The organism is Eggerthella lenta DSM 2243, from assembly GCF_000024265.1.
In the GTDB taxonomy this organism is placed as follows: Bacteria; Actinomycetota; Coriobacteriia; order Coriobacteriales; family Eggerthellaceae; genus Eggerthella; species Eggerthella lenta.
In genome coordinates, this window is sequence record NC_013204.1 from 2,356,842 (window position 1) to 2,414,512 (window position 57,671).

Annotated in this window: 43 protein-coding genes (1 of these 43 only partly in view); 10 read left to right on the plus strand and 33 right to left on the minus strand. The window is 58.8% G+C overall.

Annotation, left to right across the window (positions count from 1 at the left end; translation table 11 throughout):
- The 10 genes from proB to ELEN_RS10115 form a co-directional block, all read right to left on the minus strand.
- On the minus strand, nt 1-263 hold the 5' end (the start) of the coding sequence (proB, locus tag ELEN_RS10070; RefSeq protein WP_009304122.1) for a glutamate 5-kinase. The gene continues 886 nt to the left of window position 1, outside the view; only the first 263 of its 1,149 coding nucleotides appear in the window; the start codon lies at nt 261-263; the stop codon falls past the left edge of the window.
- A complete protein-coding gene (gene obgE, locus ELEN_RS10075; protein WP_009304121.1) occupies nt 263-1,657 on the minus strand; it encodes a GTPase ObgE in 1,395 nt (464 codons plus the stop codon). The genes proB and obgE overlap by 1 nt, the downstream gene beginning before the upstream one ends.
- Before the next feature lie 152 nt (nt 1,658-1,809).
- Nucleotides 1,810-2,061, minus strand: coding sequence for a 50S ribosomal protein L27 (gene rpmA, locus ELEN_RS10080; protein ID WP_009304120.1), 252 nt, complete (start codon nt 2,059-2,061; stop codon nt 1,810-1,812).
- A gap of 18 nt (nt 2,062-2,079) precedes the next feature.
- Nucleotides 2,080-2,496, minus strand: a complete 417-nt coding sequence (gene rplU / locus ELEN_RS10085) for a 50S ribosomal protein L21 (protein ID WP_009304119.1) — start codon at nt 2,494-2,496, stop codon at nt 2,080-2,082.
- A 261-nt stretch (nt 2,497-2,757) separates the two neighbouring features.
- A complete protein-coding gene (polA, locus tag ELEN_RS10090; protein ID WP_015760886.1) occupies nt 2,758-5,385 on the minus strand; it encodes a DNA polymerase I in 2,628 nt (875 codons plus the stop codon).
- A 128-nt stretch (nt 5,386-5,513) separates the two neighbouring features.
- Nucleotides 5,514-6,188, minus strand: a complete 675-nt coding sequence (locus ELEN_RS10095) for a winged helix-turn-helix transcriptional regulator (protein WP_015760887.1) — start codon at nt 6,186-6,188, stop codon at nt 5,514-5,516.
- An 18-nt stretch (nt 6,189-6,206) separates the two neighbouring features.
- Nucleotides 6,207-7,550: a glutamine synthetase family protein gene (locus tag ELEN_RS10100; protein ID WP_015760888.1), complete on the minus strand. Its 1,344-nt coding sequence runs from the start codon at nt 7,548-7,550 to the stop codon at nt 6,207-6,209.
- 70 nt (nt 7,551-7,620) lie between these two features.
- Nucleotides 7,621-8,451 carry a MetQ/NlpA family ABC transporter substrate-binding protein gene (locus ELEN_RS10105; protein WP_015760889.1) on the minus strand — a complete coding sequence of 277 codons (831 nt, stop codon included), beginning with the start codon at nt 8,449-8,451 and terminating at the stop codon, nt 7,621-7,623.
- A gap of 55 nt (nt 8,452-8,506) precedes the next feature.
- Entirely contained in the window at nt 8,507-9,181 is a 675-nt protein-coding gene (locus ELEN_RS10110; protein WP_015760890.1) for a methionine ABC transporter permease, read from the minus strand.
- A 1-nt stretch (nt 9,182) separates the two neighbouring features.
- Nucleotides 9,183-9,956 (minus strand): methionine ABC transporter ATP-binding protein, encoded by a 774-nt coding sequence (locus ELEN_RS10115; protein WP_015760891.1) that lies wholly within the window; start codon nt 9,954-9,956, stop codon nt 9,183-9,185.
- 370 nt (nt 9,957-10,326) lie between these two features.
- Between ELEN_RS10115 and ELEN_RS10120 the strand changes: the two genes are divergently transcribed.
- The 5 genes from ELEN_RS10120 (at nt 10,327) to ELEN_RS10140 (ending at nt 14,630) form a co-directional block, all read left to right on the plus strand.
- Nucleotides 10,327-10,824: a universal stress protein gene (locus ELEN_RS10120; protein ID WP_015760892.1), complete on the plus strand. Its 498-nt coding sequence runs from the start codon at nt 10,327-10,329 to the stop codon at nt 10,822-10,824.
- A gap of 93 nt (nt 10,825-10,917) precedes the next feature.
- Complete coding sequence (locus tag ELEN_RS10125; protein ID WP_041691642.1) at nt 10,918-12,207, plus strand: glycosyltransferase; 1,290 nt, start codon at nt 10,918-10,920, stop codon at nt 12,205-12,207.
- A gap of 117 nt (nt 12,208-12,324) precedes the next feature.
- On the plus strand, nt 12,325-13,551 hold the full coding sequence (locus tag ELEN_RS10130) for a DegT/DnrJ/EryC1/StrS family aminotransferase (protein ID WP_015760894.1): 1,227 nt from the start codon (nt 12,325-12,327) through the stop codon (nt 13,549-13,551).
- Nucleotides 13,551-14,156 (plus strand): sugar transferase, encoded by a 606-nt coding sequence (locus tag ELEN_RS10135; RefSeq protein ID WP_015760895.1) that lies wholly within the window; start codon nt 13,551-13,553, stop codon nt 14,154-14,156. The genes ELEN_RS10130 and ELEN_RS10135 overlap by 1 nt, the downstream gene beginning before the upstream one ends.
- Before the next feature lie 114 nt (nt 14,157-14,270).
- Nucleotides 14,271-14,630 (plus strand): Hpt domain-containing protein, encoded by a 360-nt coding sequence (locus ELEN_RS10140; protein WP_015760896.1) that lies wholly within the window; start codon nt 14,271-14,273, stop codon nt 14,628-14,630.
- 27 nt (nt 14,631-14,657) lie between these two features.
- On the opposite strand, the gene ELEN_RS10145 is transcribed toward ELEN_RS10140, so the two are convergent.
- The 9 genes from ELEN_RS10145 to ELEN_RS10185 all read right to left on the minus strand — a co-directional run bounded on the left by ELEN_RS10145 (nt 14,658) and on the right by ELEN_RS10185 (nt 25,688).
- Nucleotides 14,658-15,548: an extracellular solute-binding protein gene (locus ELEN_RS10145; RefSeq protein WP_015760897.1), complete on the minus strand. Its 891-nt coding sequence runs from the start codon at nt 15,546-15,548 to the stop codon at nt 14,658-14,660.
- 387 nt (nt 15,549-15,935) lie between these two features.
- A complete protein-coding gene (gene eutH, locus ELEN_RS10150; RefSeq protein ID WP_015760898.1) occupies nt 15,936-17,147 on the minus strand; it encodes an ethanolamine utilization protein EutH in 1,212 nt (403 codons plus the stop codon).
- A gap of 5 nt (nt 17,148-17,152) precedes the next feature.
- Nucleotides 17,153-18,922 (minus strand): phosphotransferase, encoded by a 1,770-nt coding sequence (locus ELEN_RS10155; protein WP_015760899.1) that lies wholly within the window; start codon nt 18,920-18,922, stop codon nt 17,153-17,155.
- A gap of 177 nt (nt 18,923-19,099) precedes the next feature.
- Entirely contained in the window at nt 19,100-20,002 is a 903-nt protein-coding gene (locus tag ELEN_RS10160) for a sugar phosphate nucleotidyltransferase (protein ID WP_015760900.1), read from the minus strand.
- Nucleotides 20,003-20,039: 37 nt separating this feature from the next.
- Complete coding sequence (locus ELEN_RS10165) at nt 20,040-21,641, minus strand: ABC transporter permease subunit (protein WP_015760901.1); 1,602 nt, start codon at nt 21,639-21,641, stop codon at nt 20,040-20,042.
- A gap of 7 nt (nt 21,642-21,648) precedes the next feature.
- Nucleotides 21,649-22,467, minus strand: coding sequence for an ABC transporter ATP-binding protein (locus tag ELEN_RS10170; protein ID WP_229079676.1), 819 nt, complete (start codon nt 22,465-22,467; stop codon nt 21,649-21,651).
- On the minus strand, nt 22,467-23,462 hold the full coding sequence (locus ELEN_RS10175; protein ID WP_015760903.1) for an extracellular solute-binding protein: 996 nt from the start codon (nt 23,460-23,462) through the stop codon (nt 22,467-22,469). Before ELEN_RS10175 ends, ELEN_RS10170 begins: the two co-directional genes overlap by 1 nt.
- 130 nt (nt 23,463-23,592) lie before the next feature.
- Nucleotides 23,593-24,819, minus strand: a complete 1,227-nt coding sequence (locus tag ELEN_RS10180) for a lipopolysaccharide biosynthesis protein (protein ID WP_015760904.1) — start codon at nt 24,817-24,819, stop codon at nt 23,593-23,595.
- Nucleotides 24,820-24,833: 14 nt separating this feature from the next.
- The gene (locus ELEN_RS10185) at nt 24,834-25,688 is read right to left on the minus strand and encodes a LicD family protein (RefSeq protein WP_015760905.1); all 855 of its coding nucleotides are present in this window, start codon (nt 25,686-25,688) and stop codon (nt 24,834-24,836) included.
- A 91-nt stretch (nt 25,689-25,779) separates the two neighbouring features.
- On the opposite strand from ELEN_RS10185, the gene ELEN_RS10190 reads away from it, so the two are divergent.
- Nucleotides 25,780-26,577 carry a glycosyltransferase family A protein gene (locus tag ELEN_RS10190; RefSeq protein ID WP_015760906.1) on the plus strand — a complete coding sequence of 266 codons (798 nt, stop codon included), beginning with the start codon at nt 25,780-25,782 and terminating at the stop codon, nt 26,575-26,577.
- Nucleotides 26,578-26,595: 18 nt separating this feature from the next.
- Here ELEN_RS10190 and ELEN_RS10195 read toward each other — a convergent pair whose 3' ends face one another.
- Nucleotides 26,596-27,456 carry a LicD family protein gene (locus ELEN_RS10195; RefSeq protein WP_015760907.1) on the minus strand — a complete coding sequence of 287 codons (861 nt, stop codon included), beginning with the start codon at nt 27,454-27,456 and terminating at the stop codon, nt 26,596-26,598.
- A 98-nt stretch (nt 27,457-27,554) separates the two neighbouring features.
- Complete coding sequence (locus ELEN_RS10200; RefSeq protein WP_015760908.1) at nt 27,555-29,642, minus strand: DUF6541 family protein; 2,088 nt, start codon at nt 29,640-29,642, stop codon at nt 27,555-27,557.
- A gap of 132 nt (nt 29,643-29,774) precedes the next feature.
- Here ELEN_RS10200 and ELEN_RS10205 point away from each other — a divergent pair, with 132 nt between their 5' ends.
- The gene (locus ELEN_RS10205) at nt 29,775-30,884 is read left to right on the plus strand and encodes a glycosyltransferase family 2 protein (RefSeq protein WP_015760909.1); all 1,110 of its coding nucleotides are present in this window, start codon (nt 29,775-29,777) and stop codon (nt 30,882-30,884) included.
- On the opposite strand, the gene ELEN_RS10210 is transcribed toward ELEN_RS10205, so the two are convergent.
- The 6 genes from ELEN_RS10210 to rfbB form a co-directional block, all read right to left on the minus strand.
- The gene (locus ELEN_RS10210) at nt 30,881-31,903 is read right to left on the minus strand and encodes a glycosyltransferase (protein ID WP_015760910.1); all 1,023 of its coding nucleotides are present in this window, start codon (nt 31,901-31,903) and stop codon (nt 30,881-30,883) included. The genes ELEN_RS10205 and ELEN_RS10210 overlap by 4 nt on opposite strands.
- A gap of 3 nt (nt 31,904-31,906) precedes the next feature.
- The gene (locus ELEN_RS10215; RefSeq protein WP_015760911.1) at nt 31,907-33,007 is read right to left on the minus strand and encodes a glycosyltransferase family 2 protein; all 1,101 of its coding nucleotides are present in this window, start codon (nt 33,005-33,007) and stop codon (nt 31,907-31,909) included.
- A gap of 102 nt (nt 33,008-33,109) precedes the next feature.
- Nucleotides 33,110-34,270 carry a glycosyltransferase family 2 protein gene (locus ELEN_RS10220; RefSeq protein WP_015760912.1) on the minus strand — a complete coding sequence of 387 codons (1,161 nt, stop codon included), beginning with the start codon at nt 34,268-34,270 and terminating at the stop codon, nt 33,110-33,112.
- 172 nt (nt 34,271-34,442) lie between these two features.
- The gene (locus ELEN_RS10230) at nt 34,443-36,941 is read right to left on the minus strand and encodes a glycosyltransferase family 2 protein (protein WP_015760914.1); all 2,499 of its coding nucleotides are present in this window, start codon (nt 36,939-36,941) and stop codon (nt 34,443-34,445) included.
- Between the two features lie 13 nt (nt 36,942-36,954).
- Nucleotides 36,955-37,527, minus strand: coding sequence for a dTDP-4-dehydrorhamnose 3,5-epimerase (rfbC, locus tag ELEN_RS10235; protein WP_015760915.1), 573 nt, complete (start codon nt 37,525-37,527; stop codon nt 36,955-36,957).
- A gap of 9 nt (nt 37,528-37,536) precedes the next feature.
- Nucleotides 37,537-38,538 carry a dTDP-glucose 4,6-dehydratase gene (rfbB, locus tag ELEN_RS10240; RefSeq protein WP_015760916.1) on the minus strand — a complete coding sequence of 334 codons (1,002 nt, stop codon included), beginning with the start codon at nt 38,536-38,538 and terminating at the stop codon, nt 37,537-37,539.
- 226 nt (nt 38,539-38,764) lie between these two features.
- Here rfbB and ELEN_RS10245 point away from each other — a divergent pair, with 226 nt between their 5' ends.
- From ELEN_RS10245 to ELEN_RS15940, 3 genes are read left to right on the plus strand one after another with little or no spacing between them, the layout of a single operon-like run.
- Nucleotides 38,765-39,565: an ABC transporter permease gene (locus tag ELEN_RS10245; protein ID WP_015760917.1), complete on the plus strand. Its 801-nt coding sequence runs from the start codon at nt 38,765-38,767 to the stop codon at nt 39,563-39,565.
- Between the two features lie 14 nt (nt 39,566-39,579).
- Nucleotides 39,580-41,424, plus strand: coding sequence for an ABC transporter ATP-binding protein (locus tag ELEN_RS10250; protein WP_041691645.1), 1,845 nt, complete (start codon nt 39,580-39,582; stop codon nt 41,422-41,424).
- 6 nt (nt 41,425-41,430) lie between these two features.
- Nucleotides 41,431-42,645, plus strand: coding sequence for a DUF4422 domain-containing protein (locus ELEN_RS15940; RefSeq protein ID WP_015760919.1), 1,215 nt, complete (start codon nt 41,431-41,433; stop codon nt 42,643-42,645).
- 10 nt (nt 42,646-42,655) lie between these two features.
- On the opposite strand, the gene rfbD is transcribed toward ELEN_RS15940, so the two are convergent.
- From rfbD to ELEN_RS15750, 6 genes are all read right to left on the minus strand, one after another.
- Entirely contained in the window at nt 42,656-43,558 is a 903-nt protein-coding gene (gene rfbD, locus ELEN_RS10260; protein WP_015760920.1) for a dTDP-4-dehydrorhamnose reductase, read from the minus strand.
- A gap of 2 nt (nt 43,559-43,560) precedes the next feature.
- A complete protein-coding gene (rfbA, locus tag ELEN_RS10265; RefSeq protein ID WP_015760921.1) occupies nt 43,561-44,463 on the minus strand; it encodes a glucose-1-phosphate thymidylyltransferase RfbA in 903 nt (300 codons plus the stop codon).
- A gap of 137 nt (nt 44,464-44,600) precedes the next feature.
- Nucleotides 44,601-46,850, minus strand: a complete 2,250-nt coding sequence (locus ELEN_RS16430) for an NlpC/P60 family protein (protein WP_211307116.1) — start codon at nt 46,848-46,850, stop codon at nt 44,601-44,603.
- 155 nt (nt 46,851-47,005) lie between these two features.
- Nucleotides 47,006-48,868, minus strand: coding sequence for a DUF2142 domain-containing protein (locus tag ELEN_RS10275; RefSeq protein ID WP_114522544.1), 1,863 nt, complete (start codon nt 48,866-48,868; stop codon nt 47,006-47,008).
- Between the two features lie 51 nt (nt 48,869-48,919).
- Complete coding sequence (locus ELEN_RS10280; protein WP_229079686.1) at nt 48,920-51,277, minus strand: glycosyltransferase family 2 protein; 2,358 nt, start codon at nt 51,275-51,277, stop codon at nt 48,920-48,922.
- 220 nt (nt 51,278-51,497) lie between these two features.
- Nucleotides 51,498-56,915, minus strand: a complete 5,418-nt coding sequence (locus ELEN_RS15750; protein ID WP_015760925.1) for a GBS Bsp-like repeat-containing protein — start codon at nt 56,913-56,915, stop codon at nt 51,498-51,500.
- Nucleotides 56,916-57,671: the final 756 nt, after the last annotated feature.

Below are 57,671 nucleotides of genomic sequence, written 5' to 3' on the forward strand. Positions count from 1 at the left end.
CCCACCGAGGCGGCCGCCTGCAGGCTGGGCATGTCGTGCGGGCGCTTCTCGATGCTTAAGCGCTCGAGGCCGCAGGCGATAGCGGCCGAGGTGACGACGATGGGGCGCCAACCGGCGGCGCGCACGCGCGCGACCTGGTCGGTCACCTCCGCGAGGTAGGCGTAGTCGATCTTGCTCTCCGACGTGGTGAGCGTGGACGACCCGATTTTTATCACGAGGCGCTTGCCATGATCGGCGGCATGCGCGCATCCAGCCGGCTTCATCACAGGTCGAGCTCCTTGAACAGATCCTCCGCCGTGCGAACCGACTCGAATTCGAACGCTCGGCCGACAATGCGGATCTCGTCGCCGTCCACGGCGCCCGCCTTCTCAAGCGCCTTCTCCACGCCGAGGCGCTTGAGGCGGTGCTGCAAAAACGCGATGGCTTCTTCGTTCTCCCAGTCGGTCTGCACCACCATGCGCTCCACCTGCGGGCCCTCGACGCGGAACACCCCGCCGCCGAGCGGCACGACCTTGAACTGCTTGTCGCGTTCCTCGCGCTTGTGCTCCCACACGTGCTCGTACTGCACGTCGGCCTCCGAAAGCGCGCGCAGCTCCTCGCGCAGCTCGTGCACCTTGGTCGCGATGGCGGCCTTGAGGCCGTCGACGCCCTCGCCCGTGAGCGCGCTGATGCGGTAGAGCTTCGGATCGACGGGGCTCGGGGCGAACTCGTCGCCGCCCGCTGCCGCGATCGAGTCCTCGCGCACGCGCTCGGCCAGCCGGTCGGCGACCTCCTCCGCGCCGGGCACGTCGATCTTGTTCGCCACCACGATGCGCGGGCGCGCCGCCAGCTCGTCGGCGTACAGCGCCAGCTCGCGGTTGATGATATCGTAATCCTCCAGCGGATCGCGTCCCTCGTAGTCGCCCGTCAGGTCCACCACGTGCACGATGAGCGCCGTGCGCTCGATGTGGCGCAGGAACTCGTGTCCCAGACCGCGCCCTTCGTGCGCGCCCTCGATGAGGCCGGGGATGTCGGCCACGACGAAGCTGTAGTCCCCCGAACGCGCCACGCCGAGGTTCGGCACGAGCGTGGTGAACGGGTAGTCGGCGATCTTCGGCCGCGCCGCGCTCATCTTAGCGATGAGCGACGACTTGCCCGCCGACGGCATGCCCACGAGGGCCGCGTCGGCCATGAGCTTCATCTCCAGCTCGATCCAGCGCTCCTGCGACGGCTCGCCCAGCTCGGCGAACGCGGGCGCGCGTCGGGTCGGCGTCACGAAGTGGATGTTGCCGCGGCCGCCCATGCCGCCCTCGGCCACGGTGACGCGTTCGCCGTCGTGCGTGAGGTCGGCGATGAGCTCGCCCACTTCCTTCGATTCTTCGAAATACTCGTGGACGACCGTGCCCATCGGCACCTTGAGCACAAGGTCCTCGCCGGTGGCTCCGTGCATGCGCGAGCCCTTGCCGTGCGTGCCGCGCTCGGCTTTGAAATGGTGTTTGAAGCGGTATTCGATGAGCGAGGACAGGCTGGCATCGGCCTCGACCACAACGTTGCCGCCGTGACCGCCATCGCCGCCGTCCGGACCGCCCTTCGGCACATGAGCCTCGCGGCGAAATGACATGCAGCCGGCACCGCCGTTGCCGCCTTTGACATGGATGCGTACTTTATCGATGAACACGGGTGGTACCTCTATTTCGATCCGCGCCTCGAGGGGCGCAACGGGTTGCTCGCTTGAACACGACAACTCGGATTGTATATGAAAAATGCCCCCTGACGAGCAGGGGGCATGCGAAAACAGATAACGTCACGCAGTCGTGGGCAGGCGGAACCTTACGCCTCGCGACGCACGTGCACCTTGTGCTTGGCGCCCTTCGTGAACTCCAGCTTGCCGTCGCACAGGGCGAACAGGGTGTCGTCCTTGCCGCGACCGACGTTCTCGCCCGGATGGATGTGCGTGCCGCGCTGGCGGACGATGACGTTGCCCGTCTTCACAGCCTGGCCGGCGAACATCTTCACGCCGAGACGCTGTGCGCGGGAATCGCGGCCGTTACGGCTGGAACCGAGACCTTTCTTGTGTGCCATGGTATTCCCTCCTTATGCTTACTCGGCGTCTTCGGACGCGGGCTTGTCGGCGGCCTTAGCAGGAGCCGGCTTCTTCTCGGCATCGTCCTTCTTCGCAGCCTTCTTGACGGCCGGCTTCTCAGCCTTGGCCGAGCCGACGGACTCGATCTGGACGCGCGTGAGCTGCTGGCGATGGCCGCGCAGCTTCTTGTAGTTCTTGCGCTTCTTGAACTTGAAGACCAGCTGCTTCTCACCCTTGAACTGCTCGAGGATGATGGCGGTGACCTTCGTTGCGGCCGCTTTCGCGGGGTCGGCTTCCACCTTGGCGCCGTCGACGACGCAGATGGCTTCCAGCTCGACCTTGTCGCCCACGGCGGCGTCAAGCTTCTCGATGTTCAGCTTGTCGCCGGGTGCGACCTTGTACTGCTTGCCGCCCGTTTTTACAATTGCGTACATGAGTGTCTCCTTGATATGAATAAACGCAAGGCGATAGCTTACCAGCGTGACCGTAGCAAGTCAATGTGATCTTATGCACGATCCACGCGTATCATCGCACTCTTCCTACGCTGTGCCTCCACAGAGCACAACGTTTATATGATAGCAGATACTCTAGCCACACGCGGCGGCGTGGTGTGATTTTTTTACACATCACAAGTCCAGCAAAATCAGCGAGCAATGATGCGGCTTCTGAGCGTCGGCCGCCGAGTCGACGTAACCTCAGTGCGCTTCCGCCCAGTTATCGGCATAGGAGACGTCGACGTCGAGAGGCACGCGCAGATCCACGATGTGCTCCATCACGTCTTTCACGATGGCCGACAGCTCCTCGATCTCGCCTTCCGGCACGCTGAAGTCCAGCTCGTCGTGCACCTGCAACAGCAGCTTCGCTTCGAAGCCGCGCTCCATGATGCGGCGCTGCACCTCGGTCATGGCCAGCTTGATGATGTCGGCCGCGCTGCCCTGCATGGGGTGGTTCATGGCCGTGCGCTCGCCGAAGCCGCGCTGCGTGGCGTTCGCGGCCTTGAGCTCGGGGATATGGCGCTTGCGGCCGAACATCGTCTCGGCATAGCCCTTCTCCTTCGCTTCGGCGATGGTGCGGTCGAGGTAGGCGCGCACGCCGGGGTAGGCCTCGAAGTAGCGCTCGATCATCTCCTTGGCCTCGCCGAACGGGATGCCCAGGCTCTGTGACAGGCCGAACGCCTGCTGGCCGTACACGATGCCGAAGTTCACGGCCTTCGCGCGGCTGCGCAGCTCAGGGCTAACGTCCTCCACGGGCAGGCCGAACACGCGGCTGGCCGTGGCGGCGTGGAAATCGGCGCCGGAGCAGAATGCGGCCACGAGGTGCTCGTCGTTCGACAGGTGCGCGAGCAGGCGCAGCTCGATCTGCGAGTAGTCGGCCGAGAGGAACGCGTGGCCCTCCTCGAGCGGCACGAAGCATTCGCGGATCTGGCGGCCGAACTCGGTGCGCACGGGGATGTTCTGCAGGTTCGGCTCGGACGACGACAGGCGCCCCGTGGTGGTCACCGTCTCGTTGAAGCTCGTGTGCACGCGCCCGTCGTCGGCGCGCATGCGGGGCAGCGCGTCGATGTAGGTGGACTTGATCTTCGCCAGCTCGCGGTAGCGCAGGACGAGCGCCGGCAGCTCGTGGTCGTTCGACAGCTCCTTGAGCACGGCGGCGTCGGTGGAGTAGCCGCGCTGGTTCTTCCTGAGCGTGCGCAGGCCCAGCACCTCGAACAGGATGTGCGCGAGCTGCTTGGGGCTGTCGAGGTTGAACTCCTCCCCCGCGATCTCGATGATGCGCGCACGCAGCTCGTCGAGCTCGGCTTGCGTCGTGGCCCCCAGCTCGGCTAGGCGGTCGCAATCCACCGCGGCGCCCGTGCGCTCGACGATGGCGAGCACCGCCACGAGCGGCAGGTCGATGTCGAAGTAGGCGCGCTTGCTCTCGTCGCGCCCGAGCGCGTCGGTGAGCGGGCCCACCAGCATGCGCGCCGCCGCGGCCTGGGCCGCCACGGCGCCGGCCTCGTCCTTCGTCTCGGGCAGCACGCCGCCGTAGTAGGCGTCGAGCAGCGCGTCGAAGGAGTACTCGGACACCGACGAGTTCAGCACGTAGCCGGCCAGCCCCAGGTCGAACGCGCGCATGCCCATGAGCTCGGCGTCCTCCACGAGCGCGGCCTCGGCCGTATCGGCGGGATAGATGCGATGCACCTCGCGCTTGACGTCGAGCGCGGCGAACGAGCCGGCGCGCACGATGCGCGCGAACGCCTCGCGGCCCTCGTCGTCCTCGAACACCGCCGTGCCCTCGCTCGTGTTCACCGCGCCGTGCAGGCCGGCGTTGAACAGCGACACCTGCTCGGGCTCGATGAACGCCACGCCCACCGTCTCGCCGCGCGCGATGGCCGCGTCGACGAGCGCCTGCGCCTCGGGCCCCGAGACCACCGGCTCCACCACGAGCGGGGCCGCCTTCTTCTCAAGCTCCTTGCCCACGAGCTTGAGCACGCGGCTGAGGTGCGCGTTGAACTGCACGCTCTTGAACGCCTCGGTCACCTTGTCGGAATCGAACGACGGGAACGAGCACGCTTCGAGGTCGAGCGGGAAGTCGAGGTCGCGCACGATGGTGGCCACCTCGCGGCTCAGATACGCCATGTCCTTGTTGTCGACGATCTTCTCTTTCTGCTTGCCCTTGAGATCGTCCACGTGCTCGTAGATGCCCTCGAGGTTGCCGTAGGTCTGCAGCAGCTTCGCGGCGGTCTTGTCGCCGATGCCGGGCACGCCGGGGATGTTGTCGGACGAGTCGCCCTTGAGGCCGAGGAAGTCGATGAACTGGTCGGGGCGCACGCCGTAGCGCTCGAGCACCTCGGCCGGGCCGTAGATGGCCACGTCGGTGATGCCCTTCTTCGTGGTGACGATGCGCGTCTTGTCGGTTGCCAGCTGGTAGGCGTCCTTATCGCCCGTCACGAGCAGCGTCTCGTAGCCCAGCTCCTCGTCGCGCGCGGCGATGGTGCCCAGCACGTCGTCGCCCTCCCAGCCCTTGATGCGCACCACGGGCACGTTCATGGCCTCCAGCAGCTCCTCGACGATGGGGAACTGCACCTTGAGGTCGTCGTCCATGGGAGGGCGCTGTGCCTTGTACTGTTCGAGCGCCTCCATGCGAAACGCCGGACGACCCGCATCGAACGCGCAGATGAGCGCGTCGGGATTCGCGATGTCGATGAACTTGAGCAGCATGGCCACGAAGCCGAACACGGCGTTGGTGGGCCGCCCGTCGGGAGCGTTCATCGTCTGGGGCACCGCATGGTAGGCGCGGTGCATAAGCGAGTTGCCGTCGATGACGGCGATCTTCTTCGGCATAGGGCGAGTCCTCCGTCGGTTTGGGTGTCGAGCGACCAGTATAGAGCAACCCGTCGCGCCCCTGCCGGACGCCGTCGGAGAAACAAAGAATCACCTACCGCCCCGCCAGGGTTTCGCGTCGCGCGCGGCTACGCGCTCCACAGGTAGCCGACGCCGCGCACCGTTTCCAGATGCTGGGCGAGCTCGGGGCCCAGCTTCGCCCGGATGCGCCGCACGTGCACGTCCACCGTGCGCGAGCCGCCGTAGTAGTCGAAGCCCCACACCCGGCGCAGCAGCGCGTCGCGCGAGTAGGTGCGCGAGGGGTGCGTGACGAGGAAGGCCAGCAGCGCGTACTCGAGGTACGTGAGGTCGAGCGGCTCGCCGCCCACCGTCACCTGGTAGGTGGCCAGGTTCACGGTCATGTTCTCCACGGCGAGGCAGTCCGAGGTGGCGGCCTCGTTGCCGGGCCACAGCAGCTGGCGGATGCGGGCCGCGCACTCCTCAGGCGATGCGCCGCGCATCACGAAGTCGCTCTTCACCTGCACGGGCAGCCGGAAGCGGACGAGCTGGTCCTCCCCCACGATGACGAGCAGCGACGCCGCGTTGTCCTCGAGCAGCAGCGCCTCGATGCCGGCCACGTCCTCCGACGCGCCGCCGCGCGCCTCGTACACGACGAGGTCGCAGGCGGGATGCTGCCCGAGCAGCTTCTTGAACTGGGCGGACGACCCCGCTGCCACGTCCACGTCCAAACCCGACAGCACCTGCTGGAACTTATGCGCGTTGTCGAGGCTGTCCGCGACGAATATCACCTGCTTGCGCTGCATGGCCCCTCCTCTCGCACGTCACAGCACCGCGAGGTAGCGGTCGCGCTCCCACTGCGACACGTACCCCTGGTAGTCGTTCCATTCGGCGCGCTTCGCGGCCACGAGGTAGGAGTGGATGTGGTCGCCGAGCGTCGCGCGCATCAGCTCGGACTCCGCGAACAGCTCTACCGCCTCGCCGAGGCTCTCGGGCAGCGTGGCGATGCCCTGCTGGCGCAGGTCCTGGCGCGACAGCATGAACAGGTCCTGGTCCTCGTTGGGCTCCTGCAGCTCCAGCTCCTCCTCGATGCCCGCCAAGCCGGCGGCCAGCATGGCGGCGAAGGCGAGGTAGGGGTTCGCGCTGGGGTCGGGGCTGCGCAGCTCGAGGCGGCACGCGCCCTCGCTCGTGGGGCGATAGCCCGGCACGCGCACGAGCGTGGAGCGGTTCGAGCGCGCCCACGACAGGTAGATGGGCGCTTCGCCGCCGGCGATGAGGCGCTTGTACGAGTTCACGTGCTGGTTCGTGATGGCGCAGAACTCGGGCGCGTACTTGAGCAGGCCCGCCAGGTAGTGCTTGGCCACCTTCGACAGGTGGTAGCCCTGGGGGTCGTTCGGGTCGTAGAAGGCGTTGTTGCCGTCGAGGTCGTAGAGGCTCTGGTGCACGTGCATGCCGCTGCCCGGCTCGCCCGCCATGGGCTTGGGCATGAACGACGCGTGCACGCCGTGCTTCATCGCGATCTCCTTGACGACCAGCTTGTACGTCATCACCGCGTCGGCCATGGACAGCGCGTCGGTGAAGCGCAGGTCGATCTCGTGCTGGGACGGGCCGTTCTCGTGATGCGAGTACTCCACGGGGATGCCCATCTTCTCCAGCGTGAGCACGGTGTCGCGGCGCAGGTCGGAGGCGTAGTCGAGGCTCGTGAGGTCGAAGTAGCCGCCGCGGTCGAGCACCTCGGTGCCCTCGGCGTCCTTGAAGTAGTAGAACTCCAGCTCCGGGCCGATGTTGAACACGTAGCCCATCGCCTGGGCCTTCGCCGCCGTGCGCGCGAGCACCTGGCGCGGGTCGCCCTCGAAGGGCGACCCGTCGGGCGTGCGCAGGTTGCAGAACATGCGGGCGACCGCGTTGGACTCGGGCCGCCACGGCAGCACCTGGAACGTGGACGCGTCCGGATACGCCAGCATGTCGGATTCCTGCGTGCGGCAGAACCCCTCGATGCAGCTGCCGTCGAAGCCCATGCCGTCGGCGAACGCGTCCTCGAGCTCGCTCGGGATGACCGCGAACGACTTCATGCGTCCCAGCACGTCGGTGAACCAGAAGCGGACGAAATGGACGTCGCGGCTCTTGATGGTTTTCAGCACGAAGTCTTGCTCGGGGGTCACGGTCATCGGGCAGTCCTTTCTCTCTCGAACCACCATTATACTCGCCGGTGTTTCGGTTGCGTTTCGCGAGGGGCGCTTAGAACGACGGGATGACGGCCACGCCGTACGTGTCCTCGATGAACCGCTTCACCTCGTCGCTTTGCAGCGCGTTCACGAGGGCCTTGATCTTCTCGGAAGACTCGTCGCCCGCGCGGACGGCCACCACGTTCACGTACTTGTCGGCCGCTTCGGAGTTCTCGTCCTCGCTGGCGAGCGCCGTCTCGGGCTCGAGTCCCGCGCCGATGGCGTAGTTGCCGTTGATCACCGCCAGGTCGACGTCCTGCAGCGTGCGCGGCAGCGACGCGGCCTCCGTCTCGACGATCGTGAGGTTCTTCGGGTTCTCCACGATGTCGTTGGCGGTGGCGGCCAGCCCCGCGCCGTCCCTGATCTTGATGAGACCCTGGGATTCGAGCAGCAACAGGGCGCGCGCCTCGTTCGTCGTGTCGGACGGCACCGCGATCTGCGCGCCGTCGGGCAGCGCGTCGAGCGAAGCGGTCTTGCCCGGGTACAGGCACAGCGGCTCGAAGTGGATGCCGCCGGCGGACGCGAGGTTCGTGCCGCGCTCGTCGTTGAAGTCCTCGAGGTAGGTGATGTGCTGGAAATAGTTCGCGTCGAGCGCGCCGTCCTCGAGCGCCGTGTTCGGCTGGACGTAGTCGGTGAACTCCTTGACCTCGAGCGTGTAGCCTTCGTCGGCCAGCCGATCTTTCACCTGCTCGAGAATCTCGGCATGCGGCGTGGGCGAAGCGCCGACGACGATGGTCTTCTCGTCGCCCGCCGCGGCGTTCGAGCCGCAGCCCGCGAGCGCGACGAGGGCGGCCGAGGCGAGGGCGACGGCGGCGATGGTCTTTACGATGGTCGATGCGTTCATGATAGGTTCCTTTCGGACGAGTATGCGGAAGGTGCGGAAAGGGCGGGTTGGATTTCTAGATTCGCTTGTCCACCGCGCGTGCGGCGGCGTTGCCGATGGTCTGGAAGATTTGCACGATGATGACGCAGATGACGAGCGCGGCGATCATGACGTCGTCCAGATAGCGCTGGTAGCCGTAGCGGATGGCGATGTCGCCCAGACCGCCGGCGCCCACCGTGCCGGCCATGGCCGCGTAGCCGAACAGCGTGACGAAGGTGATGGAGGCGCCCCTGACGAGCGACGGCAGGCTCTCGCGCAGGAACACCTTCACCACGATCTGCCGCACGCCGGCGCCGAAGCTTTGCGCCGCCTCGACGAGGCCGGCGTCGACCTCTGCGAGGCTCTGCTCCACCATGCGCCCGACGAAGGGCGCGGCCGCCACCACGAGCGGCACGATGGCGCCCGGCACGCCGAGCGACGTGCCCACGATCCAGCGCGTCACGGGGATGAGCACCACGAGCAGGATGATGAACGGGATGGATCGGCCGATGTTGACGATCCATCCGAGCACCGCGTTGACCACCCGATTCGGCCTGAGGCCGCCGGGGGCCGTCACGACGAGCGCCACGCCCAAGGGGATGCCGATGACGTAGGCGAACAGCGTGGACACGAGCGTCATGACGAGCGTGTCCACCGTGCCCTGCGCGAGCAGCGCGCCGTACCGGTCGAAGAACGATGCGAACGCCTCCATGTTAGCGCACCTCCCCTTCGCCGGACACGCCCGTCAACCGGTCGTGCTCCAGCAGCTCGCGCGTGACGGAGCTTCGAGGATGCGCGAACACGTCGGCCGTGGCGCCTTCCTCAACGATGCGGCCGTCGTCGATGACCGCGACGCGGTTGCATATCCGTTCGGCCACCGCCAACGAGTGCGTGATCACGACGAGCGTGACGCCCAGTTCGCGGTTGATGTCCTGCAGCAGCTTGAGGATGGACACCGTGGTGCGCGTGTCGAGCGCGCTCGTGGCCTCGTCGCACAGCATGATGCGCGGGCTGTTCGCCAACGCGCGGGCGATGGCCACGCGTTGCTGCTGGCCGCCCGAGAGCTTGCTCGGATAGCGATCGGCCTTGTCGGCGAGGCCGACGAGGTCGAGCAGCTCCCGGGCGCGCTCTTCGCAGGCCGCTTTCCTGCACCCGGCCAACTCGAGGGGAAACGTCACGTTGCCCAGCACCGTGCGCTGCTGGAACAGGCTGAAGCTCTGGAAGATCATGCCGATGGAGGCGCGCAGGTCGAGCAGCTGCTTGCCCGCATAGTCCGTCACGTCGTCGCCGTCGATGACGACGCGGCCCTCCGTGGGGCGCTCGAGCAGGTTGATGCAGCGGACGAGCGTGGACTTGCCCGCGCCCGACTGGCCGATGATGCCGAAGACATCGCCGTCCTCGATGGCGAGGTCGACGTCGCGCAGGGCGTGATGCGGATGCGCGGTGCCGTCTCCGTATGCTTTCGATACGTGCTGTAGCTGAATCATGGTGGTCTCAATCAGATCGTTTCGTACGATGCGGGGAGGTGCGGCACTGCCCGTCGGGCGGCCGCGCGGAAGCTATGCCCGGGCGTCGACGCATGCGCCGACAAGCCCAGGCTTGAGCATGCGCATGGCGGCGATATGTACGAAACGAGAATTCATAGGTGGTATGTTACGGGATTGAATCGCCCCGTCAAGGAGGTAAACGGCCAGACGCTATGCGATTATCCGATGCTTCGTTATCGGTTAAAACGATAGTTAGGTGTTCTATTTCCACAATGGTGACAGTCCGTCACCAGAACCCCGACCCTCTGCCGCGCCGCGCGACGCGTGCTATACTTTAGCTGTTTGATCAGCGACGATCAGGAGGAATCTCATGAAGTTCACCAACATCCTCGTGCCGTTCGACAAGTCCGACCACGCACTGCACGCGCTCACGCTGGCCAAGGGCTTGGCGGAAGAGGACCCCGCCATCAAGCTGCACGTCGTCAGCGTGGTATTCGTTTCGGACATCCCGCCCGCGCTCGGGCTCGACGCCAACCCCTACGAGAGCGCTCCCCCGCTGGTCATCCAGCCCGACCTGTACAAGAAGCTCGTCGAAGCGGCGCTCGACCGCGAGGAGAACGACATGAAGCAGGCCATCGGCGGACTGCTCGACGGCCTGCCCAACGACGTGGACATCGTGGCCGCCAACGCGCCGTCGCCCGTCGACGGCATCAACGACTTCGCGAAGGAGCACGGCTGCGACCTCATCGTCATGGGCTCGCGCGGCCTCGGCGTGCTGCGCGGCATGCTGGGCAGCGTCAGCTACGGCGTCCTGCGCTCCGCGGAGATCCCCGTCCTCGTGGCGAAGAAGGACGAGGACGGGAAGTAGCGAAGGCCTACGAACCGCATCCCGACGGCCCGCGTCCGTTTTCGCGCGGGCCGTCGCGCATGCCGACCCGATAAGTTGGTATACTACCTGGCTATGGAAATCAATCGACATCATACCCGCCCGCGCAAACATCTGGCTGTCGTCACGATGGGAGTGAAGCTGGGCGACGAGACGCGCGGTTACACGCGCTTCCGCTTCCTGTCGGAGCTGCTCGCGCGCGAGGGCTTCGAAGTCGACCTCATCACGTCGTCGTTCCAGCATTGGGACAAGGCGCATCGCGACACGTCGAAAGCCTGCTACCAGGGCCTTCCCTACCGCGTCGTGTTCATCGACGAGCCCGGCTACACGAAGAACCTCGACCTCGCGCGCATCCGCAGCCATCGCGTCGCGGCGAAGAACCTGCGCGCGCACTTCGAGCGAACGGCCGGCGCGTACGACCTCATCTACGCGGAGATCCCGCCGAACGACGTCGCGCGCGTGTGCGCCGAAGCGGCCGACGCGCAGGGCATCCCGTTCGTGGCGGACATCAACGACCTGTGGCCCGAGGCCATGCGCATGGTCGTCGACGTGCCCGTGGTCAGCGACGTCGCCTTCTACCCGTTCTCGCGCGACGCGAAGCGCGTCTACCAGCTGCTGGCGGGCGCCGTCGGCACCTCCGACGAGTACGCGGCGCGTCCGGCGAAGGACCGCGCGAAGCCCTACCCCCAGGCCACGGTGTACGTGGGCAACGACCTGGCCGCCTTCGACGAAGGAGCCCGCGTGCACGCGCCCGAGGTGGACAAGCCGGAAGGCGAGCTGTGGGTCGCCTACGCCGGAACGCTCGGCGCCAGCTACGACGTGGCCACGCTCGTCGAGGCCGCCGCGCTGCTCGAGCGCCGACGCCTCGCACGGGCGGCGTCGAAGGGCGACGACCAGGCGCCGGCCTTGCCCCCCGTGCGCGTGAAGGTGCTCGGCGACGGCCCCGACCGCGAGAAGCTCGAGGCGCTCGCGGCGCAGCTCGACGCCCCGGCGGACTTCCTGGGTTACACGGCCTACGAGCTGATGGCCGCCTACCTGTGCGCGTCGGACATCGTGGTGAACTCGCTCGTCACGTCGGCGGTTCAGAGCATCGTGACGAAGATCGGCGACTACCTGGCCAGCGGCAACCCCATGATCAACACGGGCTCGAGCCCCGAGTTCCGCGCGAAGGTGACCGCCGACGGCTTCGGCGTGAACGTCGAGGCGGAAGATGCCGAAGCGCTCGCCGACGCCATCGCCAAGCTCGCGGGGCACGCGTCGCTGCGCAAGATCATGGGCTCGAAGGCACGCGCCGTCGCCGAGAGCGAGTTCGACCAGCCCCGCGCGTATCGCGAGATCGTGGATTTGCTGCGCACGTTGCTGTGATTTTGGTTGAGCGCCTCGCCAAACCGGGCGCGGCGCGTCAAAATAGGGAGCTTGCATACGCTGATTGCGTGCGATCATGCAGGTCGCACGTCGTTTATAGGGTACCAAGGAGCAATCTTGACTGAGCAGAAACGCATTTCGTTCTCCCCGCCGGACATCACCCAGGCCGAGCTCGACGAGGTCGCCGACGCGCTGAGGAGCGGCTGGATCACCACCGGCCCGAAGACGAAGGAATTCGAGCGTGAGATCGCCCGCTTCGCGCAGGCCGACCGCGCCGCCACGTTCGCCTCGGCCACCGCGGCGCTCGAATGCGCCCTGCGCGCCATCGGCGTGGGACCCGGGGACGAAGTGATCACGAGCGCGTACACCTACACCGCCTCCTGCTCGGTCATCTGCCACGTGGGCGCGACCCCCGTGCTATGCGACGTGGCGCCCGGCTCCTACGAGATGGACTACGACGCCCTGCCCGGCCTCGTCACCGAGCGCACGCGCGCCATCATCCCCGTCGACATCGCCGGGCGCATGGCGGACTACGAGCGCCTGTTCGCCGCGCTCGACGCCGTGCGCGACCGTTGGAAGCCCGCGACCGAGCTGCAGCGCGCCTTCGACCGCGTCATCGTCCTGGCCGACGCCGCCCACTCGTTCGGCGCGACGTATCGGGGACGTCCCTCCGGGTCGGTGGCCGACTTCACCGCCTTCTCGTTCCACGCCGTGAAGAACCTGACCACGGCCGAGGGCGGCGCGCTCGCGTGGCGCGCGGGCGCGTTCGACTCCGACGAGCTGTACCGCCAGTTCATGCTGCAATCCCTGCACGGCCAGACGAAGGACGCGCTGGCGAAGAACCGCGCGGGCGCCTGGGAGTACGACATCGCCTTCCCCGGCTGGAAGTGCAACATGACCGACATCCAGGCGGCGCTCGGGCTTGCGCAGCTGCGCCGCTACCCCGCCTCGCTCGCCCGCCGGCGCACCATCGTCGAGCGCTACGAGCGCAACCTGCGCGACCGCGACGTCGAGCTGCTGCAGCACTACGGCGAGGGCGGCGAATCGAGCGGGCACCTCATGTTCGTGCGTCTGAGGGCCAAGTCGCAGGCGTTCCGCAACGCGCTGATCGAGCGCATGGCGGACGACGGCGTGGCCACGAACGTGCACTACAAGCCGCTGCCGCTGCTCACCGCGTATCGCGATCTCGGCTTCGACATCGCCGATTTCCCGAACGCGCTCGCGCAGTTCGAGAACGAGGTGACGCTGCCGCTGCACACGCTGCTCTCCGACGACGACGTGGACTACGTGGCGGCGTCGTTCGGGCGCGCCTACGACAAGCTCGAGGCGGAGGGCGTCCGCTGATGTACGCACGGTTCGGAAAAAGGGCGTGCGACCTGGTCGTAGGGCTCGTGGCGCTGCCCTTCGTGCTGATCATCATCGCGGTGCTGGCGCCGTTCATCCACTTCGAGGACAAGGGACCCGTGTTCTACAACGCGCCGCGCGTGGGGCTCGGCGGGCGCGACTTCAAGATGTACAAGCTGCGCTCGATGCGGGTGAACGCGCCCGACCTCATCATGGAGGACGGCTCCACCTACAACGGCGCGGACGACCCCCGCATGACGCGCGTGGGCGCCTTCATGCGCAAGACGTCGCTCGACGAGATGCCGCAGTTCCTCAACGTGCTGAAAGGCGACATGAGCGTCGTGGGGCCCCGCCCCGACCTGCGCCGCGAGACGGAGCTCTACGAAGGCGACGAGCACCTCAAACTCACCGTGAAGCCCGGTATCACCGGGTACGCCGCCGTGTACGGGCGCAACTCGCTGCCCTGGCACGACCGTTTGGCGCTCGACGTGTTCTACGTGCGCAACGTTTCCTTCCCGCTCGACGTGAAGGTGTTCTTCAAGACGTTCTCCGCCGTATTCAACCAGGAAGGCGTGTTCGTGGAGGACGATGCGTCGGCGAAGTAACGGTCGGCTAACGTGACCCCTTCCGACCCGCCGCGCACGGCTCCCACCCTCTATCATGAACGTGCGCCGCGCAACGCGGGCGTACGACGGGAGAGCATGCAGGAGAGTGAGATCATGACGAACGAATTGAACGCAAAGCTTGCACAGTACGGCATCGACTATGCGGAGGCGATGGAGCGCTTCGGCGGCAACGAGGCCCTGTTCGTTCGTCTCGCCTCGAAGTACGCGAACGATCCGCATTTCGACCGGTTGGAAACAGCGATGGCCTCCGGCGATACCGCCGCGGCCGAGCGCGAGGCCCATTCCCTCAAGGGCGTCGCGGGCAACTTGTCGTTCGTGCGCCTCTACGACCTGGCCGCGCGCATCACCGATGCGCTGCGCGCCGACGATCTGGACAGCGCACGCGCCCTCATGCCCGAACTCCGCGAGAGCCACGAAGCCGTGGTCGAAGCCCTGGCGATCCTGCAGCGGTAGGAGCGACAAGCGTTCCTGCCGCTCCTTCTAGTACTTCCACTTCGCCAGCAGGCGTTGTTTCTCGTCCGGATCGGTGATGCCCGTCATGTCGGCATACACGATATCGGTCGGATAGTTCGGAATCTCGGCTTTGAAATCGATGAGAACCTGATCGGGCACGTACGTTTCGTTGTCGATCTTCACGCCTTCGGTGGCGAGCCACTCGAACACTTCGTAGACGGCGGCGTTATCCTCCCGACCTTGGACGATGCCCAAGCCGTACACGGCCCAGGGGGCACCCTCCTCGAAGAACAGCACCCGCAGCGGCACGCCTTGGTTGATCTCGGAAACGGTCTGGAAGGTCATTCCCAGACCGATGGCGGCTTCGCCTTGCACGAGCGCATTCACCGGGCCCGACCCTGAGGAGGTGAACTGGTACACGTTCTCAGCCAGGCGATCGAAGTACGCAAACGCTTCATCCTCACCCCAGGCGTTCACCAGGCTCTTGACGAAATTGTACCCCGTGCCCGATGACTTGGGGTTCGGCATGGTCACCAGGCCGCGAAACGCAGGATCGGTCAGATCCTCGTAGCAACGGGGCGCGGTGAGGCCGCGCTCGGAAAACGCCGCCTCGTTGATCGCGATGCAAGCGCTTTCACGCGAAAACGGAAAGAAGCGGTTATCGGCATCCACCAGGTCGGCGCAATAGCGGGATGCATCCGATGCCGGAAGCTCCTCGAATTGATCCGACACCTGTTTAAGGTAACCACCTTCAAGGCCCAAAACGATATCGGCTTCGGATTGCGCTCCTTCCATCTTGAGCTTCGCCGCGCAGTTGCCCGTGGGAATGTAGCGCAAACGAATGTCGTAGGCGGGAAACCGATCGTGCATCGCCGCGAGCAGCGACTCGTTGCGCACGCCCTCGGCACACGAGTACATGACGACCGTGTTCTCGGATCGTCCCGAACATCCCGGCAGAGCCAAGGCGCATGCCGCCCCCAGCGCGCCGAGCAAGAATTCTTTTCGCGTCAGCTGAAGCATCGCGTCAAGGTCGCACGCACTCCGACCCCCTCTCACCACCTTTGCTCTTCTCGATTTTGACCATATGAAACAAGAGAATCGTTTGTACAATTCTTAGTGTTTACTTATATTTATGAACGCAAAATATACCTATTTACGATCATCATCCCTTTTCGGAATGTAAAGATCATATCAAGTGTGTTCAATAATGTAAATTGAATATAGTAATTGAACATAAAACAAAGCACCCCTTCTCCCATTGATCACGATGGGGGAAGGGGTGCTTCGACGATCCGGATTGTTTTTCTAGTTTTCGGCTTCTGCCCTATCGATCCGCTCGAGTTCCTCAGCCTTCTTCACGGCAAGCAAGCTTGCGAACACGACGGCACACACACCCGCTGACAGCTTCCCTACAAGCACCGGCACGATCAGCGTCGGTTGGAAGTTCGCCGTGAACGACAGATGATCGCCGAACAGAAATGCGCAGCACACGGCAAACGACATGACCAGCACCTTGTCGCGCGCCTTGAGGTCTTTCACCATCGACAGCGCCGCAAGCACGTTCGCCGAGGCGGCCAGCAAGCCAGCGGTTGCGTCCGAGCTCAGCCCCACCGCGCCGCCGATTTTGGCGAGTGGCTTCGCAAGATAGCGCTTGATGAGGTACACCATGGGAAACGCGCCGCACAACATCATGCCGATAGCACCCGACACCTCGAGTGCTCGGAAGATATCCTCCTCGTCGGCGATGATAGGATCGAACCCGAAGGAGCCGAAGACCGTGGTGAAGATGCCCGTGAAGTATTCGATAACCGCCAGCACGAACACGATTTTGAGCGTCGCTTCCATCACGCGACCGAACACGATGAACCCCTTGATCATGGCGTCGGGCTTGAACTTGAGCCCCAATGCCAGCGCAACGCATATGATGATCAGCGGCACGAGGTTGACGCCGATCTGGGCGAAGCTCAACGCAAGCTGATAGGTCGCTTCGGCGTTCGTCGATACGACCTCCCGGATCACCGGGTGCGAAAGCGCGATGATGATGCTCGCAACGAGCACGCCGATAGGAATCGCGAGAAGGCCGCTCATCACTCCGAGCGCCAAGTACTTCCGATCGCGTTTCTCGAGCATCTTCAGCGCCACCGGTATCGTGAAAACGATGGTTGCGCCCGCCATATACCCGGTCATCATCGCCATGATCCAGCTCTCACGCGTCTGCGCAAGCGCGTCCGCCAGCTGGTATCCGCCCATGTCGATGGCGATGAACGTCGTCGCTGCCATGGCTGGGTCGGCGCCGAGCGCCCCGTACGCCGGCCCGAAGACCGTGCTCACGAACGCCGTCAGATAAGGAGCCGATGCCATGATGCCCGCTACGGGAAGGAAGATGGGGCCGATGGAGTCGATGCCGGCCACGAATTGCCGGCCGAGCTCGCTCTCCGGCTTGATGGCCGATGCGACGGCGCCCGCCAATGCGCAGACCATGATGATGTACACCACGGCCGTTCCGATCATCTCCATCTCGACTACCTTTCGTCTTCGTAGAGCGCAAGCGCTTTGGCCGAATACGTCTTGGCGTATCGGTACCACAGGTACAACCACTCTCCCACCGAATCGCCTGCAGCCTCTTTATACAAGGCCCAGATGAACCAGTGGTAGGCGGCAAGCGCCACGAAAGCGATGCAATGGCGGTATTCCTCGGCGGTCAATGCCCGCTGGAAGTACGTCTCGAGCACGCGATCCGCCTCGTCCTCGTCGTAGTCGGAGCAGCAGATGAACACGCCGAGATCGGAAGCGTAATCCGACATCGCCGAATACTCCCAGTCGATAAGGTACATCGCCTCTTCGGATACGAGGAAGTTCGGGTTGTAAAAATCGTTGTGGCAGAGGCATGGTGCAACGCCATCCCTTTTCACCAAGGCGTCGAGGCGCGCCGCGCGATCGCGCAGGGGCTCGTAATCCGGGAACGACGGATAGGAACGCGCACCGAGCAGCGCCATCATGGACTGGGCTTTCTCGAATAGGTCGTACGTCCACTGCGACGTCTCGCCGCTCTGGTGCAAACGGCGGATCAGGTCCATAGCCTGCTCGACATGGCTCCCGTCGTGGTAATCGAACGGCTTGCAATCCTTCACGAAACGCGACACCTTCCAACCTTTCCGGGTATCTTGAAAAACGAACGTGTCATCGATGCCGAGCTTTTTGGCGACAGCCTGGGAGTGCGCCTCGCTTCGTCGGTTGATGATCTCGTCCGCGCCGGGACCGGGGTGCCGGTACACGTACGAAGCGCCGTCGACCGAGAATCTGAAGGAAAGGTTGGTAAGGCCTTCCTTGATCGGCACGATGCCCTCGACGCGGTCGCGCGTGCAGCCGAGCACGTCGCAGATGTTGTCGAGGATCTCCGAGTCGACGTTCATCAGGAAATCCTGGTCGAACTGCTTAAGATCGGAAAGGGAATCGAATTCGTAGATGACGCCCGGTCCGTAGCAGCGTAACACCATGCGCAGATCTTTCACATGGTCGCGAAACAGGTCCTCCCAAAGCTTGGGCGCCGTCTCGGGCCAATCGTATTCGTTCTCGAGAATGGCCGAGAACGCGCTGGAGAACGCGCGATCAAAGTACGCGTGCCCGAGCATGCCGAACGCATCGGCGCCGCCGACGGTAACGCCGATGATTCGCCCATCGCGTGCCGTCTTCATGCAGTACTCGTCGGTGGGACCCTCGAAATACATGCCCGCATAGTACGCTTCGTACACGTACGGCTCGAAAACGTTCTCGGTGAAGTAATCGTCGGACGAGCAGATGTAGGTATTGCCCAGCTGCTCCCGAACGAGCATGAGGGTGGAGTTGTTGTTGCGAGCGACGTACTCCTCGTTCACGCGGATGGACACCCCGTACAGATCCTCAAGATAGAAGAACGCTTCCTTCATATAGCCGACCACCACCGTGATGTCGTCGATACCGGCGGCTTTGAGCTGGCGGATCTGCCGCTCGATCAGCACTTCGCCCCGCACGTTGAGCACGCCCTTGGGCTTCTCGTAAGAGAGCGGCGCAAAGCGCGAGGACAGTCCCGCAGCCATGATGATAGCGTTCTCTACTTTGTACGGCTGCAAGGCGCGATAACCCTCCGCCGTGACGTAGAACCCGTCCATGAGCCCGCGATCGCGCAGCGTCTGGCACAATCGGTTGACCGTGCCGAGCGAAAGCCCTGACGCATCGGCCAAGGCGCGCTGCGTGTACACGCCTTCGTCCATCGACGCGACCAGGGTTTTGAACTCGTTCTTCTCCAGCGACACGACGACCCTCTCCCACTGCTGTCCAAGTTGAATGCAACGCGAGAGATTTTAACTCGTATGTTCATATTTGTAAATAGTTTATAATATATTGAACAAGTATATGTAAATATCACATCGTATACCAAAAATGGTCGATCAAAAGGACGATGTCGTTTTACATAATGAACCGATAGGCTATCATCCAACTACATAGGATTTGTCGAGCTGCTGCAGTTCGCGGTACGTGTCGATCTCGATCACATCGTCGAACGTGCACTCGCGCACCGACACCTCGTAGTTGCGCGCGAAGTAGCGCAGCGCCACCTCGTCCCAGTATCGCTCCTTGCCTCCCGGCATGGCGAACGTGGCCGGCACGTCGTCGGCGAGCTTTCTGCCGTCCTCTTCGGTCCAATAGGAGATACCGAACATGTGGTGGCAGTCCGTTCCGCCCACCGTGAGCCCCGTGATCACGCCGCGGCGCGTCTGAAAGCACCAGTCGTCGGTAACCGGCACCGGCACACCCAGGTAGTTCGACGAATACTGGTACTTCGTGATGAGCTTCGGGTTGTACAGCAGCAGGTCAGACTCGAACACGTAGGCGTTCTGCAGCAGATCCTTCGCCGCCACAGCCGAAGAGATGTTGTTCGCCTCGTTGTAGAAAGGGTTCTCGATGAACTTCACGTGGGGGTACTTGTACAGCAACTGATCGAACTGCTCGGCAAGGTACCCGCGCACCACGTACACCTCCTCGATGCCGGCGGCGAACACGGCGTCGAGCAGCGAGTCGATGATGCGCTGACCCTGCACGCGAATGAGCGGCTTGGGCGTGTTCAGCGTGATGGGAACCAAGCGGGAGCCGAACCCGGCGGCGATGAGCACCGCGCGCTTGACGCGATAGGGTTCGAGCGCTTCCAGGCCCGCCGCCGACAGCATGCCCTCACGTACGAAGCCTCGCTCGTGCAGGTCGGCCATCGCGCGGTTGACCGTGCCTACGGACAGATCGGCAGCCGCGGCGATCTCTCGCTGCGTCAGCGACTCGTCGACACGCGCCTCAAGCGCGGTCAGTATTTTAAAATCCTTCACGTCGAGCGAACGGGACATGAGCGAACCTTTCCTCAATTGGCAAGCACCGCATTCGTCAAGCCGCCGAAGCGGAGGGCGAACCGGCACGGTTGATAGCTTTCTTCACGCCTGCAAGCACCAGCTTGAAGGCAATGTTGGTGAGCAGGATGATCAACGACACGAACGCGGCGCACTCCGTCAGACGTTGCGCATCGAGATCGGTGATCAGCAACGCGAGCGGCATGTCGAGCGTCGTGGACAAGAACGCCACGGCGGAAATGGTAACCATGCAGTTTACGAAGAAGTAGCCCACCATCTCGATGATGGTGCCCGTCGTCTGCGGGATGAGAACGTCCTTCAAGATGCTCCCCCGCCCGATCCCCATCGTGGAGCCGACCGCTTCCAGGTTCTCGTTCACCTTGCCCAGCGAATTGTAAGCCATGAGGTACGGCGAGGCGAAGAAGTGGACGAGGTTGACCAAGATCAGGATGGCGAACGTGCCGTACAGAAGGGAACCCTTGAAGAACAGCACGTACGACAAACCCAGCACGATACCGGGGATGGCGAGCGTCGTGATGCAGACGAGGTGCAGCATCTTCGCAAAACGGCCGCCCAAGCGAGCCGTCACATATGCCGCGAAATACGCAAGCGTTGTGCCGATGAGCGCAACAGCGCAGGCGATGATGATCGAATTGATCCAGTAATCGCCCACATTCATGTTGAGCGCACGGCCCACGTTGTCGAACGTCGCCGTCAAATCCACCGGATACTTCCGCACGAACGATACGAGCACGAACGATCCGAGCGGGAGGAGGATGGCCACCGATGCCACGATGCCGGCGACGTAGCCAATCGCGTCGCGCGCCACATTGCGCTTGATATCGAACGCTTTGGACACGAACGACGACTTCCCCTTGTCGGCATTGAGCACGTCGACGAGGAACGCCACCACGGCCGGTATGAGCAGCACGAAGCCGATAGCCACGCCCGTGTTGTAATTCAGCAGGCCGATAACCTCCTGGTACATGAGCACCGGCAGCGTCGTGGTCTTGCCGCCCACCATGAGCGGTACGCCGTAGTCGGTCACCACGAGCGTGAAAGTGGCGAACACGGCCGAGATGAGCGGCTTGCGCAGATACGGCAGCGTGATGCTGAGGAACTGGTTGACCTTCGGGATTCCCAGGACATCGGCGGCCTCGTACGGCGATGCGTCTTCGTACTTGAGCACGTCGTACAGCAACAAGAACGCCGAGGGGAACGAGTACAGCACCGAACCCATCACGATGCCCCAGAACCCATACAGCGAAAAATCGAGCCCAAGCGCGTTCGTGATGACCCCATTCGACCCGAGCAAGAACACCAGTCCCATGCCGAGCGCGAGCGAAGGGATGAGCATAGGGAGCGTCATGACGACGGCGATGACGCCCTTGGCGCGTATGTTCGTGCGGCAGAGCACCCACGACATCGCCAGCGCGAGCGCCAGCGAGATGACCGTCGAAGTAAGCGACACGCCGATGGAGTTGAGACAGGCAGCCTTGAACTGCTCCGTGCCGAACACCTCGGACGCTCCCGGACTCGCCAGTTGCGAGAACATCCCCAGCAAAGGCAGCACGGCAGCAAAGAGGAAGAAGGCAGCAAGAACCACCCGAGTGAGATTGAACGTACCCTTTCGCTTCACGAGCCGCCTACCGATCCATGAATCGCGCAAGCGAGTCCATTTTGATGTTGAGGTTCTTCACCACGAAGTCGGCAACGTAGTCGTCGGCCGGGTTGGCGATGATCTCCTCGGGCGCGGCCAGCTGGTGGATGCTGCCCTCCCCCATCACCATCACGCGGTCGGACAGCGCGAACGCCTCCTCCTGGTCGTGCGTGATGTACACCATCGTCGTGCCGAACTCCCGCTGGATGCGCTTGAGCTCGAGGCGCAGCGACAGGCGCGTTTCCACGTCGAGCGCGCTCATGGGCTCGTCGAACAAGATGACCTCGGGATTGAGCGCCAGCGTGCGGGCGATGGACACGCGCTGCTGCTGGCCGCCCGACAGCTGCCGCACGCTCTTGTCGAGGTGCTCCGCAAGGCCGAGCTGCTCGAGCACGCGTTGGGCGATCTCGCGCCGACGGGCCTTCAGATCGGGCTTGAACTTCAAGGCGTACTCGACGTTGCCGCGCACCGTCATGTTCTCGAACAGGGCGTAATTCTGGAACACGATGCCCATGCCGCGCGCGTCGGGCGACGCCGTCGTGATGTCGCGCCCATCGAGGGCGATCAAGCCCTCGTCGGGTGCCAGCAGACCGATGAGAATGCGCAACGTGGTCGTCTTACCGCATCCCGAAGGTCCCAGGATGGAAAGGAATTCGCCATCCCGCACATCGAAATCGAGACCGTGCAGGACCTCGGATCCCTCGAAACGCTTAACTAAGCCGCTGATGCGAAGTTTCGGCTCGTCCGCAAGCGTCTCGCGATTTGACGTCGTGTCGACCATCGTGTGTTCCTGTTCGCTCGTCATCAGTACTTCCACTTCCCTAGCAACCGCTTTTTCTCGTCGATGTCGAACACGCCTTCCATGTCCGCGTAGTGCGTATCCTGCGGGTAGTTCGGGATCTCGGTATGCTGATCGACGAACACCTTGTCCGGGACGAACTCCTGCTTGTCCAGCAGGATGCCCGTGCTGAACATCCAATCCATAACGGCTCGCACCGCCGGCTTATCCTGCTTGCCGTCGACCACCGCCACGCCGTTCATCGTCCAAGGCGAGCCCTCCTCGAAGAACCGCACCTCGATGGGCACGCCCTTGTTGATCTCGGACACCGCTTGGTAGGTGAGGCCGAACCCGATCAACGCCTCTCCTTGCACGAGCGCGTTGACCGGCCCCGATCCCGACGACGAGAACTGGTACACGTTCTCGGCCAGCTTGTCAAAGTACTCGAAGGCCGCATCCTCGCCCCGCGTGTTCACGAGACTCTTAACGAAGTTGTAGCCCGTACCGGAAGATTTCGGATTCGCCATCGTGATGAGCCCACGGTACGTTGGATCGAGCAGATCGTCGTACGTCTCGGGTATGGCGATGCCGCGAGCGGTCAGCTCCCCGACGTTCATGGCAACGCATGCGCTCTCGCGCCTGAAGGGAAGGTAGGTACTCGAGCCGTCGAGCAGATCGTCTTCGAACACTTCGAAATCGTACGAGGTCAGCTTCGCCAAGCTCGGCTGAATCTGCCTGAGGTAACCGCCCTCGAGCATGAGAACGATATCGGCCTCGCTCGACGTACCCTCGTTCTGGAGCTTCGCCGCGCACGTGCCGGTCGACACGTAGTGCAAGCGGATATCGTACTGCGGCAGATCGCGATGCATGGCCTCGAGCAGCACCTCGTTCGCCTCGCCCTCGCCGCACGAGTAGATCACCACGGTGTTATCGCTCGCGGAGCTGCATCCCGACAAGGCAAGCGACGCAGCCGCACCCGCCGCAACCGCCAAAAACGATCGCCGGGTCATCACAAGGGGCATGCACATTCCTCGCTTCGCTATAGAATCAGATTATCGAGCTAAAGCATATCTATGTTGTTCATATTTGTAAAGGTTGTATAAAAAATGAACAGACGGATACGTACTTGCGTAGAAGGTACCTGAGAGATGCTTACCCGCGCTTGATGTAATACACATTGCACAGACCGAAGATGAGCACAAGAAGCGCCATGATGCCATCATAGAGAAAGGCTGCACCCATCATTCCAAATTGCCCGATCATCGCATTGGTCAGAAGAAAGGCAACCGCTGCAGCAAGCGCATATCCCGGCAAAACAATGTTTTGGTGGCGCGTGGTTATGATCCCGTAATAGAGAATAACGCTCGCAGCATTGAATCCGCCTCCGACCAAAAGCACGAGAAGCACCGATCGGAACTCCGACAAATCGACGCCGTACAGAAACGAAAGCACCGGGATGCCCAAAGGATATGCTATCAGCAATGCAAGAACGGATGTAGCGAACACCGCTAGCAACCCTTTTGCGATAATCGCCACGAAACCCCGCTTCGAGCCTTCGGACCATCGTTTCGCCAATGTGGTAAGCAACGGCTTGAATATAAAACCGCTTACGAGGTTGATGACCATGGCCGGCATGAAAAGAATGGCATAATACGTCTGGTACTCCTTCGAGAGCAGGCTCTCGATACCGTAGCGCGGAGCGTTTACGAGATATATCAACAAGAACGAGCCCAAAAAAAGAGGAAAGCAAGCGACGAGCAATTGTCGTATTTTTCGAAAGTCAAACATCGGCTTCACTCTGACGAACGTCCTGGCAGCCGGAATGTTCAAGACGATCATAAATACCGTTGAAACGATAATGGAAATGACGCACGCCACCAGGATGTCCCGAAAAACAAATATCGATAGAGCGAATGACACAACCGTCGCCAATACGCGACCAAAGAATGCTTTACCCGCAATATCCAGCCGTCCACGCTGCTGAAACATTCCATGAAATACGTCTTCGAATGCGTCAAAGAACCGCAACCCTGCAAGAAGAATAAGCAACAGCGCCTCGTACCCGAATCCATTCGAGTACATCGCGTACAACATAACTCCAACCACCATGAGAACGCAAGTCACTATGCGCGACGCATAGTATACCCCGAATGAGTATTTGCTTTCGACGTCGGTCGCCTGATATGGCCTCATTTCATACTGACCCAGCGTTTGAAACTGCTGCGCTACGGCAAACGCCAAGGCAAATATTCCGCCCTCGTACGCTCCGAGGACCTGTGTCACAATCATCAGCAGGAGCACGCTCGCAAGCGCGCTCATTACGCTACCGAGCGTGTTCCAGAAGTAGTCTTTCTTGATTTGAGTGTTGTTCGCAGCCATAATGCAGAAAGGAGTCAGCGATTCCCGAAATCGAGTCGCGACGGATAATGGTTTTTCCGGTCGTCCAATGGGGGCAATTGCATGTAGTCGCCGTATTCTCGCGTCAACATAGCATCGTCCTCACGGGCAGTTGGCAGAATCAAACCCTCAAACTCGACCCTTTTCGTAGGGAACAGCTCGTCGATTCGCGCAGACCAAGTCAAAGGATCGCGGTCGGCAAAATCAGCAACGAGATCGCCTCCTCGATCATTGTATTGAGTCGCCGCCTTCTCCCATTTCATATATATCCATTGCGGCGAGAGATGAATGAGCTTCATGCAACCATGAGCCGCATAACACGCTGCGGAAGCCAAAACCCTCTTCCATCCTCGCAAAGACAGATGAGGCTTCGGCGTTGCGCGAAGAAATGAAAGACGACCCCAAAACCATGTCCTGCGACACTGTCTGCGAAACAATTTTTCATCATCAACCACGTAATCGAATGCATACAATCCCAATCCAATTGCATATTGATAGGGGCAATTTGCAAATTCTTCCGGAACGCAGTACGTCCCCCTCAACGACAAATTCGCATTACATGCAGGAAAATGAGGGGCCGAAAGCGCATTGACGACCTCATAATCGTCCCCCACAACCTTCGGAGCTTCGGACAAAAACCGATCATAGTCCTTTCGCAGCATTCCCAAGTCAATATCATCGTCCCAAGGAATAAAGCCTTTGTGGCGTACCGCCCCTAATGCAGTCCCCGAATAAAGAAAATACGGTATATCCAGGATCTCGCATACCCTGTCGAACTCTTTGAGCAGATCGACTGAAATCAGCTGCAGCTTTCGCAGCTCCTCAGGATTCTCGTATTCTTTGTATGTCATGTCGTTCCGTTCTTGTTACTTGTTTTGAAAATACGATATCGTTGTTCCTGTGCCATCCCAATATCAAAGCCATACTATACAGGAAGAAAATATGTTCTCGTCATCAGACCACACCTTCGTCGTATGCGCCTATAAAGAGAGCCCGTTCCTCAAAGATTGCCTGCAATCTCTCGCAGAACAAACCATTGCGCCCAACATCGTCATGGTAACATCAACGCCAAACGACAGTATTCATCGGCTGAGCGAACAGCACTCAGTTCCCCTTGTCATCAACGACACGGAACCCGGCATCGCATCCGACTGGAACAACGCCGTCGAGAGCGTGGATACCAAGCTGGTCACTATCGCGCACCAAGACGATCTTTACTGCCCTCGATACCTCGAAAGCCTGCTTGACCTCGTCAGCACTTCGGACGATCCGCTACTTTACTTCACCGATTACGGAGAGCTGCGCAACGGCACCGAAGTCAACGACAACAAGCTTCTCCGCGTCAAGCGATTCATGCTCAGCCCGCTCAAAGCCAAAGCGACCAGGAAGAGCAAGTTCATCAGACGCCGCATCCTCTCATTCGGCTCCCCCATCTGCTGTCCTTCCGTCACGCTCGTGAAAAGCAAGTTGACGCCGGGTTTCTTCAAGGCTGATTTCCATTCCGATTTGGACTGGCAAGCTTGGACGGCTCTTGCAGGCATGGAAGGGGATTTTCTCTACAACCCCACGATACAGATGTATCACCGCATCCACGAAGACTCGGAAACGTCGCGGCTCATCCAAAACGCAAGTCGCGGATCCGAGGATCTCCAAATGCTCCAATGCTTTTGGCCGAAGCCAATCGCGTCTTTGATCTACAAACTGTACGCCAAGGGGCAGGACAGCAACGAAGGCTTCTAAGCCCTTGTTGCCGCCTCCTTACTCGGACTTCGCAGCCCACGATCCGAAGTCCAAACGAGCAGGGAAATGATTCTTCCTCTGATCCTCGGGCGGCAGCGTCATGTAGTCTCCGTACAAACCTGCAAGATGCTCTTCATAGTTTGCGGGAAAGTTCAGGAGCAGGCCTTCGAACTCAAGCTTCCTCAAAGGCAGAAGCTCGTCCCACGAGATCGTTTGCGAGAAACGGTCGGTGTCGCACAGATAGGCAATTCGTTTCGTGGTGCGATCATTGAAGCGATTGCGCGCAGCCTCTTCCTTCTCGAACGCTTTCTCACTCGTAATGCCGGCCATGCGAAAAACGGCCGAGCCAAGCTGGCACAACTTCAGCGCGACGGTACGGGAAAGGCCTCTGAAAGGAAGCACCGGTTTGGGAATGCTCAGCAAAATCCGAACATGAGACCACCACCATGCATCCCAAGCCTGCTTTCGATACGCCTTATCATCGTCCGCAACCGAATCGAATGCGTACAAATCAAGAAATATCCCCAGATCGCACGAGATATCAGCCAACGTCTCTTCGCAAAACTGCGTACCTTTGAGCATCATGCGCGTCGTCGGAAGAGGATAATTGATGTCGCTCGCCGCGTTCATGATCTCGTACTTATTGGCGTATTCAGAACGAACAACCTCAACGAGACGATCAAAGTCTTTCCGAGGAAGACCCAGGTCGATGTCATCATCCCATGGGATGAAACCCTTATGACGCACAGCTCCCAGCGCGGTACCCGCCAGCCCGAAGTACATGAGCCCTTCCGTTTCGCATATCTCGACGAAATCTTTCAGGAGTATCAGCTCGCATTTCTGCAATCGCTTCAGCGTTGCGTCATCATATTCCCTCATTGCAATCCTCTTCTATTCCGTGATGCTCATATGCGGGTGCTTTGCGTCGACGCTCCTACACGGAGCGACGCGTCGAACGGTATTGTAACGCAACCGGATCATGCGCGTGCGACGATCCGATAGAGGCGCATATCGTCCCTACTCAACACCACTTCGAAACCAGGTGTATCGTCTTGCACCGACTCAACGCCATTCCACTTTTCTCCGTCCTCATACGTAAACAAGAACCTTCGCTCTCCTGGCACGCCCTTTCGGTCAAGCAGGAGGAGATACTCTGCTCCTACATGCTCCACCGCAGATCGCACGTCTTCATTCGAGGCGAGTTCGTTCAAGCCCGTTCTAATTGCCTTGCTCTCTTGCGTCTCGTTTTCTTCTCCGTACGTCCTCAAATAACGATAATACACGCGAAGCTCATCCGTGCCATAAGCGAATGCGCTTCCATCGTCAGGCACATTGAGGACCAGGGCATCGTCGGGAACAACTTTCTTGACCTCCCGCACAAAAGCGCGTTCTTCCGCATCGTACACGGTAGGCACCCGTTCGTCACTCGCCAAACGCAAACCCGACACCGTCGAACCAAGCGCCGACACCCCTGAATCACGAAGAGGAGTCGTCAAAGCCGGATAGTAGTTGCCCAGAAGAAAGGCAACGACGACTACGCCCGAGCATGCAACGGACAAGCGACGGTAATCGGCATGGCTCACAAGCTTGCATGCGCTTTTTCTGAAAACTCCCATGACGGCCCACATGCCCAAGCTTGCCAGGGGGATAGCAAACAAAGCTGCCATAGCGGCCATGCGGTACGAGTCCGTATACCAAAACCCTGAAACCAGGTGCTGCAATGGGCCATCCGAAGATGCCGAAACGACATACATGAAGGCAGATAGAGCATACGAGCAAGCAATCCAGAGATAACGACGTTCGCATAGCGTGTACAGTGCGCCAACGATCACTAGGAAAGCCAACAAAACTTGCGCGCCCAAAGCCCTGAACCCCAAAGAAAGGGCATCCAGAAACGCTTGGAACCGAGTGGCCGTAGCAGGCCAGGAATGAGAGACGGCGCTCTGCAAAAAAGGAGCTTTGTTCAACGCATACCATACAGCTAAAATCAGAAGACAGACAAACACCCCGATCCCGATCTGAACGAGACGGCGGTTCCCCGAATCAGGAAGCATATCCGCCAAGCGAACGGCCTGAACGACGCAAAAGGGAGCGAGAAAGACCGCCGCAGTGAACACAGCATTCGGCTGAGTAAAGGCGCAGCACACAACGCCAACACAGAACAGAGTTCCAGAGCAAACGCGCGAACGTATCGGCGCTTCCCTGGCGAAAACGGCGACAAAGCACGCCGCAAGCAGCGGCATAACGGCAAACGCGGCGGCATTGGGATACAGCGGACCAAACAATAAAAACATCCAAGGAAACGCAGAAAACCCGAGCGTGCACAAAGATCCGAACGCGATAACCCCAGGCTTCTCAAAGAATATGGTCCTCATGAGAAGAAACATGCTTGCAGGGAACACGATCGCCACAAAAGTGAAATTGATAGCGTTCGCCGCCAGAGGCACCGATACCCCCAGCATGCTTACCACAAGAGCCACCATGCTACTCCACGCAGTTGGATAATATCCCTGACCAAGCAGGGGATTTATCCGAACGTCAGCCTCGGTTCCGTACGGCATCGCCCCAAATGGCGACCAGTTTCCCGAATCGACGAAACTTCGTGCTGTATCCAGATGGTGAACGTTGTCGTATTCTTGCATGAACGCTTCAGGGCTGCCCAGAAACACAGCGAAGAACACTGTCGCGACAGCGATCCCCAACAATACATACAATACTTGCATAGCCCACTCGGACGATCGCACGCGAGTCCACCACGAAGATGTATTTTCAGGAACCAGGCAAAAAGGAGCGATGCGAATGACGGTGCCCCTCCCGCATATCGAGCCGAATGCAAACAACATAATGGAGAAGAACAGGATCGGGACGAATACCGAAAACCACGACGAAAATACGCCAAGGGGCCTGTACACCACGCCGCACAGCATGTACAACACGAGCGACACCATAGGAGCGCATGCGAAACACGCCGGCCCCGTAACGCGAGCAGCCCGCAGAAGCAGTGCGCCGGGGACGTACAGAAACAAGACACCGGTCATTACCGCCAACGCAAACATACCCCACATAGAACACACCCTCCCCGCCTCCGGAACATCAGAAGGACATTTTACGCTATCATTAGCAAGATACTGCACTCATTCGAAACCACTGCCATTTGCAGCCTATTGTCAAACAAGCTCTTCAAAGGAATCGATCGCATGAAAACAGTCCCATCGCACCTTTCCGTCATCGTTCCCATATTCAACGCCGAGCCGTATCTCGAACAATGCCTCGACAGCGTTTTGGCGCAGACGCACCGCGAGCTCGACATCATCTGCCTCAACGACGGCAGCACCGACGGTTCGCTTGCCATCATGCAGGCATACGCCGATCGCGATGAGCGCATCCGCGTCATCGACAAGCAGAACCAAGGCTACGGCGCAACCTGCAACCGCGGTCTTGAGGAGGCGCACGGCACCTGGATATCCATCGTCGAGCCCGACGACTGGATCGAGCCCGGCATGTACGCCGACATGCTCGGCTTCGCAGCAACGCTTGACGGCCCGGTGGACATCGTGAAGACCCCGTACTGGCGCATCTGGATGCCCGACACTCCCGAGCAGCGCAAGCTTAACTGCAGCTACCGCAACCGCATCAAGCCAAGCCGGCAGCCTTTTGCAATCGGCGATGCGGCGCATCTGCTGACCCACCACCCGTCCATTTGGTCGGCTATCTATCGCAAGGAGTTTCTCGATGCTCGCGGAATCCGCTTTCGCGAGTACCCGGGCGCCGGCTGGGCGGACAACCCGTTCCTCGTCGAAACGCTGTGCCAAACGGCTCGCATCGCCTATCTGGACACGCCGTACTATTGCTATCGCGAGGAGACGCCTGAGAAATCGAAGTCGTTCGCGCTGAACAACACGCTGTTGCCCATAGAGCGCTGGAACGACATGATGGACGTGCTTGAAAACCTCGGGATGCGCGACGAAGCCGTGCTGCGCGCCCATAACAGCCGCGGGTTCACCTATTTGAGCGGCATCATCGAAGAAGTGCCCCTCACCAGAAGCGACGTCCGCGAAGCAGCCACGCGCATGTTCGAGCGCATGGACGCCAACCTCGTGCTTTCGGATGCGGAGATATCTCCCGGATGCAAGCGGATGTTTGCCGACCTGCGCAGCATGCCCGAACCCCGCATCAGCAGCATCCCCTACAGTTGGGGACTCGTAAAGCAGGGGCTGTACAACTTGAAAAACGTCGGCCCTTCGTTCACCTGGTACGCCATGAAAAGCTATTTCGCGAAAAAGGGCAGCCGCGAAGGCAAGGCCTAGCGCCCGAGTCGATCCTTCACCCAGCACGGCAGCGCCATGACGGCGCTGCCCACTTTATACGACGTCGAATCGGCGTACTCGGAGCGTACGGCGCGCATCTCGTTCGCATGCTCGATCACGTGCAGGCGAAACGACAGCTCCTCGTCAGCGTCGAGCGAGCCGGCGCAACCCTCAAGCCCCTCCCCACCGAGCGACAGCGCGTCGAACGCAGCCCTATCGTAGCAAAAGGCGATATGGCGCAGCAGCGCGCGGGCGAACCCAGGACGACAGGACGCCACATGTGCGCGCAACCAGGCTTCCAGCTCGTAGGCGCTCTTGAAATGCCCGTACACGTGGCGCAGCTCGCGCTGCGACGTCATCGTAGAGCCCGCACGCACCCTACGGACATACAGCTGCTCGTTAAGGAACGCCGCACGCGAGGCTTGGGCAAGAATAAGACCCGTGAACAAGTTGTCCTCGTGCACGATGCCCTCGAAGAACGAGATGCCCGATTCCGTCAGGAAGTCGCGCCTAATCAGCTGAAGCGCCGGCGAAACCGAAAACGAGCGGTTCTCGGCAAACCGCTCCAAAAGCTCCTGCCCTGTCATAATGCCTTCGATGGCCGCTCGATCCTCATAATCGTCGCGATACCGCGCACGGGACTCCGCATCCTCGTACACCGTGCGAGCGGAGAAGAACAGGACGTCGAGCTCATCGCGCTCGGCATGATCGAACAGCGTCTGCAGCGCTCGATCCTCATAGTAGTCGTCGGAGTCCAGGAAAAGGACGGAACGCCCTGTCGCAAGGCCGATCCCCACATTGCGCGCGACAGACTGTCCCGCATTCACTTGGCCGACGAAAACGAATCGTTCGTCATCCCCTGCCGCATTGCGCGCGGCTTCGAGCGTGCCGTCCGTCGACCCGTCGTCGATGCAGATAGCCTCGAAATCAGAAAACGTCTGCCGCTTGAGCGACGCAAGGCATTCGCCGATATACGGGCGCACGTTGTACATGGGAACGATGATCGAAACAGCCGCCATACCCTATCCTCGCATCCGATCGCGCGCGCGGCTGAAAAGCCAGCGCAACGATGTCTGAATATTCTGGAATCCGCACTTTTGCTCCTGCACCTCAGCCGCCTCGATGTTGGCGCATGCCAGCAAAAAGCGCTCGCGCGACAGCGTTTGGAGGGCTTCGAGCAACGCACGGTGACGATGGTCGCGCACCTGCGCCGGATCGCAGTCCGCCAGATCGTACGCACCCAGATCGTCCGCGGTCAGTCGTTCGAACGTGACGGCGAACGCTTCGAAATCGCGGTATGTGGGTAGATTGTAGTACGCGGCATCGAGCAACCAGGTTCGATACGCTGTGCGTAAGGAGTCGTACACCCCGTTATCGCACAGCCATCGACGCAGTTCGGCGAACGCTTCGAGGAAATCAAGGGGATAGCGCCCCTTGTCGGCCATAGCATTCGTGCCGGCGAATTCCCGATGCACCACAAGCGGTTCGGCGACCCGGACAACACGCGACGCTGCCACTGCCGCGGGCAACGAGTACATGAGGTCCTCCGTCAGACGCAGGTTCTGGAAGCGGATCCTCCGCACTTCCAGCAACTCGCGGCGCACCACCTTGTTCCACGGCACGTTCTGCACGGTCTCGAAAAACAAGTCGGGAGCCGTCTCCCACGCAAACGTACCGTTCGGATACGATGGGTACGTATCCTCGTGCCGCATGCCCCATTCGGCCGGAAAAACCCTACCCACCTGTTCGTTGTACGTGCGAAACGCCACGAGCGCCATATCCGCACCGGTCCCGTCGAGGGCTTCGATGCAGCGGGCGAGCATATCGCGCTCAAGGTAGTCGTCCGCATCGAGACAGTACACGTACCGGCCGCGCGCCCTGTCTAACCCGGCATTGCGCGCCGCACCGGGCCCTGCGTTGGCAGCCTGCCTGACGAGCACCACGCGCTCGTCACGGCGCGCACGTTCCTCCACGATCTCGCATGTGCCGTCGTCGGAACCGTCGTCGACACAGATCAATTCGAATTCGCGCAGCGTTTGCGCCAACACGCTATCAATGCACTGCGCCGCAAACGCTTCCGCATTGTACAGGGGAACGATAACGCTGACCGACGGCCCGGGCATGCTGCTCCTTTCAACGTCACCTTGCGACGACATCGTCCTTAGCTCATAGCTTTCATTCATGGTATCACGAACGAATCGGTTCGTTTGCACGCAGCGTCGCGGCTATCTTCTCAACAATCGCAGCGGCGCCGTCGCCTTTCGCCCGAGACGATATGCCCGGGACGATTCGTACCGCTCCCGCAGCCGGGCAGCCTCTTCGCGTCGCGCACGAGCGATTTCATCCATCCTCGAAAGGGTGTCCGCCTGCTCCTCAACCCATTCTCGCAGTTCGATACGCGCAGGATCATCACCGAAGCGCGCATCCACGAGCAGGGGCAAATCACCAGGCGCAGAGCGTGCGAGACCCTCGAGCACTTCTTCGTACGTCCAGTACTCCAAGGCGATGGCAAGAGCCTGAGAGCGATCTTCTTCGGAGATCTCGGTTCGATAGTGATCGAACGCGTACTCGACCATATGCGCGCGAGCGGCGGCGTGGACATCCTCGTACTCGATCCACGTCCCCTGACGCTCCAAGAACCTACGGATGAGGTCAGCGGCCTCTGCGAGCGTAGACGTGCGCCTCCATGCCGCAAGGCTCATCGAACCATGGCCCGTGAAGCCGGCCCCATAGCGATAGCGGTACAGCGGCGCACCTGGAATCCCGCGAAGCGACCCGGCGAAATACGCAAGCACGAAGTACGCGTAGTTGTCCTCTCCCAGGGGAACGGTCTCGTCTTCGGTCGCCGCAAACGCGCACCGCGCCATATCGCCACGGTAGGCCTTGTTCCACAGGGAATACCCGTATTCGTTGTCCAGGAAGCACGCATCGAGAACGCGGCGGCCGCTCAGTCGAACCTGCGGAGCCTTCATCCACTCCCGAACGCCGCGAACCTCCTCCTCTCCCACGCCGTCGACGCTCTCGACATCGGCGTCGAACGCGAGAATGTCCACAGGGTCGGCTACAAGCTCATCGTGGAGGCGCTGGAGAGCTCCGGGGGCGTACGCGTCGTCCTGATCCGCGAACAGCACGTAGTCGCCCTTCGAGCTCAAAACACCTAGGCGACGAGCGCGCGAGCACCCTCCGTTTCGCTCAAGGCCGATGACGCGGACGCGTCGATCCTCCTCGCTCAACCGCGACAGCACCGCTGCTGATCCGTCCTCGCTCGCATCGTCGACGCACAAGATCTCGAAATCGCCGAAAGACTGCGTCGTCAAGCTCGCGATGCACTGCTCCACGCATCGCTCGCCATGGTACACCGGGATGATTATCGAGAATTCCGGCAAAGGAACCTCCCTATCCGATACGAGAGCGACCGCTCGTACTCGATGCGGACGGAATCCACCACGCCCTCGCTCTCTTCAAGCTCGAGTTCTTTCTGCGCGACGAAACGTGCGAGAATATCCCGCGTCAGCGCTTCGTCGCGCGCGTCGACAGAATCGACCTCCGACAAGGCCCTCATCGGCAGTCCAATCCGAAATAGAGGGAATCAGGACTCACATTGGGTCCCACGTAGGGATCGCCCGCCTCGAAATACCGTGGCCAGCGCGTACGCAGCAACGCGATTTCACGCTCCGCCCGCTCCGCCTGCGCGCCTTCCCTGTCGCGCCCGCGAGAGGAGAATTCATAATGGTACAGCAGCGCGTCGGGCGTCCATACGACTCGATAACCGGCTTCACGCACTTTCAGGCAGAAGTCGACGTCGTTCAGGCCAACTTCGAATGCCTCGGTATAGCCTCCGACCTCCTCGAACACCGAGCGGGGGACGAGCTGGCAAGCGCCGGTCACCGCAGACAGGTTCTGGGGAAGCACCGCACGACAAAAGTAGCCCAGATCGTCCTTGGGCAGCGATGCGAACAGATGACCCGCCGAACGGTACGGGCCCAAGACCACTCCCCCATGCTGCACGGTGTCATCGGGGAACAGGAGCTTCGCGCCCACAACCCCCACGCCTTCGGCCTGGAAATATCCCAGCATCGTTTCCAGATAGTTCGGCGTGATCACCTCGGTGTCGTTGTTCAGCAACAAGACGTAGTCCCCGTCGCACTGTCGCACGCCGAAGTTCATGATTTTCGAGAAGTTGAACGTATCCGGCCATTCGACGACCCTCGCCTTGCCGAGACGCTGCACCTCCTCGTAGTAGGCGAACGTCTCCGGCTCCACGCTGTTGTTCTCGATGACCACGATTTCATAGTTGTCGTACGAAGTCTTCTCGACGATGCTTTCCACGCAAGCGGACAAGAGCGAAGTCTTGTCTTTGCTGGGTATGAGTATGGACACCTTGGGGCGCTCGACAAGCTCATGACGCACGCGATAGGCGAACGGCAAATCGGTCCGCTCAACCTTCGCGCTCCATCCGCAACGACGGCAGTGAGCCTCCAGGGCGGCACGCCCGGCCTCGCCAGCGTAAGACTTGCTATCGGAGTTCATACTCGTAGAAGCTTCGTGCATGCGCCAGTGATACAGCACGCGGGGAATATGGGCGACCGAACGCGACCGTTCCGTCGCCCTCAGAACAAGGTCGTAATCCTGCGCGCCGTCGAACGTCGCATCGAGCAGGCCGATCTCTTCGATCAGGCTCTTTCGTACGGCCAGAAAATGCGTGATGTAGTTCTGAGCGTTAAGGAGCTCGGGCGAGAAATCGGGCTTGAAAAACGGCGCATGATGGACGCCGACGGAATCGATACGATCCTCATCGCAGTACACGATATCAACGAGAGGATCGTCGCATACCGCGCGGGCGTACCCGAACAGCGCATCCGGAGCCAAAACGTCGTCGTGGTCCAAGAAGGCGACGAAATCGCCCTGCGCCACACGAATACCCGCATTCGTGTTTTCCGCAATGCCGTGATTCTCCTCAAGATTCACGACGCGCACCCGAGCGTCGGAAACGTTTTCGAGCTCTTCGACCAGCCGGCCGTCGTCGGGCGAGGCGTTGACGAGAATCAGCTCCCACCCCCCATAGCTCTGCCGCTGCACCGATTGGAGCATCGACCTGAAATACTCGACAGGCGTGCGGTACAGCGGGACGACGATGCTGAACGTCGGAGCAGGAGACACCGTTTCGCCGGATTGGGCAACCAAGTGCGAAGCGGTTGCAGCTCGAGCTTTGAACCACGCGTCGTAACGAGGGTCGCGCTCTGCACTCATCGTCTCCTCGCGCGTCGAGTTCAACAGACTATCGAAGGAGCATTCGTCGAGCGTGGCGAAGCAGGGGGCGAACAGCCCCTCTTCGTCCACCACGCGCAGCGTTACGAGACGCTGCGCGAGCGGCGTGCGAACCGACAAAGTCAACGCCCTCCGTTCATCGCCCGTCGAGCTTCGTCGGTAACGGGTATCCTCGAGCACGAGAGGCTCTGCATGCAGCACGCATCCTCGTCCGTCAAGCAGAGCGCAATCGAGGACGCTCGACTCGAAGAACGGCACGTTGACGTGCGCACGGACGATCGCGTGCTCGCCATCCTCGATCACGCGCGTAAACGACGCAGCGGCATTGGCATCGCCGCGCGTGTCGATATCCCGAATGGATCGGCACGTTTGCGACCGAAGTCGATAATTCACACGCGAACGCCACTTCAGAGCCGTCGCACCGATGCGCGCATCGGCCTCGGCCACCACGCGGCCCCCGTCGTCGACAGCCGAAAACGCGAGCGTCCACGCATTCGTTTCAAGCAGGGGGATAACCGCGACAGCGCGGACGCTGCGCGATGCCGGCACCGCGCAGCACCACCAGGAACGCGCCTCGTCGTACCATGTTTTTGGAGGAGCTGCCACACCTTCGGGGCCGACACCTTCGGGGCCGTTTTCCAAATAGGAATACAGACCCGAGGGGACGACCGTCCCCTTTTCGTCCGCAACGCAAAGCGCCACGGTCGAAGCAGCGCCGACATCGTGCAGCTCGACAAGCACGAATCCCTTGCCGTCGCCACGGCACATGGTTTTGAGGTCTATTCTCATCGCGACGTTGAAGCTACGAGAGCCCGCTCAACCCCGGGTGCGCCTTGTCCTTCTCGCTCAGCACGAGCTCCATGCCCTCGGGTATGGGCCATTCGATGCCGATCTCGGGGTCGTTCCACATGAGGCCGCCCTCGTCGTTGGGATGGTACACGTCGTCGCACTTGTAGCAGAACTCGGCGATGTCGGACAGCACGAGGAAGCCGTGGGCGAACCCGCGCGGCACGAAGAACTGGCGGCGGTTCTCCGCCGACAGCACCACGCCCTCCCATGCGCCGTACGTGGCACTGCCCGGGCGCAGGTCGACGGCCACGTCGAACACCTCTCCGGACACCACGCGCACGAGCTTGGACTGGGGGTGGTGTATCTGGAAGTGCAACCCACGCAGCACGCCTTTGGTCGAGGAGGACTGGTTATCCTGCACGAACTCTGCATCGATGCCGCCCGCGACGAAATCGGGGCGCTTGTAGGTCTCGGCGAAGTAGCCGCGCTCGTCGCCGTAGGCCGTGACGTCCACGACGAGAACCCCCTCGATGGAGGTCTCGGTGAACGTGAAGTTGCCGTGCTTGACGCTGTCTCCTGCTGCCATGTCGGCCTCCTACTGTCCTTGCTTCGCGTACTTGGCCTCGACGGCCTCCTTGGCGTCCTGCCACCACTGGGGATTGTCGCGATACCAGTCGATGGTCGCCTTGAGCCCTTCGGCGAAATCGGTGTGCTTGGGCTTCCATCCCAGCTCGGAACGCAGCTTCGAGGAGTCGATGGCATAGCGGCGGTCGTGACCGGGACGATCTTTGACCCAGTCGAAGTCGTCCGCGTCCTTGCCCATGTTCTCGAGGATGGCGTGCAGCACGTCGATGTTGTTCTTCTCGCCGTCGGCCCCGATCAGGTACGTCTCGCCCAGGCGGCCCTTCGTGAGAATCGCCCACACGGCCGAGGAGTGGTCCTCGGTGTGTATCCAGTCGCGCACGTTCAGGCCGTCGCCGTAGAGCTTCGGGCGAATGCCGGTGAGAACGTTGGTGATCTGGCGCGGGATGAACTTCTCGATATGCTGGCGCGGGCCGTAGTTGTTCGAGCAGTTCGAGATCGTCGCCCTCACGCCGTAGGTGCGGAACCACGCGCGCACGAGCAGATCCGATGAAGCCTTGCTGGAGCTGTACGGGCTCGAGGGGCAATACGGCGTCTCCTCCGTGAAGCGCGCCGGATCGTCGAGCGCCAGGTCGCCGTACACCTCGTCGGTGGAGATGTGATGGAAGCGCACGTCGTGCTTGCGCGCCGCCTCGAGCAAGCGGAAGGTGCCGTGCACGTTGGTGCGCACGAACGGCTCCGGATCGGCGATGGAATTGTCGTTGTGGGACTCCGCGGCGAAATGCACGATGCCGTCGATTCCGGGGACGATCTTCTCGAGCAGCTCCTCGTCGCAGATGTCGCCGTGCACGAAGGTCATGCGATCGTCCGGAATCCCGGCGAGGTTCTCCCTGTTGCCGGCGTAGGTGAGCTTGTCGAGGACGACGACGTGCACCTCGGGCTGGTTGTCCACCACCCAGTGGACGAAGTTGCTTCCGATGAATCCGGCTCCGCCGGTGACCAGGTAGGTTTCCATATCAGTCCTTAGTACGTAGGTATTACGAGCTTGCATGATTATAAACGCAGCAGCCCTTCCACCGAAAGATTTTCATGCAAAGCGCTTTTATCCACAATCGTCCGAATCCGGCAGAGAAACGCCGCGCTTCTTGCGAGAAACTCATGAAAACGCAGGACGCAGTTAAACCTCATGCTATCATGCTGCTTTACGAAACAAGCAGAACAGGAGCGCAGGGGCGCTCTACATGGGAGAGGCAGCGATTCGCATCATGAGTGCACCTATTACACAGCTGAAGCGCGATTGGTTTATCCTGACATCTCTCGTTGGCAAAGACTTTAAGCTGAAGTATCGGCGTAGCGTACTCGGCATACTGTGGTCCGTCCTCAATCCCCTGCTTATGATGATCGTCCTAAGCGTAGTTTTCTCCTTTGTTTTCCGTGGGACCATCGAGCCTTTCCCGGTCTATCTCATTTTGGGGCAAACTCTGTTCACCTTCATGTCCGATGCCACGTCGGGCGCCATGGGATCCATTATCGACTCTGCGCCCCTTATCAAGAAGATACGTATCAATAAAATGCTGTTCCCTTTAGAGAAAGTCATGTTCGCGTTACTTAATTTCGCCATCTCGCTCGTTGCCGTCGCAATCGTCATGCTCTACTTCCAAGTAACGCCTACCCTCAATCTCCTGCTCCTACCCGTTCTTTTATTCTATCTCTTCATGTTTTGCTTAGGTCTTGGCCTCTTGCTGTCTTCTCTTGCTGTCTTTTTCCGCGATGTCATGCATCTATGGAGCGTCGTGCTGACAGCCTGGACCTACGCCACTCCTCTCTTTTACTCTATCGAAATTCTCCCTCCTGAGGTAGCAGGCATCATGCAATTCAACCCGATGTACTACTACGTTACCTACTTCCGAGAAATCTTCATGTACGGCACGACGCCTGGCCTCATGGAGAATCTCATCTGCTTCGGATGCGGCGCAATAGCCCTTGCGATAGGTTTCGCCGTATTTCGCAAGCAACAAAAGAAATTTATCCTCTACGTGTAGGAGCAAAATCGACCATGCCAGAAAACGTCAACACATCCGCGTTGGGAGAGCTATCCGATCAAAGCGCCGGAGACGATCGCGATACTATGATCAAGGTCGACCAGGTCTCTATGGTGTTTAATATGGCCTCAGAGCAGCTGAACAGTTTAAAAGAATATGCCATTCAAATAGCGCGCCGTAAACTCTTTTTCGAAGGCTTCACCGCACTTGACAATATATCGTTCGAAGTAAAAAAAGGCGATGTCTTTGGAATAATCGGAACCAATGGCTCTGGAAAGTCGACCCTTCTCAAAATCATCGCTGGAGTTTTGGAACCGTCCCAAGGAACCTGCGAAATCAACGGCAACATCGCCCCCCTTATCGAGCTGGGCGCAGGATTCGATACGGAGCTATCTGCCCGTGAAAATGTTTACCTCAACGGCGCGCTCTTAGGCTATTCGAAAGACTTCATCAACGAACACTTTGACGAGATCGTCGAATTCGCTGAAATAGAGAAATTCCTTGATATGCCGCTGAAGAATTTCTCGTCCGGCATGGTGGCCCGCATCGCATTCGCCATTGCAACCGTCATTGTTCCGGAGATCCTCGTCGTCGATGAGGTGCTCTCCGTCGGCGACTTCATGTTTCAGAAGAAGTGCGAGGATCGCATCAGCGAGTTGATCGAGAAGCACGGCGTGACCGTCCTGATCGTTTCTCACAACAATGATCAAATCGAACGCCTCTGCAACAAGGCAATCTGGATCGAAAAGGGACACACCCGCATGCTGAGCGATGCGTCAAGAGTATGTCGTGTTTACGGAGGTCTCGGAGGCAGACCAGGCAGTGCGGAGTCCGAACAAAGAGTGTTCGAAGCCCTTACGCAGAAGAAAGATCACGAAGACGACGATTTCGACATAATCACGGGTGACGATGCACACGGCATCAGCGTCCAACTCGCGACTCAAGGATGGGACAACGGTTTCGACACGGCAGTGGTCGTATCCGCAACTTCTCATATCAACGCCGTAATGGCCAGCAGTCTTGCAGGAGCGCTCGATGCTCCTATCCTCCCAACAAAACCCGATCGACTCCCCGATGCGGTTGGAGCCACCCTGCGTGAAGCAAAACCTTCGCGCATATATTACATTGACTGCGGAGTGCATGCTTCAGAACCCTTGCTCGAACTCAAACAACTTCCTTGGCAGCCAGACATAATCGAATTCTCCAATACCGAAGATGATCCTTTCGATTTATCCGTCGACATTCATCGATATGGGCTATCTCGAGGAGTCTGGGGCAACGCTGTCATGCTGGTTGACTTCAATGACAATCCCGAATCTATAGCGGCTGCACCTTTGGCGTGCAGCCTAAACTGCCCGATTCTCGTAACGCTTGACGAGCCTCGATTGGACCAAATAGCACATGTTGTCTCCGAAGGACATTATGATCGTGCCATAATCGTCGGTCCCTCCGTCGACAGAGCCGTCGATCTACGCCTTGAACAATTGGGACTAAAAGTTGACCGCATCGCACTCGAGTCCTCTCAGAAAACAGCTATTGCCCTCTGCCGCAAAACGATGCAAGAACTCAAAGAGAAGCACCATAACGTCAGCGAACTTTGCGCCGCTTCCCTCTCTCTCTCCCAATGGCCCGAGCTACTTGGAAGCGGGGCGTACGCCGGGAAACGCAAGGCCGCCCTCCTGCTTGAGAACCCTACGGATCTCGACGACATCGCGCAATGTCTCGACTTCATTGCGAAAGAAGGACACGGCATCGAGCACATGACATTCATCGGTAAAGAAAGCGGGCTGTCGCGTCTCGATCGAGAGCTGCTGCTCGAAGCGCTGGAAGAAGACCCCAACCCCGTGCAGCCAGCCTAACCGATCATGAAAATCTACATCGCCGCCCACAAGCACATGAAGCTGCACACGAACCAGCCATATCAGCCGCTTTTTGTCGGAGCGTTCCGGTGCCCTGAAGCCAACCGACGCGACGGTTGGCAATACGACGATACGGGAGTCGACGATATCTCGTACAAAAATGCTACCTTCTGCGAGTTGACAGGTGTCAACTGGATACTGCATAACAATGAGAGCGACATTACAGGACTTGTTCACTATCGAAGGTATTTCCGATCTTCCACCGAATGCAACGAACCTTTATCAGAACAAGAGATAAGGACCGCTCTCTCCAAGCACGACTGCATCGTTGCACAACGGACATTCTGCACAAGCAAACTTGATGGATATCTCTGCTCTGCAGCTGAGCAGTACAGAACATGTCACTCTTCGACCGATCTCACTCAGCTCGACAGGGTAATCAAACGGTATTTTCGGTCGTACCATCCTGCTTTCAGGCTCTGCATGAAACGCGATTATCTCCATCCCTTCAATATGCTCATATGCAGAAAAGAACTATTCGATGAGTACTGCCGCTGGCTTTTTGAGGTCGAAAGCCGACTCGAAGAACGCATCGACCCTTATCTTGATCGAGACGACTATCAAAAAAGAGTATTTGGATTCCTTGCAGAGCGCCTTATGAACGTGTATCTCGAGGCCAAAGGTATCGACGTGGTCGAATATCCTATTTTTGACCCCATCCATCCCGACGATAGCAGCGTGTTGCCCTTAAAGAAACCTCCACTTGTCCGATCTGACGTTGGATTGTCGTACCCCACAATTCAGCCTGTCTACGAAGGAATCGACTACTCGAAGGTGTTCGAATATCGCTTTTACCTTACGCATAATGAAGACTTGGCAAAAGCCTACTCAGACAATCCCCAAGAATCGCTACAGCACTTCATTGTGCATGGTGCGCGCGAAAAACGCATGGCGCATCCTTGCTTTTCGGTTGCTTCCTACATGCAAGGACACCCTGAACTTAAGCCCGAATACGGAGACGATCCCCTCGCATATGTTTCACATTACCTCTCTACTCCCTCAGAGCGTAATCATGCAACAGGATACGAGAATCTGCAGACACCTTCGTTAGAAAAACGAGAGGCGCTTTCCTCTGAGCGCACTTGCACGGGAAAGCGCATCAATAAAAAACGGCTTTCGCGATATATCGCGAAAGCCGAAAAACTACCCGTGCTGGATTAGAGCTTCTCACTCAGCCTTCCATCTCGGGTAGGTACTTCAGGTACGCGGACAGCGCCTCGCGCCAGGGGCGCATCTTGTCGCCCACGGTGTCCTCGAGGTGTTTGTTGCGCAGCGACGAATACGCCGGGCGCTTCGCCGACGCGGGGTTCATAGCCGCGTATTCTTCGGAGGTGCAGCGAGCCACCGTGCAGTCGAGCCCTGCACCTTCCATGACGGCCTGCGCGAAATCGGCCCACGAGCAGGTGCCCTCGTTCGTGCAATGGTACACGCCGTAGTTCTCGGTGGCAGCGATCTCGAGGATCTCGTGTGCCAGATCGTTCGCCGACGTGGGGTTGCCCAGCTGGTCGTCGACCACGGTGACCTCGTCGCGATCCGCCCCGAGGCGCATCATGGTCTTGACGAAGTTCTTACCCACGTAGCCGTACAACCATGCCGTGCGTACCACGAAGCAGCGGCTGCAAGCTTCGAGCGAGCGCTCCTCGCCGGCCAGCTTCGTGCGCCCATAGGCGGAAACGGGACCCGTCGGGTCGCTCTCGACGCGCGGCGCCGGGTCGGTGCCCGAGAACACGTAGTCGGTCGACACCTGCACGAACTTGGCGCCGGCCGCCTCGGCGGCGCGCGCGAGGTTGCCCGGAGCCTCGGCGTTCACGCGGAACGCCGCGTCCTCGGCCGTCTCGCAGCCGTCGACGTTCGTCATGGCGGCGCCGTTGACGATGAGGTCGAAGCCGCCCTGCGCGACGAAGGCCATGACGGCGTCGGCGTCAGTCACGTCGAGCTCGGCCACGTCGGTGGCCACGACCTCCGCGTCCGCATAGACGCCGGGGATCGACCCGATCTCGGAGCGTCCTTCGCGCAGGATGCGCTGCAGCTCGTTGCCGAGCTGGCCGTTGCCGCCGGTGACGAGTATCCTCATGCTCACATGGCCTCCTTGTGCGGGACGATCTTGCCCTCGGCCACCTTGCGCAGGTGCTGGCCGTACACCGACTTGCCGTACTTGTCAGCGGCGGCGAGCAGGCGCTCGCGGTCGATCCAGCCGTTCTGGTAGGCGGTCTCCTCCACCACCGAGACGCTCAACCCCTGGCTGCGCTCCACGGCGCGCACGAACTCGGAGGCCTCGAACAAGCTCTCCATGGTGCCCGTGTCGAGCCATGCGTAGCCGCGGCCGAGCGTCACTACGTTGAGCGAGCCGTCCTCCAGGTACATCTGGTTGAGGGTCGTGATCTCCAGCTCTCCGCGCGCGCTCGGCTTCACCTGCTTGGCGAGCTCGCACACGCGGCTGTCGTAGAAGTACAGACCGGTCACCGCGTAGTTGCTCTTGGGATTCTCGGGCTTCTCCTCGATGGACACCGCGTTGAAGTTCTCGTCGAACTCGACCACGCCGAAGCGCTCGGGGTCGTCCACGTGGTAGCCGAACACGGTGGCACCGCCCTCGCGCTCCGCGCGCTCCACGGCGGTGCGAAGATGGCGCCCCAGACCGTTGCCGTAGAAGATGTTGTCGCCCAGCACGAGCGCGCACGAGTCGCCGTCGACGAACTCCTCGCCGATGATGAACGCCTGCGCGAGCCCGTCGGGGCTGGGCTGCTCGGCGTAGGACAGGTTCACGCCGTAGTCTGAGCCGTCCTTGAGCAGACGCTCGAAGTTCGGCAGGTCGGTCGGCGTCGAGATGACCAGGATGTCGCGGATGCCCGCCATCATGAGCACCGACAGCGGGTAGTAGATCATCGGCTTGTCGTACACCGGGAGCAGCTGCTTCGACGTCACCGTAGTGAGCGGGTACAGCCTGGTGCCGCTGCCGCCAGCAAGAATAATGCCTTTCACAAAAGAACTCCTAGATTGTTTGATATATGCCTGAATTTCAAAATAACATTATAGCCAATAGCTTGGGGTCTTACGCGCCTAGCTAAGCAAGAGTATTCGAAACAGACATGTCGTTCATTGAGCGTACATCAAATAGATCAGGCTAGTATCCTCCGAACTACAATATCCCAAGCGTTTTTCGAAGAGAGCGGTACATACTGACAATGCCCGCCAAACGTAGGCTCTTCGTACACCATACCGTTGCCTGCATACATGACAACATGCTCGGGAACCCCAGGAGATGAGAAATACATCAGGATAAGGTCACCAGGTCGAGCTTCGGACAGGGAAACAGCACGGCCTTCGTGGATTTGCCCGTATGTCTCGAAATCTATGGTGATGCCTATCTGCTTGTAGCACCAATACGTGAAAGACGCGCAATCCATGCCCCCGTCTTCGGGGTAGTTGCCCAACCAAACATAAGGGACGCCCAAGACGGAATGAGCGGCGCTCATCAGTCGCGACATAGCCTCGTTCTGGTTCACCCTACCAGAGCTGTCTGTCCACTGATACGTACCATCCGAAAGCCGGAATGCTCTGTTCGCGATGAAAGTCAATGTACCGTCGTTATCAGCGTTGCACCATCTACCGTCCACCATGCTCGTTGCGTTTCGCAACACGTACCCCACTGACGGAAGCCCATAATAGAAATCGCCCTCGAGAGAAAACATACCCACATGCGCGCCTAAGTGGCCGCCGCACGACTTGTCGATACGGTAACGCTGAAGCATGCCGTCGTCGTATAGCCCCGTAACGAGCCACCCTTCACCGGCGATATTCTCCACCAATACACCTTCGTTATCCGACAAGAGTACGCCGGAGCCATACGAGGTCTTTCCCCGAGCTACCGTGCCCGAGGAGGGGTACGCATAATACGCTTTCCCGTCGGATGCCGTGAAGAAACCGACCCGAGCGGCAACGTAACCGTTCGACATTTTATAAAGCCAGTAGCGTTCAAGACCATCCGAGTAAGCCCGAGAAACAAGCCACCCTTCGCCCGATGCCAATCTGCCATCGTTATCCGAGAGGAGAACGCCCCCATCGCAAACATTCCGCCCTCTGACGACGAAACCAGTAGCAGCGTTTCCGTAGTAGGACGCCCCGTCGACCTCGAAGAAGCCCGTGGCCGCCGCATGGGTGGAGGCGTTGACCCAGTAGCGCTGCATGCCGCCGTCGTAGGAGTCGGTCACGACCCAGCCCGCGCGCTCCAGGCGCCCGTCGTTGTCGGCCAGGTACACGCTGCCGTCGGCGGCGACGTACTTGCCGCGCACCACGAAGCCCTCGGGGCGGGCGTAGGCCCACTCACCGCCCCCGACGTCGGCCAGCAGGGAGCGGGCCGCGCGGAAGCCCTCGAACCAGTAGCGCTGCAGGCCCTGGCCGAACGCGTCGGTCACGGCCCAGCCCCGCTCGAGGAGCCGGCCGTCGTTGTCGGCCACCACGAGCTCGCCGCCCACCGCCGCCGCGCCGCGCAGCTCCCGGCCGTCGCCGGGGAGCCCGTAGTAGGACGAGCCCTCCGCCTCGAAGAACCCGGTGGCGGCCGCGTGGGTGGAGGCGTCCACCCAGTAGCGCTGCATGCCGCCGTCGTAGGAGTCGGTCACGACCCAGCCGGCGCGCTCCAGGCGCCCGTCGTTGTCGGCCAGGTACACGCTGCCGTCGGCGGCGACGTACTTGCCGCGCACCACGAAGCCCTCGGGGCGGGCGTAGGCCCACTCGCCGCCCCCGACGTCGGCCAGCGATCCGACGACGAGGCGGCCGGCCGAGTCGAACCAGTAGCGCTGCAGGCCGTAGGAGCGGTAGCCGTCGTCCACGAGCCAGCCCGTGAGGGCCGACCCGCCCTCGTAGTAGAGGACCGATCCGTCGGCGCCGACCGTCCAGCCGTCGGCAACGATCTGCTCGGAGGTCGCAGAAAGCTCTTCCTCCAGCTCCTCTAACTCTATTTCTGGCGCATGGGTCTCACCCCGAGCCGCTTTGTCGACCTCGCCGGGCACGGTAACGTCCACCGCCTTCTCAAGATTAGCGGATCCGTCCGAAGTTCCTGCAGAGTCGCCAGAGAGTTGACCCGGGCTAGCATCGCCAACTCCCTTTCCGCCGTTTTCCGAATCATCGTCAAACACCAGTTCGGAATCAGTGCCAGCAGCATTCAAGTCGGTTGGAAGAATATCGTATGAAGGAGCTTCATCTTTTTCCATTTGGTAGCCAGATGCTCCGAATAATATAACCGGAGCATCTAAACCATCCTCAATTGCCACATCACCGTACGCCCATGTAGGCACCCCGCATAGGGTGACGAACAATGCCAAAAGCGCCACCTTATGAGCCGATCTGATGGAACTGAGTATATCGGTCACAATCAAGCCCCTTACTGCATAAAATATCCACAATAATATTGCAATGATATCATGTTTTCCGTATCGTTTGGAACAGTAAGCAGATCGGATGATACAGTCGCAATGCATATGAACACATTTTGAAAAGGAAGGTTATTCCTCTCGAAAGCCAAATACTATGGTGTATAAACTCGCATGCAAAGCTCAAAGATCGAAGTAGTTAGTAGGGCAAACGACACTACAAAAATGACGAGGTTGTATCCCTTTCTCGAGTTTTCGTTAATGATTTTGCTGTTGAAAAACAAAGCCAGGAAAGGAATCACAAGGGGAAGCAAGTAACGGCCTTGACAGCCCTCTATCGTATTCGACCCCACTGCAGTGTAGGAAACATATAGAGCCGATGCCATCAATGCAGACGTACCAACTAATAGCAAGGACCCGGCAACACGATAGCGCCATTTTGCGTAACGGAAAGAATGCTCATTCAAGTCGGTAGCGGCAACGAGAATGAGGATTACAAGCGGTAGGCTTCCCCATGAAGACATCCCGAGGTAAGCAAAGAAGCTAGTGTAATTCGAGGCGTTCGGAATAGACAGGTACTCCGACAAGAACCTCGTTAGGACATTCAGGTACCCTAAGGGATCGGAAAGAACGAAAGCAACCTGACCCGCGGAATTCACACCTGAGCCCCCTCGAGTATCCCCGCTACCAGGGCCCTGAACGACAAACGGCAACAAGAACGTAGCCATTACGAGAAGAGCCGAACAAATCATCGCCGCCCGATATCTAAAAGCGAATTTTTTAGTCTTAAATTTGGACTTCGGAATAAACAAGAGCAAGATAAAAATCGGGAAATAAATTGCTTTCGGACCAAGACCTATCAAAAAGGAGAGCACAACCAACAATACTTCTTTAAAGGTCAGTGCTTCATCTGGTTTTTGCATCCAGGAAAGATACCGCAAGAATCCGAAAAGAATCCAGCCGGTAAGCCATGTGTCATACGAGTAATTGGCGGAAAGAAATACAACCGTAGGCAAGAAAGAGAACGCCAATGCGAGCATCTTTTGAGATCTAAGGCCCCTGACCCCAAAAAAGACCAACGTGAAAAAGAACAGCACATTCGATATCCGCCCAAGGATGAATATCCAAGTAAACGGAAGATGAAGCAATCTCCCAAGCCACAGCCCTAGAGCGCTTGGAATATATCCAAGCGCCTGATAGCTTAACGTCGAAGAACCGTAAACAGAACCGAAACCATCAACGGTTATCGCAGGAGCCAAGCCTTCTGCATCCAATTCGCTTATCAGAGATCCGTAAGCATCGCCCTGATACATCCAATGACTGTAGTCGCCTCCGCCAATGTAGGGCGGATTCAACAAAGACATGTCTGCTTGGCTATACTCTGGCGAAACCAGATATGACACTGCATTTGCAAAATCGTAGTGTATGTGATCATCCCAAGACACACTAGTCTGCACAGGCGTAAGCAAACACACCAAAACGCCGAGCGTGATGCCGACAGGAACAAAAATCTTCTCAGGTTCCCTCGCCAAAAAGCGACGATTGGCGAAAACCAAGAAAATGCTACCGCAAACCGCAAAGAAGAACAGCCCGAGAGCAACAGTCGGCTGGTAGGCTCCCGTTAAGGAAAACAGCATAGTTCCCAAAAGCCCGACGACCCCAGAGCCGACGAATCCTCCGACGCAGAAAAGGAGACGAGGTAGCAAGAAAGACTTTTGCCGATAGACGCTGCGTGCCCATCGGCATAACGAATCGAACACTCCAAGATATCGACACACACAATAGCTAACTACGAAAAGAACCCAAACGGTCACGATTCGTTTTTTGCTCCAAGCGCTCAGATCGAAAACGCTTGCCACAGGGGCTCCGAACAACGTCAGAGCCTCAAAAACGACTGCCAGCAGAAAGGAAAGCAAAAGAACCTTTGCAATGCACTTAAGCAATTCTTTTTTTCGCACATCCAGGTGAACTCGATCCAACATGCCAGGTCTACCCTGCCCTTCGACTATCTTTTCCACACATTTGACGCAGCTCCTCAAACGCCGATCTGTTACGCATACCTAAACTTTTTACAGATGGTAATAGCAGTTATAAGGCTCGTTTGTCGACAGATTGGGATTCGCATATGGATCCCCTTTGACATAATATTCCGCCCATCTGTAATTCATGAACGAAACCTCGCGATGGAACCTTATCTTCTTTTCAGCGCTACTCTCGAATCCTCGAGACAGGGACTCATAGTGGAACAGCTCCACTTCGGGCGTGTAAACGACCAGCAATTCCATATCTCTGACTTTCAAGCAATAGTCTACATCGTTGAACGCAACTGCCAATTCCTCAGAGAATCCGTCAACACTTTCGAAAACGCCTCGTTTAGTCATCATGCAAGCAGCAGTAACTGCACTCATGTCTTGCGTTGCATCGCTCAGAGAAAAATAGCCCCAGTTGCCTTTGGGCAGATTGCGACCAAGATGCCCCGCAACCCCACCGGAAACGCATACGCCTGCATGCTGAATAGTCTCATCCCTAAAATACAGACGCACACCAACGACGCCGACGTCTTCGCGAGAACAGATACCGACCATGCGCTCCATCCACTCTGGGGTGATCACCTCGGTATCGTTGTTCAAAAGCAAGAGAAGATCTCCTCTTGCTTTCGAAACGCCGAAATTGATGAGCTTCGAGAAGTTAAACTCAGCCGGCCAATATTCAATCCGAATGCGATCACCATGCTCTTTTTCTAATTCCTCGTAATAGGCAAACGTTTTCGGCTCCGTGCTGTTATTCTCTACGATCACAATCTCGTACTTGTCATAGGTTGTTCTGTCTAAAACGGATTCCACGCACGTACGAAGCACATCACTGTGGTCTTTAGTTGGGATGATAATCGACACAAGCGGTTCGCTCTCAGGCGGCAGATAGTCGACGCTGTACGTAAACGGGCGTCGCGACTGCCTCACGCAGGCCCGAATGCCGAGTCTATCCAAGTGGTTTTGGACTGCTTTTATACCGGCTTGCGTTGCGTAAGGCTTGTTGTCGGCATTCGCCGCCGTAGAGGATTCGCTGATGCGCCAATGATAGAGCACACGGGCAACATGATGTATCTTCCTCGCACGTTCGGAAGCCTGAAGTGTCATATTGTGATCCTGGGCACCATCGAACTGCGCCGTGTTGGGCTCTAACTCGTCAAGAAGACTCTTTCGAATCGTCAGCAAGTGGCAGATATAATTGTTGTCGCGCAGCAAATCTATGTTGAAATCCGGCTTGAAGAAGGGCTCGGCCAACGTGCCGCTTGGCAACATCTTATCTTCGTCGCAATACAACAGATCAATGCTTTCGTCGGCATTCAAGGCTTTTGCGTACTCAAAGAGAAGATCAGGTTCGAGAAGATCGTCGTGATCGAAATAGCAAACGAAATCGCCTGACGAAACCGCCAAACCGGCATTGGTGTTCTCGGAAATCCCGCCGTTCGACTCAAGAACAACGCTTTTAATGCGCTTGTCGTTCGACGATGCCTCTTCGACCAAGCCGACAAGCACCTCGTCTTTCGGACTGGCGTTGACTAGGATAAGTTCCCAGCGCCCATAGCTCTGCGAAACAACGGAATTCAGCATATCCAGGAAAAAGGGTTTCGGGGTTTTGTAAAGCGGCACCACGATGCTGAAAAGCGGCCGATAATCGAAAAACGTTTCATGCTGTTTGGCGAGAGCTCCTAAATCTACCCTATGCTCCTCAAACCATTTCGGGTAGCAGGGATCGCTTTGCGCACTGAGCATTATCTCATTGCTGTCATCTCGTATTTTCCTATAGGCATGGTCCTCGATAGCCTCAAAGCTATCGAGCTCGGGATGGGCCTTATCGATCAAGCGGAACACGAGGTTCTGAATCTTGTTGGGAACGCGAATCGAGAACTGTATCTCTCGGAAAAAGATGCGTTCCGAAACGTCCGATCGAACCTTAACATCGCTGAGAAACACCGGGCTTATCGCAATCTCTTGGAGACTATCGTTTGTACAGGTAATTTGAACGATACTGTCGTTTCTGTACGGCATGCGGACAAGACCACGCAAGATGTTTACATTCTTGTCGGATATGCAGTCCCAAAACTCCATGCTTATTTTGCTGTACGTTCCAATCTTATCGTAGTCCCTGATTTCTTTGCATAGCTCCTTGTTGAAACGATAGTTTATACGCGACTGCCACTTCGCCTTTTCGAAATTGATCGAAAAGGAGCATTGGTCAAGCGCGCTTCCTTTCTCGTCAACCCCGAAGATAGAAAGCGAAACACTCCGGATGCGTAAGATTGGAAACACGAGCACGAACGTCCGCTCGCTACCAGTCTCGCTCGAAAGGGTCTCGTACAACCCACAGGGGACAATCAGGTCGTTCGAGGAAGCCTTCGCTTTTAGCGAGATGTCGGAAGCCATCTCGTCCACGAGCAACCTCGCATACATTTTGCCATCGCCTCGGCATATTCCGCAAACTCGAACTCTCATATGTTTTCCTTGCTGCATAGTCGACAGTACCCACAGACCAATTGAATGGTAAGAGCGTATCGGAATACGTCTACTTAATCAATCGCACAAGCACAAATGACCGAAAGCCCACTCCTTCGCGTGCAGGCGGACTGGACAACGGATACACCGGCTACGCCGAGCGACCCTCGAACTGCCCGTATTCGATATAGTGCTCATAATAGGCTTTAAGGTCGTCTCCAAAAGCACTTCTCAGATCAGCGTAGCTCGTCCTATATCGAAACACGTCGAATGTCTCGTTTGCACGTCGGCCTTCCGCCATGCCGAAATGGATGAAATGCTCAAAAATCCCCTCCGAGTTACCTTCTCCGCAGGCATCGACCACGTCGGGATTGTTCTTGCCATAGTATGCAGCATCGTATACCGCACCGTATCCAAGCCCTGTGCTGGCCGACACCGACCCGGTGAAACTTTCGTCGAGAATCTCATCATCGATCCATGCGGAACGACTTGTAATCCAAGAAAACATGTTGTCGACATTCTCCCAATACGAAGCAGCTGGAAAAAATGTACCCATACAGTCATCGAATTCCCACAAGACGTAGTTCATCGAGGAAGAATATGCCAATTGCGAAATATACGACCCGAACGGTTTAACGTACAATCCGTTTGTCGTGCCCAGGAGCGTCGAGTACAAAGACGGTCGGATCTCTTGCTCGTACGTTTCCCGCAAAGCCTTCCGAAACAACGATACCTCGATCAAATCCTTGGCAAAGCCGCGTGAGAGCCAGCCTTGGGGCGAAGAGAATATACTCACATCGGATCGTATTCCGAACGACGCATCACAGTCCCAGATGGGGCCCGCGTACAACTTGTCCTCCCTCGCAGGCTTATAGAAGTACGTTGACGATATGAAAGAATCGGCGTTTTTAGACCAATCTTGAACAAAAAAGTACTTGGTAAAGGAATCCTTGTCGATGTACTCGAACAACCCTTTCCCCGTCTCCTTGTTTACACCCCCGTTCTTTACGCATTGAATGACCTCCTCAACGAACTCGCTGATGTATGTCATCTGGTTTCGAGAAAGATACTCAGGAGACTTGCTGACGAAGGCGCTGCCATCGCTGGTACGGAAATAGCTCTTTTCTAGCCTGTAGTAGGCATCGTCCAACTCGAGGAGGTACCCTCCAGAGATATCATCGGGATCGGCTAAGCCCTCAACCCATTGCATCTCGTTTCCGTATCGGTTCAAATCAGTCGAGACGCCCAAATCGTCAAAATCGTCGACATTAGGATTGGCTTTCTCGATATCTCCTTCAAGATCGTTGATCTCCACTCTTCCAGACCCAATAGCAACCTTTTCGCAGAGAAGGTAGGAACCCCTGTACTCTCCGTCGTAGTATAGGTCGATCGGAATGCTATCGGGCGAGCCAGAAAGCCCCAGCTCCTTGGCAAGTGAATACGTCATGTTATTGCGAATAAGCGTCGGATCGAAGGGATTCGCGAGCAACAGCCACGTTTTCGACTTTTCCCCGCTCGCTTCAGGAAATATGAGGCTAGCCTTTTTATCGAGTTTGATCTGATACGATTTCTTATCGGTAAAAGCCCAAGTAGAATTGCCTCGACCCTTGATCTGGGTCAACTTTCCAGAATATCGCACATCCAAACCCTCACCGAGCAGCACCATTTTCCCCGTTGCCTTCGCGCTGTGATCGGAACTGCCGTCAACGTAGTCTCGACCAAAAGCACTCGCATCGTCGCTCGTCAAATGCAGCGACATGACTCCGCTGTCCTGCATGCACCCAAGGAGCACCTTACCCTCAGCACCTTCGTTTCCGACTGTCAGCACGATGTAGGATACCTCGTTTGAAGACGCGTTAATAATGGCACCCAGATTGAATGGCTCTCCCTTTTCAATCGAGATATCCCCTTTGTCGTTCCCGAAAGTGCATACCGACGCAAAGACGCTTACATCCGTGTCAAAGTCGAGGCTCACTTTCGACATGTCCACTCCGGAGGGAAAGAAAAGGAATTGCACGCCATCTTTGAACTGGGGGACTAGTAAAGATGCCGCCTCGTCGGCGGCATCAAAACGGGCAGTAATATTTGAAACCGTAATTGCTAAGGGGGTACTCGTATACGAAGTTAGCTCGTATATTGAATCGACGAGTTTGTATCCGTAGTCAGTTCCCGTCGCCCATCTGCCCCCCAGATCTTCAACATTAGGAGCAATGCCCCTATCAACATAGCCGAACCGCGGATCGACACAGGCTCCGTTCAAATCCGCTTTGGATGCGTAGCCTTTCAGATGCTGCACTTGAGCCCTCAGCCCGATCCGCACACTTTCGAACGTATAGCCCGGCTCACCATTTCCTACGGCACCGATTCCTGCGAAATTGCATTGATCTATCTTGACATCTCCCCCGAATTGCAGCCATCCCGTTTCATGCATGGCTTGGGCAAAAACCACTTCAGGTTTCACGCCTTCAAACTGAGCCTCCTCAACAAGGATCGCGCAAAACTCATCAATGCTTGAAGCTCCTTTGTTGGAGTAAATATTGCTCGGATACGCTTTCTTCTTCGACTTGTAGAATGCAGCCATCTGGCTCGCCGTCATATTCGAAGTACCCATGATCGAATACTTTGCAGATTCTCCAGTGTAGGCGAAAGACACATCCGTCGTATCTATAAGCGATCGGATATTGTTGCGGTCAGTCAAATAAGCATGAATAGAATAGTTGCGACTCTTTCCAGGAACGAACAGATGGTTCTTGATATCGACGGTCGCTTGATAGGAGCCGTCTGCTTGACGAGTTGCGACATACCACGCAATGTCGCTTTGGTCAGAGGCGGACCATGTTGGAAACTCAACTTTTTTGACCCCGGCGGTCGAAACGATATTGCGTAACGAAACAACAAAGGTGCCAGCATATTCGTTGATATCGCTCACCGACACCGTGGCGCTCGGGGCCTCGATCGAGAACGTCGTCGTGCCCATCAGGGACAGGCGCGACGAGCCGCGGGGGGTCGCGTAGGCGTGGACGTCGTAGGATCCGTAGGAGCCGTGGTCGGCCACGCTGATGTTGGCCCGCCAGGAGCCGTCCGAGGCCCTGGAGGCCCAGTGCCACTCGATGTCGTCCTGGCCGCCCCGCTCAGACCACACGGCGAACACCGCCGAGTCCGCAGAGGCCGCGAGGCCTCCGGACAGGGAGGCGACGACGGTGGAGCGGTCCGCCGAGGGGGTCGCCGAGAGCGACACGGGGGGAAGCGAGACCTCCTGCACGGTCGAAGATAGCATGGAGAGGATGCCCAGCTTGTCGGTCACGTAGGCGTGGACGTCGTAGGGTCCCGTGGAGAAGCCGTGGTCGGCCATGGACACCGTGGCCCGGTAGCTGCCGTCGGACTGCAGCTTGGCCCGATGCCAGACGATGTCGTCCTGGCCGCCCTCCTCGGACCACACGGGGAACTCGACGTAGGAGACGCCCGTCTCGCATTTGAGGTCCCTGAGCACGACGTCGAAGGTCCCGGCCTTCTGGTCGTAGCCCTCGGTGGACACCGTGGCGCTCGGGGCCTCGATCGAGAACGTCGTCGTGCCCATCAGGGACAGGCGCGACGAGCCGCGGGGGGTCGCGTAGGCGTGGACGTCGTAGGATCCGTAGGAGCCGTGGTCGGCCACGCTGATGTTGGCCCGCCAGGAGCCGTCCGAGGCCCTGGAGGCCCAGTGCCACTCGATGTCGTCCTGGCCGCCCCGCTCAGACCACACGGCGAACACCGCCGAGTCCGCAGAGGCCGCGAGGCCTCCGGACAGGGAGGCGACGACGGTGGAGCGGTCCGCCGAGGGGGTCGCCGAGAGCGACACGGGGGGAGCCGGCTCGTCATCCAAAAGCCGATCAGCAACTCTTCCCTCTTGCTGGCCGTATTCAACGTAATGCAGATAGTACTTTCTCAAATCATTACCGAAAACCGAACGTAGATCATCGTAGTTCTGACGATAGAAATCCACATCGAACGACGCTATCGCCTTTCGGCCTTCCCCCATCCCGTATGTTAGAAAATGACCCAATGCACCCTCTGGATCATCGGAGCCGTAATGATCTCGAACATCGCTGTTATATTCCAGATAATAATTGAAATCATACACGGCTGAATAATCGACCCAAGCCGATTGGGGAAACTGTCGCGCAATAGCATCGGCATCGGCTTGCCCGAGTCGACGGCACCCCTCATCGCTCAAATAATACGTTGCATCGCCTGCATTGCTGATAAAACCGTGCTCGATCAGTATTCCAGGGATGCCGGCAGAATTGCTCTGGTTGATAACAGCAAGACCGTCATTAACTTTAACCCCGCGGCTATATAACCCAAGAGCCTCCAGATTGGCGATGACTTTATCCGCAAGTTCGGCAGAAACCTGGGTATGCTCAGATCCTGACTTGCTAGGAACGTACACTTCGACGCCATTGGCCGAAGACGCCACAGCGGAGTTAATATGCAAGCTGACATAAACCTCGGCTCCATAGTGCATCACACGCTCGACACGCTCAAGATAATCGTCGCCGTCAATGTCATCCTTTTCCCCACGCGTCAAAACAACCGTGAATCCCTGGCTTTCGAGCCGGTCCTTACACGCAACGGCGATCTTCCAGGTCAAATCAGCTTCTTCCAAGCCGTTTCCCGTAGCTCCCGGATCGGATCCTCCATGCCCTGGATCAAGCGCGATGACCGGAGAGGCAACAGCATCGCCGACGGCTCTGCTTCTTAAAGAGAAGGGTGATGCCTGCATCTCGCCTTCCGTACCGACAACCTCGCCAAGCGCAGCATCCAAGTCATCGGTTTCGACAATGGCTCCGCTTTCGTCTTGGTAATATGCTGTAACAGTCTCCTGCTGATCGAGCTCATCCGCTACATCGATAGAATACCCCTTATCCGACAGATCAACCTCATGGACAAGGTCATCCCCCTGCAAAGTATACGAAACAGATTCGACCATGATCGTTCCAAGAGGAAGAAGACCAGGACCCACCAAGAACGATGCGGCATTTCCGCTCGTTTTATCGCTCAGAATCGTAAAAACCTCACCGCTCGTCGCGTCCCTTAGCAACAACGTGGCAGATCCCACTACAAGAGACTCGTCGGAAAGTGCAAAGGCAATTTCTTGCGAATCGGTCGAAATAATCTCCGTGCGGGCAATATAAAGGAAGGAGACCGATTCTTTATCATCCGGTACGATTGCCGCTCCCGTTTGTTTGGCTTCATCGGAAGCGGTTTCCGAAAATACGCCGCTCTCCAACCCGTCGTTCGCATCTTCTTTAGAAAGACCTTTCGAATCGACTCCTTCAGAATAGCTGTCAGACTCAGCAGGAGGAAAATGCGAGTTACCATCGACCGACGTATCGGCAGACTCGCCCGCCGTAGCCTCTTCGCTCGTCGTCACGCCCTGCCCGGTTTCGTCTGCATAGGCGGGAACACCGATAAGAGAAGAAGCAAGCGTAAAGCTGACCAGGACAGATAGAACTTTTTCGCAAAGCCGCATGTAATGAGACATTTCAATGAGGAGCACCAGTTGCATACGGGGAATTATAACGTACAAAACACTCCTTCACGACAAGACGCTGCGCAATAGCGCATGCCCGCCTATGAAAGGTTCATCCGAACACTACGTCTTTTCCCTCAAACTTAACCGTACGCGTGCAGTTGAGTTTGAGAATTTCTTTTCCAAAGCACAGGCTCGTCAGGGAATCTAGCTCCAAGAGAGAGGATTGCAGCATAGAAGAGAAAAGGCAACGCAAGCACTTCAGGCTCATCAAGGCCGAGCGGGTATCTATCGAGCGAGCGCTGGACAAGAACGAGAGCGCATGTTCGATGGCGCGACCTCGGGAGATCGCCCGCCTCGATCACCGATGAGGTGAAGAGGAACCGCACGGAAGCCAAAGGACCTGGCAAAGGCGAGCGTGTCGAAGAGGTGCCCGACTGCGCATGATCGAGACATTTATCGTGGCCTTGGTCGTGCAACGGATGCATGCTTCGGCGCTACCACTATACGAGGAAATGGGAGGTGCGAGTACACGACCGCCCTTACCCAACCGCTCGCAGACGAGCTGCTGGAAAGCCCGCATCGGGATGTGGACGCCAAGGAAATTCGACTTCAAGTGCGCCATGGCTACGGTATTCACTTATAGGGGATGGCCGATACAGCAAATGCTTGCGCTCGCCCGGTCGGGCTCTATGCTGCCCGCTGCTAACGCCCTCATCGCCTGTGCACTCGTCATACTAGGCGGTAACGTAAAATTTCTGGATTATCGATGCGCCCGTAAAACGCTTTCAGAAAAAGCGCGCAGCAATTCGC

Bases quoted from the DNA above. Each gene is read 5' to 3' on its own strand.
- rfbB (WP_015760916.1), bottom strand. From the start codon at position 38,538: ATGGAAACCTACCTGGTCACCGGCGGAGCCGGATTCATCGGAAGCAAC.
- ELEN_RS10185 (WP_015760905.1), bottom strand. From the start codon at position 25,688: ATGACATACAAAGAATACGAGAATCCTGAGGAGCTGCGAAAGCTGCAG.
- rfbD (WP_015760920.1), bottom strand. From the start codon at position 43,558: ATGAGGATACTCGTCACCGGCGGCAACGGCCAGCTCGGCAACGAGCTG.
- polA (WP_015760886.1), bottom strand. From the start codon at position 5,385: ATGCCGAAGAAGATCGCCGTCATCGACGGCAACTCGCTTATGCACCGC.
- eutH (WP_015760898.1), bottom strand. From the start codon at position 17,147: ATGGAGATGATCGGAACGGCCGTGGTGTACATCATCATGGTCTGCGCA.
- ELEN_RS10205 (WP_015760909.1), top strand. From the start codon at position 29,775: ATGAAAACAGTCCCATCGCACCTTTCCGTCATCGTTCCCATATTCAAC.
- ELEN_RS10280 (WP_229079686.1), bottom strand. From the start codon at position 51,277: ATGGCTTCCGACATCTCGCTAAAAGCGAAGGCTTCCTCGAACGACCTG.
- ELEN_RS10110 (WP_015760890.1), bottom strand. From the start codon at position 9,181: ATGGAGGCGTTCGCATCGTTCTTCGACCGGTACGGCGCGCTGCTCGCG.
- ELEN_RS10095 (WP_015760887.1), bottom strand. From the start codon at position 6,188: ATGCAGCGCAAGCAGGTGATATTCGTCGCGGACAGCCTCGACAACGCG.
- ELEN_RS10115 (WP_015760891.1), bottom strand. From the start codon at position 9,956: ATGATTCAGCTACAGCACGTATCGAAAGCATACGGAGACGGCACCGCG.
- ELEN_RS10100 (WP_015760888.1), bottom strand. From the start codon at position 7,550: ATGACCGTGACCCCCGAGCAAGACTTCGTGCTGAAAACCATCAAGAGC.
- ELEN_RS10245 (WP_015760917.1), top strand. From the start codon at position 38,765: ATGGGAGAGGCAGCGATTCGCATCATGAGTGCACCTATTACACAGCTG.
- ELEN_RS10125 (WP_041691642.1), top strand. From the start codon at position 10,918: ATGGAAATCAATCGACATCATACCCGCCCGCGCAAACATCTGGCTGTC.
- ELEN_RS10140 (WP_015760896.1), top strand. From the start codon at position 14,271: ATGACGAACGAATTGAACGCAAAGCTTGCACAGTACGGCATCGACTAT.
- ELEN_RS15940 (WP_015760919.1), top strand. From the start codon at position 41,431: ATGAAAATCTACATCGCCGCCCACAAGCACATGAAGCTGCACACGAAC.
- ELEN_RS10210 (WP_015760910.1), bottom strand. From the start codon at position 31,903: ATGGCGGCTGTTTCGATCATCGTTCCCATGTACAACGTGCGCCCGTAT.
- ELEN_RS10175 (WP_015760903.1), bottom strand. From the start codon at position 23,462: ATGCCCCTTGTGATGACCCGGCGATCGTTTTTGGCGGTTGCGGCGGGT.
- ELEN_RS10145 (WP_015760897.1), bottom strand. From the start codon at position 15,548: ATGTACTCGTGTGCCGAGGGCGTGCGCAACGAGTCGCTGCTCGCGGCG.
- ELEN_RS10135 (WP_015760895.1), top strand. From the start codon at position 13,551: ATGTACGCACGGTTCGGAAAAAGGGCGTGCGACCTGGTCGTAGGGCTC.
- ELEN_RS10120 (WP_015760892.1), top strand. From the start codon at position 10,327: ATGAAGTTCACCAACATCCTCGTGCCGTTCGACAAGTCCGACCACGCA.
- ELEN_RS10105 (WP_015760889.1), bottom strand. From the start codon at position 8,451: ATGAACGCATCGACCATCGTAAAGACCATCGCCGCCGTCGCCCTCGCC.
- ELEN_RS10180 (WP_015760904.1), bottom strand. From the start codon at position 24,819: ATGGCTGCGAACAACACTCAAATCAAGAAAGACTACTTCTGGAACACG.
- ELEN_RS10190 (WP_015760906.1), top strand. From the start codon at position 25,780: ATGTTCTCGTCATCAGACCACACCTTCGTCGTATGCGCCTATAAAGAG.
- ELEN_RS10200 (WP_015760908.1), bottom strand. From the start codon at position 29,642: ATGTGGGGTATGTTTGCGTTGGCGGTAATGACCGGTGTCTTGTTTCTG.
- ELEN_RS10195 (WP_015760907.1), bottom strand. From the start codon at position 27,456: ATGAGGGAATATGATGACGCAACGCTGAAGCGATTGCAGAAATGCGAG.
- rplU (WP_009304119.1), bottom strand. From the start codon at position 2,496: ATGTACGCAATTGTAAAAACGGGCGGCAAGCAGTACAAGGTCGCACCC.
- ELEN_RS10230 (WP_015760914.1), bottom strand. From the start codon at position 36,941: ATGAGAATAGACCTCAAAACCATGTGCCGTGGCGACGGCAAGGGATTC.
- rpmA (WP_009304120.1), bottom strand. From the start codon at position 2,061: ATGGCACACAAGAAAGGTCTCGGTTCCAGCCGTAACGGCCGCGATTCC.
- ELEN_RS10160 (WP_015760900.1), bottom strand. From the start codon at position 20,002: ATGTCCCGTTCGCTCGACGTGAAGGATTTTAAAATACTGACCGCGCTT.
- ELEN_RS10170 (WP_229079676.1), bottom strand. From the start codon at position 22,467: ATGACGAGCGAACAGGAACACACGATGGTCGACACGACGTCAAATCGC.
- ELEN_RS10215 (WP_015760911.1), bottom strand. From the start codon at position 33,007: ATGCCCGGGCCGTCGGTCAGCGTTATCGTTCCCCTGTACAATGCGGAA.
- rfbC (WP_015760915.1), bottom strand. From the start codon at position 37,527: ATGGCAGCAGGAGACAGCGTCAAGCACGGCAACTTCACGTTCACCGAG.
- ELEN_RS10250 (WP_041691645.1), top strand. From the start codon at position 39,580: ATGCCAGAAAACGTCAACACATCCGCGTTGGGAGAGCTATCCGATCAA.